Here is a 56,858-nt window from a genome sequence, read left to right on the forward strand (position 1 = left end):
CAACTTCAACCACTTGCGCTTCCGATCTCTCGTTAGCGGGAGGCGAATTCTACAGCGTTAATCGCTGCTGTCAACACCTCTTTTTCTCCGCTTTCGACCGAGAAGATCGAACCGTTAAAAGAGCCAACATCACTGCTCTTTCAACTCCTCCCAGGCTTCGATGATCTGAAGCGAGCCGCTGTCGAAAACTGCGCAACTCTTTGAATCTCAAGGAGTTTTCCGTTTCGACTGCGCCGGAAGTGGGGCGAATTATAGACCTCTGGAATTCGCCGTCAACCCCTAATTCCAACTTTATTCAGATTTCAGCGTGATACGCGCAAAAGCCTTCTTACCGGCCTGGCAAACGTGAGTCGCGCCCACTACATATATAAAGGAGCGATCAACCACCTCACCATCAACGCGCACTCCGCCAGCCGCCAACAGATCACGCGCCGCTGCCGAGTTCTTCACCAGACCTGCCTTATTAAGAACGGCAGCGATCGGCATGTCCTCAGCCGAAGCCAGTTCGATCTCAGGCAAATCGTCCGGAAGCTCGCCATCCTTCATGCGATTGCCAGCCCCACGATGAGCATTCGCTGCAGCTTCTTCACCATGGAAACGCGCAACAATCTCTTCAGCCAGCTTGATCTTGATGTCACGCGGGTTCGCACCAGCTTCAACGTCAGCCCGGAATGCATCGATCTCATCCATGGACCGGAAGCTCAGCAATTCAAAGTAACGCCACATCAGCGCATCCGGAATGGAAACCAGCTTGCTGTACATGACGCCCGGCGCTTCCTGGATACCGACGTAGTTGCCCAGCGACTTGGACATCTTCTTCACGCCATCCAGACCTTCCAGCAATGGCATGGTCAGAATGCACTGAGCCTCCTGACCATACCCACGCTGCAGTTCACGCCCCATCAGCAAATTGAATTTCTGATCGGTACCGCCCAGTTCGACATCCGCGCGCAGTGCGACCGAGTCGTAGCCCTGCACCAGCGGATAGAGGAACTCGTGAATAGCGATTGGCTGATTGGTGGTGTAGCGCTTGTCGAAGTCATCGCGCTCGAGCATGCGGGCGACAGTGTATTGCGACGTCAGGCGAATGAAATCCGCCGGCCCCATCTTGTCCATCCAGGTGGAGTTGAAGGCAACTTCGGTTTTCGCCGGATCAAGAATTTTGAAAACCTGAGTCTTGTAGGTTTCGGCATTCTCGAGAACCTGTTCGCGCGTCAGCGGAGGGCGCGTTGCGCTCTTGCCACTCGGGTCGCCGATCATCCCGGTGAAGTCACCAATAAGGAAGATCACCTGATGCCCCAGCTCCTGGAACTGACGCAGCTTATTAATAAGCACGGTATGACCCAGATGCAGATCCGGAGCGGTAGGGTCGAAACCAGCCTTGATACGCAGCGGTTGGCCGCGTTTGAGCTTCTCGACCAGCTCGGACTCGACCAACAGTTCTTCCGCACCACGTTTAATCAGCGCTAGCTGCTCTTCAACCGACTTCATAACAGACCCGCAAGGCTCAGATTCAAAGGGAACCAACCATACAAGAACGCGCACCAATTACAAGTTTTGCCCGGCGCACGGACAGCAATCCACAGGCCCGAGGTCTGTGGACTTGCTTCAGAGATGATTTGGTTATATTTTATACAGTTATTTCATCTTCATCATGTCATTCATCTTTTCCAATTCATCTATTTCAAAGTCAAAAATTACCTATGACCACAGAACCGTCTAAAGCGCCCCCGCTTTACCCGAAGACCCACCTGCTCGCCGCAAGTGGAATCGCCGCCCTTCTCAGTCTGGCGTTGCTGGTATTTCCCTCCAGCGATGTTGAAGCCAAAAAGACGACTCTGAGTCTTGAACTGGAAAGTCCTGCTGAACAACTGACACAAGATCAAGACGCTGCCGATGCAGCTCAAGCCACAAACGAACCCGCAGCTTCCCCGTTCGCACAAATCGAAAACAGCGACGAAAATGCCGCACAAACCGCTGAAACCGCGCCGGCGCCTGTTGCGGCTGCTGAGAAATCAAAAGAGCCTGGTCACCGCGAGGTCGTGGTTTCCAAAGGCGATACGCTGTCTACCCTGTTTGAAAAGGTCGGTCTGCCTGCAGCCTCTGTGCACGAAGTACTGGCAAGCGACAAGCAGGCCAAACAGTTCAGCCAGCTCAAGCGTGGTCAGAAACTCGAATTCGAACTGAGTCCGGAAGGACAGTTGACCAGCTTGCACAGCAAGGTCAGCGACGTTGAAACCATTACCCTGACCAAGAACGATAAGGGCTATTCGTTCAACCGTGTCACCGCCAAGCCAACGGTTCGCACTGCCTACGTTCATGGCGTCATCAACAGCTCGCTTTCGCAGTCCGCTGCGCGCGCCGGCCTCTCTCACAGCCTGACGATGGATATGGCCAGCGTCTTCGGCTACGACGTCGACTTTGCTCAGGACATCCGTCAGGGTGACGAATTCGATGTGATCTACGAGCAGAAAGTCATCAACGGCAAGGCAGTCGGCACCGGCCCGATCCTTTCCGCGCGCTTCACCAACCGTGGCAAGACCTACACCGCCGTTCGCTACACCAACAAACAAGGCAACAGCAGCTATTACACCGCCGATGGCAACAGCATGCGCAAGGCTTTCATCCGGACGCCGGTTGACTTCGCCCGCATCAGCTCGAAGTTCTCCATGGGCCGCAAGCACCCGATTCTCAACAAGATCCGCGCCCACAAAGGTGTTGATTACGCAGCTCCACGGGGCACGCCGATCAAGGCTGCCGGTGACGGCAAAGTATTACTGGCCGGCCGTCGTGGCGGTTACGGCAATACCGTGATCATCCAGCATGGCAACACTTACCGTACGCTCTATGGCCACATGCAGGGTTTCGCCAAAGGCGTGAAAACCGGCGGTACCGTCAAGCAGGGTCAAGTCATTGGCTACATCGGTACCACCGGCCTTTCTACTGGCCCACATTTGCATTACGAATTCCAGGTAAACGGCGTTCACGTCGATCCGCTGGGCCAGAAGCTGCCAATGGCCGATCCGATCGCCAAGTCCGAGCGCGCGCGTTTCCTGGCGCAGAGCCAGCCGCTGATGGCGCGCATGGATCAAGAGAAGGCCACCATGCTGGCTTCGAGCAAGCGCTAAGCGATGGCCCTGTATATCGGTGTGATGTCCGGAACCAGTCTCGACGGGCTGGACATCGCCCTGATCGAACAGACCTCGGCGATCAAACTGATCGACACCCACTACCTGCCAATGCCTGATTCCCTGCGCGCCGAGCTGCTTGGCTTGTGTGCCAGCGGCCCCGACGAGATCGCCCGTTCGGCGATTGCCCAGCAACACTGGGTCGAGCTTGCAGCCTCAGGTATTTATGCCCTCCTCGCTCAACAACAGCTCCAACCCGATGCCATCCGCGCTATCGGCAGCCACGGTCAGACCATTCGCCATGAACCGGCACGCGGCTTCACCGTGCAGATCGGTAACCCAGCCCTGCTGACAGAGTTGACCGGCATTACCGTCGTCAGTGATTTCCGCAGCCGCGATGTTGCGGCGGGCGGCCAGGGTGCACCTCTGGTGCCAGCGTTTCACGAAGCTTTGTTTGAAGAGCGTACCGGTAACCAGGCAGTCTTGAATGTAGGCGGATTCAGCAATCTCAGCCTGATTGAGCCAAGCAAACCTGTAGCCGGTTTCGACTGCGGCCCGGGAAATGTTCTGATGGACGCCTGGATTCACCGGCAACGCGGCGAAAACTATGACCGGGACGGGCAGTGGGCTGCGACCGGCACGGTTCAGCCAAGCCTGCTCAAAGCACTGCTCAGCGACCCGTTCTTCGTGACCAAAGGCCCGAAGAGTACCGGCCGTGAAGTGTTCAATCTGCCTTGGCTGGAACAGCATCTTTCAGGCCTGCCGAGCTTTGCGGCCGAAGACGTTCAGGCCACGCTGCTCGAACTGACGGCGCTGACCATCGTCGAGTCGCTGCAAAGTGCTCAATCGGACACGCAGGAACTGCTGGTCTGTGGCGGCGGCGCACATAACGCCACACTGATGAAACGACTGGCGGATCTACTGCCGAACACTAAGGTCGCCAGCACCGCAACTCACGGCGTCGATCCGGATTGGGTGGAAGCCATGGCCTTCGCGTGGCTCGCTCATTGCTGCCTGGAAGGGATTGCCGCCAACCGGCCAAGCGTCACCGGTGCTCGCGGTCTGCGCGTACTCGGCGCTATCTACCCGGCATAATCTCCGCACACAAAAACGCCGCAGAACCGAAAGGCTCTGCGGCGTTTTGTTGTGTGCGGTGAAGTGCGATCAGATCGAGAACGACGATCCGCAACCACATGTCGTTGTGGCATTCGGGTTCTTGATCACGAAGCGCGAACCTTCCAGACCTTCCTGATAATCCACCTCGGCACCGGCCAGGTACTGGAAGCTCATCGGATCGACCACCAGGCTCACGCCTTCGCGCTCGACGATGGTGTCGTCATCGGCCACGTCTTCATCGAAGGTGAAACCGTATTGAAACCCAGAACAACCGCCGCCCGTAACGAATACGCGCAGCTTCAAGCGATCATTCCCCTCTTCATCGACCAGGCTCTTCACCTTGTGCGCAGCACCTTGAGTGAATTGCAAAGCCGTGGGGGTGAAGGATTCGACGCTCATGCTGACTATCTCCCGGCGTTACGCCGCCATAATGCGTGATGACGCGCATTATCCGCTTGTCCTAGAAAATTGGTCAACTATTAGAGGAGCAGCGGCAAGCTTCGAGCGCTGAGCTTCAAGCTTGCCGCTGATCCTTTGTAGCTGGTGGCTTGAAGCCCGTAGCTGCTTTTAAGGAAGCATGCCAGCGTGGGACAGGCCGAAGCGCTCGTCCAGTCCGAACAGGATGTTCATGTTCTGCACCGCCTGGCCCGAGGCGCCCTTGACGAGATTGTCGATCACCGAAAGTACCACCACCAGATCGCCATCCTGCGGACGATGCACAGCAATGCGGCAGACGTTGGCGCCGCGCACGCTGCGGGTTTCCGGGTGGCTACCGGCTGGCATTACATCGACGAACGGTTCGTTGGCGTAGCGCTTTTCGAACAGCGCCTGCAGATCCACCGAGCGATCGACCACGGTCGCATAGAGCGTGGAATGAATACCGCGAATCATCGGCGTCAGGTGCGGTACGAAGGTCAGGCCGACATCCTTGCCCGCCGCGCGACGCAGACCCTGGCGAATTTCTGGCAGGTGGCGATGACCTTTTACCGCATAGGCCTTCATGCTTTCCGACGTCTCGGAGTACAAAGAACCTACAGCCGCGCCACGCCCGGCACCGCTGACGCCGGATTTGCAGTCGGCGATCAGGCGCGAAGCGTCGGCCAGCCCTGCTTCAAGCAATGGCAGGAAGCCCAGTTGCGTAGCGGTTGGGTAGCAACCCGGCACCGCGATCAGGCGCGCTTTCTTGATGTGCTCGCGATTGACTTCCGGCAAACCGTAGACAGCTTCGTCCAGCAGTTCTGGCGCGCCGTGCGGCTGGCCGTACCACTTGGCCCATTCATCAGCGTCTTGCAGACGGAAGTCGGCCGACAGATCAATGACCTTGGTGCCCGCTGCCAGCAGTTCGCCTGCCAAGGCGTGAGCCACACCGTGTGGCGTGGCGAAGAACACCACATCGCAGGCGCCGAGGGTTTTCACGTCCGGCACGCTGAACGCCAGGCCGTCGTAGTGGCCGCGCAGGTTCGGGTACATGTCAGCCACGGCCAGACCGGCCTCGGATCGGGAAGTGATGACGACCACTTCTGCCTGCGGATGCTGTGCCAACAGACGCAGCAGTTCGACACCGGTGTAACCCGTGCCGCCGACGATACCGACCTTGACCATAAACCTGCCCTCAACGAACCCACTGGAAAGCCGTCGATAATAGGGGCCGCGCGCGCCTGCGACAACCGCCAAGGTGACGCGCGGGCGCTCAAGCCTCTACTATCTGGCTACCGTGAATGAGGGAATAACCAAAAATGCTCTATCTATGGCTTAAAGCGTTTCACATCGTCAGCGTCGTCTGCTGGTTTGCCGGGCTGTTCTACTTGCCGCGCCTGTTCGTTTACCACGCACAAAGTGCAGACACGATCAGCCAGGAACGCTTCAGCGTCATGGAGCGCAAGCTGTATCGCGGCATCATGGGCCCGGCGATGATCGCCACGCTGATCTTCGGTGGCTGGCTGATCTACCTCAACCCGTCACTCTTCAGCCAGGGCGGCTGGATCCACGCCAAGCTGACCCTGGTCGTATTGCTGATCGGCTACCACCACATGTGCGGCGCGCAGGTAAAACGTTTTGCCCGTGGCGAAAACACCCGCAGCCATGTCTTTTATCGCTGGTTCAATGAAGTGCCGGTTCTGATATTGCTGGCTATCGTAATTCTGGTCGTGGTCAAGCCGTTCTAACTTCAATCAATACAGATATTCGGGGTGTTCTCAATGTCGCTGCCCGCTCTGCTCGAACAACGCCTGCGTCTGCCCGTCGTAGCGGCGCCGATGTTTCTGATTTCCAATCCGGAGCTGGTGCTCGCCTGCTGCCGCAATGGCGTGGTCGGCAGCTTTCCGGCGCTGAACCAGCGCGAGAGCAGCGGATTCAAGGCCTGGCTGGAACAGATCGAGGCGGGCCTGGCGACGCTGGATAATCCGGCCCCTTATGCCGTGAACCTGATTGTTCACCACAGTAACCCGCGCCTGCAGACGGATCTGGACATCTGCGTCGAGCACAAGGTACCGATTGTCATCACCAGCCTCGGCGCCGTGAAGGAACTGGTCGACGCGGTGCACAGCTATGGCGGTCTGGTGTTCCACGACGTGACCACCCGGCGCCATGCCGAGAAAGCCGCTGAAGCCGGGGTCGACGGACTGATTGCCGTCGCAGCCGGTGCCGGTGGGCATGCCGGCACTTGGAGTCCGTTTGCGCTGATTGCCGAAATCCGCGAGTTTTTCGACAAGACGCTGTTGCTTGCAGGATGTTTGAACCACGGCCATGAGATTCTCGCCGCGCAGCTGCTTGGCGCGGATTTGGCCTACTTCGGTACGCGATTTATCGGCACCACCGAAAGTCACGCGCCTGACGCCTACAAAGACATGCTGCTGACAGCCAAGGCTGCCGACATCATTCATACTCCAGCTGTGTCGGGAGTGCCGGCCAGCTTCATGCGCCAGAGCCTGGAAGCGGCCGGTTTCGACATGGCAACGCTACAAGGCAAGGGCGAGGTGAATTTCGGCGACAAGCTCAAGCCGCTCAATGATGAGGCCAAAGCCTGGAAGACCGTGTGGTCGGCGGGCCAGGGTGTTGGTCAGATTGACGATCTGCCAAGCGTGGACCAGTTGATTGCGCGGCTGGACGCGGAATATCGTCAAGCCCAAACGCGCGCTGCACAGCTGCCACAACGCTGGCCGCGCTGAGAGATCCCCGGCCAGTCACTATCAGGCTGGCCTCGACTTGATACCTGCAAACCCAATCGTGACAAGGATGCCTCGGCCATGAGCGAACCCCGTTACAAGATCGTCTTCGACGGCGCGCTGCAACCTGGCGTCGACCTTACCACTGCCAAACTGAATCTGGCGGATCTGTTCAAAAGCGATGTGGCCGCCATCGAGCGCCTGTTCAGTGGCCGCGCCGTCGCCCTCAAACGGGATTTATCCCACAGCGATGCCCAGACGTATCTGCAAGCGTTGAGCAAAACCGGGATCGATGCGCGGATCGAAGCGGAAACTGCCATTGAGCTGAGTCTGGCAGATGTCCACGATAACCCTGCAGCGGTGGCCGAACCGGACTCACCTTACGCCCCGCCACGCGCCAACGTCGGAGAAAGCCTGCCTGCGTTTGCCACGCTCAAGCCATTCAGTGTCGAAGGCCGGATCGGTCGCCTGCGCTTTCTGGCCTGGACCATGGTCTTGAGTCTGGTGGCCCTGCCCATCGTCGGCGTGTTCGCCTTGATCGCGTTGGGACTGGTCAGCGGCGACTCGACAACCGGCCTGATTTTCGGCGGGATACTGGCCGTCTTCCTGTTTATTGGCTTCATAATCGTCAGCATTCTGTTCAGCGTTCAGCGCCTGCACGATATCGGCTGGTCAGGCTGGCTGTGGTTGCTGAATCTGGTGCCGTTCGTGGGCAGCTTCTTCCCACTGGTGATCATGGTCGTCCCCGGCAATACCGGCGCCAACCGCTATGGCCCGCCACCACCGCCGAACAGCACGGCGGTCAAAGTGCTGTGCTCGTTGTGGATCGTGTTCTTCGCACTGATTTTTGCCGGTGGCCTGCTTGGTGGCTTCTCCGCTGTGCAGGAGGAGTACGAAAGCAATCTGGAAAGCAGTTATGACAGCGGCTCGGGGACCACCGACGAAGTTGAGGTCGTCGAACCGCCGGCGATTTCCGCCGACGAGGCAGCCGAACCGGCGCAGGCCCCTGTAGACTCTGCGCAAGAATGAACAGCGCTCCTCGCCGTGACAACCGCGTCGCCGGCGCGGAGCTGTTGCGATGGAGAACTGCATGACCCGTTACGCTCTGATCACTGGCGCCTCCAGCGGCATCGGCCTGGCCATGGCCGAAGCGCTGGCCCGGCGTGGCCGCAGCCTGATTCTGGTGGCACGACAGCGTGATCAGCTGGAAAGTATCGCCATCGAGCTGACCCAGCGCTTCGATGTCGAAGTGTTGTTTCGTGCCTGCGACCTCGGCGAACCGTTGCGCCTGTCCGGCTTTTTGCTTGAGCTTGAAGAAGGTGACCGGCAGGTCGATCTGCTGGTCAACTGCGCCGGTATCGGCACGTGCGGCCCGTTTCTCGCGCAGGACTGGATGACCGAACAGGACCTCATCGAGGTCAACATCCTGGCCCTCACCCGCCTTTGCCATGCGGTCGGCAACAGCATGGCGCTACTGGGTGGCGGGCAGATTCTGAACGTCGCCTCGGTGGCCGCTTACAGCCCCGGCCCATGGATGAGCACTTACTACGCCAGCAAAGCCTACGTGCTGCACTTTTCCGAAGCCCTGCGCGTCGAGCTCAAACAAAGCGGCGTGCAAGTCTCGGTACTGTGCCCTGGCCCGACACGTACACCGTTCTTCCGTACCGCACAAATGAGCAGCGAAAAGATCGAAAGCAGCAACTCGCTGATGAGTCCGGAAGAGGTCGCGCTGCATGCCGTGCGTGCACTGGATAAAAATCGCGCAATCATCATTCCGGGACGACGCAACCGCTGGCTGGCGTTCCTGCCGCGGCTGGGTTCGCGCTGGCTTAACCGGACGATTGTCGGCATGGTCAACAAAGCTTACTGCCCCCGCTAGGAAGACGACTTCGAAGCGGTACACTCGATTCAGCCCAACTCAACGGAGAAACAGCAGTGGATACTCTGTTCACCAAGATCATCAACCGGGAAATCCCGGCCAATATCATTTACGAGGACGACCAGGTTCTGGCCTTCCACGACATCGCCCCACAAGCTCCGGTGCACTTTCTGGTAATCCCGAAAAAACCGGTGCGCACGCTCAATGACCTGACCGAAGACGACAAGGCGCTGGCCGGGCACATCCTGTTCACTGCGCAGCGTCTGGCGCTGGAACTGGGTTGCGAAGAGGGCTTTCGCGTGGTGATGAACTGCAATGAACTTGGCGGGCAGACTGTCTATCACATTCATATGCACGTGCTGGGGCAGCGTCAGATGAACTGGCCGCCGGGCTGATTGGCGACAACCGACTGTGGGAGCGAGCCTGCTCGCGAAGGCGTCGATACATTCAACACTTCAGTATCCGATAATCCGCTTTCGCGAGCAGGCTCGCTCCCACAAAGAGCAAAATCAGCAGCCAATGACCCAGCGCAAACCCTCGCCGGCCGATTCGGTTAAACTGGCCGCCGAGATTCTTCCCGGAGGTCAGCATGACTACCCAACGTCACTACTCGCCCATAGACCGTCTTCTGCTGCAAGCCGATGCCGCGATGCGCACGCTGTTGCCCTTCAGTGGCCAGCCGTACCGTCCATCGCCAGCGATTCTGCAGCCGGACACGCAGATGAGCGACGAAGACACCCGCCACGTCGCCGGCCTGATGCGCATCAACCACACCGGTGAAGTCTGCGCCCAGGCGCTGTACCAGGGCCAAGCGCTGACCGCCAAGTTGCCGCAAGTACGCCAAGCCATGGAGCACGCGGCTGAAGAAGAGATCGATCATCTGGTCTGGTGCGAGCAGCGCATTCACCAACTGGGTAGCCACACCAGCGTGCTGAATCCACTGTTTTACGGCATGTCGTTCGGCATCGGCGCGGTCGCCGGACTGATCAGCGACAAGGTCAGTCTTGGTTTCGTCGCGGCGACCGAGCATCAGGTGTGCAAGCACCTGAATGAGCATCTGGAGCAATTGCCGGCCGAGGACGAGAAGTCCCGGGCGATTCTCGAGCAGATGCGCATCGATGAAGAACATCACGCGGAAAGTGCTCTGGATGCGGGCGGGTTTCGTTTTCCGGCGCCGGTGAAGTTCGGGATGAGTCTGTTGGCGAAAGTGATGACCAAGAGTACCTATCGGATTTGAGATCTGGGTCGATGCTGATGGCCTCATCGCGAGCAGACTCACTCCTACAGGGCTCCGTATTCCAGCAATAAAAAAGGCGACTGCCGTGAGGGAGTCGCCTTTTTTGTGTCCGGGAATCTTAGGTCGGCATGTTTCGCGCGTAGAAGATTTCCAGCATTTCGTGTTTCACACGGTCGGTCACCTGGGCACGTTGCTCGGGCGAAAGATTGCTGGTGGCGTCGCCGAAAAGGTAGTTGTCCAGTTCGAAGTTCTTCAACAGCATCTTGGTGTGGAACAGGTTTTCCTGGTACACGTTCACGTCGGTCATCTGGTACGCGTCGCGGGTGTCTTCGGAGAGGTAGTTCTGGATCGAGTTGATTTCGTGGTCGATGAAGTGCTTGTTGCCCTCAACGTCACGGGTGAAGCCGCGCACACGGTAATCCACGGTCACGATGTCCGAATCGAACTGGTGAATGAGGAAGTTGAGCGCTTTGAGCGGTGAAATGACACCACAGGTCGACACGTCGATATCCACACGGAAGGTCGCAATACCATCGTCCGGATGGATTTCCGGGTAGGTGTGTACCGTGATGTGGCTCTTGTCGAGGTGGGCCAGAATGATTTCGGGCAACGGGCCCGGCGATTCTTCGATCTGGCTGTCAGTCGGGGTTACCGGCTCTTCCGAAATCAGAATCGTGACGCTGGCGCCCTGGGGTTCATAGTCCTGACTGGCGATGTTCAGGATGTTGGCACCAATGATCTCGACAACTTCTGTGAGAATCTGCGTCAGGCGTTTCGCGTTGTACTCTTGATTGATGTACTCGACGTAAGCCTGCTGGTCTTGCGGGGTTTCCGCGTAGCAGATGTCATAGATGTTGAAGCTCAAGGTCTTTGTCAGGTTATTGAACCCGTGGAGCTTGAGTTTGCTTTTCACCGTTAAAAACTCTCTATGTATGCGGCGCGGCCGCGTGATCAAGCATGCCCGTCAAGTGCGAACAACGCACCTGCGTAGGACGGTTAACACCTCTTCGCGATGGCGATTTTGGTTATCTGTTCAGGCGGATGACCTGTCGGCTGACCGATCACTGCCCTGAAAAAAGTGGCGCATTATGCAGACGTCAGCAGGGGATCGCCAGAGTCTGCACTGCTTTTATGATAGTTGAATGTCGGTTCAACCGAGTTCAACGATTTCATAGTCGTGGGTAATCGCCACGCCAGCCGCGCCGAGCATGATCGACGCGGAGCAATACTTCTCGGCCGACAGCTCGATGGCGCGCTTGACCTGGGCTTCTTTCAGGCCCCGGCCCTTGACTACGAAGTGCATGTGGATCTTGGTAAAGACCTTGGGATCTTCAGTCGCGCGCTCGGCGTCGAGGAAGGCTTCGCAGCTTTCAACGGCCTGTCGCGACTTCTTCAGGATGCTGACCACGTCGAAGTTGCTGCACCCGCCGACACCCAGCAAGAGCATCTCCATCGGGCGAACCCCGAGGTTACGGCCACCGGCGTCCGGCGGACCGTCCATCACCACAACATGACCGCTGCCCGATTCGCCGAGGAACATGGCTTCGCCAGCCCATTGGATGCGTGCCTTCATCGCCCAGACTCCACTGTAAAAAAAGGGTCGCCAGCTTAGCACAGGGCTTTGTCCCGGCAGGAACGACGTCCTAGGACGGATGCTGTCTGGCTGTAGGTAATTTCTCGAATTTTCGACGAAGTGTCTGGTAAGCTGGCGCCAATTCGCTGGCGCCCATTCGTCAGCCCTGTAGCGACCGCCTTCAGCGCCTCATAAAAACTCAAACATCACCGTGCAGTCTTTTCGGGATACAACCATGGTTGCTATTACCCCCACACCCAAAATCAAGAACATCGACAAACTGCTGATGCACTGCCAGCGCCGTCGTCATGCGGCCAAGAGCAACATCATCTGCGCCGGCGATCGCTCGGACACGCTGTACTTCATCATCAAGGGCTCGGTCACCATCCTCATCGAAGACGACGATGGTCGCGAGATGATCATCGCCTATCTGAACGCCGGGGATTTCTTCGGCGAACTGGGCCTGTTCGAACAAGCCGGCCACGAACAGGAACGCAGCGCCTGGGTGCGGGCCAAGGTCGAATGCGAAACCGCGGAAATCAGTTACGCCAAGTTCCGCGAACTGTCGCAACAGGACCCAGACATTCTTTACGCACTCAGCGGACAAATCGCACAACGCCTGCGCAATACCACGCGCAAAGTCGGCGACCTGGCGTTTTTCGACGTCACCGGTCGAGTCGCTCGGTGCCTGCTGGAACTGTGCAAACAGCCGGACGCCATGACGCATCCGGATGGCATGCAGATCAAAGTCACCCGCCAGGAAATCGGTCGGATCGTCGGTTGTTCGCGAGAGATGGTCGGCCGCGTGCTCAAGGATCTTGAAGAACGCAACCTGGTCGACGTGAAGGGCAAGACCATGGTGGTCTTCGGGACACGCTAAGCCTGCAAATCAGGCGCTGTAGATCTGCGCCAGCATCAAACGAAACAGCTCATCGAGACGCGCCAGCGCTTGTGGCGCGTTGAATTTCTCATGCAAGGCGATGTGGCTTTGCGCCCTCACCCGTTGCTCCAGCCCGCAGGCTTCATTGAAGCGATTGACCGCGGCGACCATCGACTCGCGCTCGTCATCCATCAGCATCGCCCCGTGCACCAGACCCACCGGACGTTGTCCGCCCTGGCTCTGACGCCAGCGCTGGGCGGTGCCGACCATCTTGCGGCCGTCGAGATTGACGTTGAAGCGGCCATCGCAGAATGCACCGGCGATTTCCCCCACCGACGAGGTGCCACCCAATTCATCCAGCAACTGACAGATCGGATCGCACAGGCGGCGGTAGCCGGTTTCAATGCGGTTCAAGTCGCCCTCGCTGCGAGGCGGGGCATAGACCAGAGCAATGTTGATGGTCGCAGCAGATTGCGGCACCGGCTCGCCGCCGGTTTCTCGCAGCAGCACCGGCCAGCCGGCGGCAGCGGAGACTTCGCACGCGTGGTCGAATTGCGGGAGACGGTTGAGGCGGCGCGGCATGACCAGCGCGCGGTCGGTGGGTTGCCAGAACAGCAGACCGAATTCGGCGTCGCCGGCGCAGACCGAGGCCAACAAGTCCTGTTCGGCTTGCAGGCCGGATTCGATGGTCAGGGGGGTTGGCAGCGACATGGGGGGGCTCCGGCAGATTGAATCTCTTTAGCGGAATTCAGGGCCTCTTCGCGAGCAGGCTCGCTCCCACACCGGAATGCATTTCCCTGTGGGAGCGAGCCTGCTCGCGAATGAGGGCGACTCGGTCAGTCGAGGGTCGAACCGCTTACTACTGGACCGCCCCGCTCCGGGAAGAACAAGCGCTGCAATTCAACGCCCGGGTTTTCCGCGCGCATGAACGCTTCGCCGACCAAGAACGAATACACATCGCTGATTTCCATCAGCTCGACGTCGGCCCGATTGAGGATACCGCTCTCGGTAATCACCAGGCGATCGCGCGGGATGCGCGGCAGCAGGTCGAGAGTGGTTTCCAGACTAACGTCAAAGGTGTGCAGGTTGCGGTTGTTGACGCCAACAAGCGGCGTGTCGAGGGTCTTCAGCGCGCGTTCCAGTTCGTCACCGTCGTGCACTTCCACCAATACGTCGAGACCGACGCCCTTGGCCACGGCGGCCAGTTCGGCCATTTTCACGTCGTCGAGCGCGGAGACGATCAGGAGCACGCAATCGGCGCCAAGCGCGCGGGCTTCAACGATCTGGTACGGATCGATCATGAAGTCCTTGCGGATCACCGGCAGCTTGCACGCAGCGCGTGCCTGTTGCAGATACGCATCGGCGCCCTGGAAGTAATCGATGTCGGTCAGCACCGACAGGCAAGTCGCCCCGCCCTTTTCGTAGCTCTTGGCGATGTCGGCCGGCACGAAGTCTTCGCGGATCACGCCTTTGCTCGGCGAGGCCTTTTTGATTTCAGCAATCACTGCCGGCTGTTTCTTCTTCGCTTGCGCCAGCAATGCCTGGGCAAAACCACGGGGTGCATCGGCCGCCTTGGCCAGACCTTCCAGCTCGCTCAGGCTGACCCGAGCGCTGCGCTCGGCGACTTCCTCAACCTTGCGCGCCAGAATGTTTTCCAGAACCGTCGGTACACTCATCCTTCATTCTCCACTTTGAATACCGCGGTAAAGGCACCCAGCTCCTCGAGTTTTTCCCGAGCGAGGCCGGTGTGCAGCGCGTCGTGCGCCAGCTCCACACCTTGTTTCAGACTGCTTGCCAGGTCGGCGGCATACAACGCCGCACCGGCATTGAGCACAATCATCTCGGCCGCTTTCTGGCCGTTTTCGGTTTTGCGCTTGCCGAGGGCATCGCGGATCAGCGCCAGCGATGCTTCCGGGCCCTCGACCGAGAGGCCGTGCAGACTCTGGCTCTTCATGCCGAGGTCTTCCGGTTCGACCCAATACTCAGTGATTTCGTTGTTTTTCAGTTCGGCGACAAAGGTCGGCGCGGCGAGGCTGAATTCATCCAGACCGTCCTTCGAATGCACCACCAGCACGTGTTTGCTGCCCAGTCGCTGCAAGACTTCGGCCAATGGCCGGCACAGCGCCTGAGTAAACACGCCTACCACTTGATGTTTCACACCGGCCGGATTCGTAAGCGGGCCGAGCATGTTGAACAGCGTGCGCAGGCCGAGTTCGCGGCGCGGGCCGGCGGCGTACTTCATCGCTTTGTGGTGAGTCTGGGCAAACATGAAACCGATACCGACGTTGTCGATGCAGCGCGCGACCTGTACCGGGGTGAGGTTCAGGTAAATGCCGGCAGCCTCCAGCAGATCGGCGCTGCCGCTCTTGCCGGAGACTGCGCGGTTGCCATGCTTGGCCACGGTGCAACCGGCCGCTGCAACAACAAAGGAAGACGCGGTCGAGACGTTGAAGATGTTCGCACCGTCACCGCCGGTGCCGACCACATCGACCACGCCGTCGAGGGTTTTCAGCTCGACCTGATCGGCCAGCTCACGCATCACCGACACGGCGCCGACGATCTCGTCGATGCTCTCGCTCTTCATGCGCATGGCCATCATGAACGCGCCGATCTGCGCTTCGGTGCACTGGCCGGTCATGATTTCGCGCATCACATCGCGCATTTCATCGGTACTGAGGTCGAGGTGATCGACGATACGGCTCAGGGCTGTCTTGATATTCATGGGAAGTCCTTAGCGCGTGCCGCCGGTTTGTTTGAGGAAATTGGCAAACAGTTCATGACCCTGCTCGGTGAGGATCGACTCGGGGTGGAACTGTACGCCCTCGATGTTCAGGGTCTTGTGACGCAGGCCCATGATTTCGTCGACCGAGCCGTCGTCGTGTTGGGTCCACGCGGTCAGTTCCAGGCAATCGGGCAGGCTCTCGTGCTTGACGATCAGCGAGTGATAGCGGGTAACGGTGAGCGGATGATTGAGGCCTGCAAACACGCCCTTGTCCTCGTGGAATACCGGGCTAGTCTTACCGTGCATGACCTGGCGGGCACGCACCACATCACCGCCGAAGGCCTGGCCGATGGACTGGTGGCCGAGGCACACGCCGAGGATCGGCAGTTTGCCGGCGAAGTGCTTGATCGCGTCAATGGAAACGCCCGCCTCGGTGGGCGTGCACGGCCCGGGGGAAACCACGATGCGCTCGGGATTCAGCGCTTCGATTTCGGCGATGGTCAGTTCGTCGTTGCGCACCACTTTGACCTCGGCACCCAGCTCGCCGAGGTATTGCACAACGTTGTAGGTAAAGGAGTCGTAGTTGTCGATCATCAGCAACATGGCGTTTCGAACCTCTTGAATTCTGACTTGATGACAGCCTTCAGATGACTTGCCCGCAGGGCGCTGCGCGATGTCGGACGCGCACAGGGCGCCAGCACAGCGGCATTTCAAACAGACAAGGAAGGCAAAGCGATACAGATTCGGCGGGGCCGGCAGAGAAGATTCAGGCGCGCCAACGCCAGCGGGCGTGTGCCTTGATGACTTGATCCAGAAGTTTGCTGGTGATCAACACGGGGAAGGTCTCGTTCATACGTTCCGGCACAGTAACTTAGCTGGGCGGAGCGTGCAATATGGCGGGGCCTGCGGGTTATGAAACGGCAGAAGGATTCGCGACCGATGGCAAAACGCCGAACGTTTTTGGTACTGTCGTTTCGTTCACCTACAACAATAAATAAACGGACTTGCTCATGATCAGACAAACGTTGTTTGTACCGCTGGCCGGCTGCTTGCTCGCACTGGCCTGCGCCCAGGCCAATGCAGCACCCAACCCTTATTCAAGCTTCATCGTATTCGGCGACAGCCTCAACGACGCCGGGACCTTCGCCGACACGGGCGGCCCGGCGGGCTCCACCGAGCGCTACACCAACCGCACCGGGCCGGTATATCGGGATGGCAGCGGCGAAGTTTATTCATTGAATTCCACTCAGTTGCTTGGCGGTCGCCTGGGCTTTTCCGCCGACCAGACTGCCTCGTCCAGCTCCGCGGTGCGCGCGGCAAACGGCCAGCCCGACGGCAACAACTGGGCGGTCGGCGGCTATCGCACTGACCAGATTCTCGACTCGATCACCACCCAATCGGCCACCGGCGAACGCACCCGCGCCGGTTACCTGCCGTCGAACGGTTTTCGCGCCGACCCGAATGCGCTGTATTACATTTCCGGTGGCGGCAACGACTTCCTTCAGGGCCGCATTCTCAGCCTGCCCCAAGCCAACGCCGCTGCCGATCGGCTGGCCGACAGCGTGCAGACTCTGCAGACCGCCGGCGCCAAATACGTGATGGTCTGGCTGCTGCCCGACGTGGGCCTGACACCTGCCATCAATGGCACGCCGCTGCAAGCGTTCAGCAGCACCCTCGCCAACCAGTTCAACAGCCAGTTGGTGACGCGCCTGCAAGGCATCAACGCCGAAGTCATTCCGCTGAACATTCCGGTGCTGCTCTCGGAAGTCTTCGCCGACCCGGGGCGCTTCGGTCTGGCCACTGACCAGAACCTCACCGCGACCTGCTTCAGTGGCAGTGGCTGCCCGGAAAACGCCCGCTACGGGATCAACAGTGCTACGCCGGATCCGACCAAGCTGATCTACAACGATGGCGTGCACCCGACCGAATCCGGGCAGAAACTCATCGCCGATTACGCCTACTCTCTACTGGCAGCGCCGTGGGAACTGAGCCTGTTGCCGGAAATGGCCCACGGCACCGTGCGTGCGCATCAGGATGAATTGCGCAACCAATGGCAGGCGGATTGGGAAAACTGGCAAGCGGTCGGCCAATGGCGCGCTATCGTCTCGGCGGGCGGACAGCATCTGGATGTCGACAGCCAGAGCAGCGGCGCCAGTGCCGATGGCAGCGGTTACAACCTCAACGTCGGCGGCAGCTATCGCCTGAACGAAGCCTGGCGCGTGGGCGTGGCGGCCGGTTTGTACCGGCAGAATCTCGAGGCCGGCCACAACGACTCCGACTACAAACTCAACAGCTACATGGCCACCGCGTTCGCCCAGTTCCAGCAGAATCGCTGGTGGGCCGACGCCGCGCTGACCGGCGGCAAACTCGACTACGACAATCTCAAGCGCAAGTTCGACCTCGGCGCCAGCGAGGGTGCGGAGAAAGGCGATACCGACGGCAGCCTGTGGGCGTTCAGCACGCGCCTCGGTTATGACATTGCCCAACCCGGCAGCCAATGGCACCTGTCGCCATTTGTCAGCGCCGATTACGCCAGTGTCGATGTCGACGGTTACTCGGAAAAGAGCAATCGCGCCACGGCGTTGACCTTCGATGACCAGAGCCGCGATTCGAAACGTCTGGGCCTGGGCATTCAGGGCAAGTACAACTTCACCCCGCAAACGCAGGTGTACGGCGAATACGCGCATGAGCGTGAATACGAAGATGACGTGCAGAAGGTCAACATCGCCCTCAACACCCTGCCGGCCAATGACTTCACCCTTGAAGGCTATACACCGGCGAGCCATCTGAACCGCTTGAGTCTTGGCGTCAGTCACAAGCTGACGGCGGACCTGGCGCTGCGTGGGGGGTATACCTTCCGCAAGGATGATGACTTCAAACAGCAGGGACTGAATGTCGGGGTTGTGCTGGATTTCTGAGTGATAGATGCAAAAAAAAGCGGCGCCCTGACTGGCGCCGCTTTTTTATTGCCGTACACAGATCAGATGTAGGAGTGAGCCTGCTCGCGATAGCGAATCAACATTCAACAAATTTGCTGACTGACACACCGCTATCGCGAGCAGGCTCACTCCTACAAGGGTTTGGTGTTGGCTTAAATTCCCGGGGTCTGCTCGGCCAAAGCCACGGCGCGGAACATCGCGCGGCGTTTGTTCAGGGTTTCTTCCCACTCCAGCGCCGGCACCGAGTCGGCGACGATGCCGCCACCGGCCTGCACATGCAGCTCGCCGTTCTTGATCACAGCGGTACGAATGGCAATGGCGGTGTCCATGTTGCCGTTCCAGGCAAAGTAACCGACCGCGCCGCCATATACCCCACGCTTGACCGGCTCGAGTTCGTCGATGATTTCCATCGCGCGAATTTTCGGCGCGCCGGACAAAGTCCCCGCCGGCAGAATCGCCCGCAGTGCGTCCATGGCCGTCAGGCCCGACTTCAACTGGCCGGTGACGTTGGAGACGATGTGCATGACGTTGGAATAACGCTCGATGACCATTTTCTCGGTGAGCTTCACCGAACCGATTTCCGAGACGCGCCCGGTATCGTTGCGGCCCAGATCGATCAGCATCAAGTGCTCGGCAATCTCCTTGTCATCCGAGAGCAGATCCTGCTCCAGCGCCACATCGGCTTCTTCAGTCGCACCGCGTGGACGCGTGCCGGCAATCGGGCGCACGGTGATCAGGTTGTCTTCAACGCGCACCAGCACTTCCGGCGAACTGCCGACGACATGGAAGTCGCCGAAGTTGAAGAAGTACATGTACGGAGTCGGGTTGAAGCACCGCAGGGCGCGGTACAGATCGATCGGCGCAGCCTTGAAGTCGATCGACATACGCTGCGACGGCACGACCTGCATGCAGTCGCCGGCAAGGATGTATTCCTTGATGGTGTCGACGGCTTTTTCGTAATCGTCCTGAGTGAAGCTCGAACGGAACACCGGATCGGCCGATTGCTGTTTGCTGAAATCCAGGCCACGACGCGGGGTGATCGGCTGACGCAGTTGCTCGAGCAACTCCTGCAAACGCGCCTGGCCTTGCTCGAAGGCATCGGCCTGGGCTGGGTCGGCAAGGACAATCGCGTGCATCTTGCCGGCCAGGTTGTCGAACACCACGACCGCGTCGGACACCATCAGCAGAATGTCCGGCACGCCCAACGGATCCGGGTTCGGACACTTGCCCAGACGCTTCTCGACATAGCGCACGCAGTCGTAACCGAAGTAACCGACCAGGCCACCGTTGAAACGCGGCAGACCGGCGATGGTCGGCACGTTGTAGCGCGCCTTGAAGGCTTCGACGAAGGCCAGCGGATCTTCAACATCGTGGCTTTCAGTCTCGACGCCATCAACGGTGATGCTGATGTGATGGTCGTGCACCCGCAGCACGGTGCGGCACGGCAGACCGATGATCGAGTAACGGCCCCACTTCTCGCCGCCCTGCACCGATTCGAGCAGGTAGGAGTTGGGCTGGTCAGCCAGTTTCAGGTAGATCGACAGCGGCGTGTCGAAGTCGGCCAGGGTTTCGCAGGCCAGCGGGATGCGGTTATAGCCGTCAGTGGCCAGACGCAGGAATTCTTCGCGAATCATAAGGTGCCTCGTGGTGTGAGGTGCAATCAGTCAGTCAGGCAAACGCGCCGGCAGGGCCGGCCAGAATCAGTCAGGCGCGCCAACGCCAGCGGGCCAGGGCCTTGATGACTTTCATCCAGAGTTTGCGGGTGACCACCACGATGGCGTTTCCAGAAGGGGGTTGAACAGCGTCGGGCAACGTTATCCCACCGGCCAGATCCAGGCAACCGGGAATTAGCTTGCGCAAATCGTCGATCACCAGAGCCGGGGATTCCTCGGCAATCGGCCGGCCATGGTTGTATCCGTAGCTCAGCGCCACGCACTTGACCCCAGCCGCTTTCGCCGCCTGCACATCGCTGCGCGAGTCGCCGACGAACAACGATTGCGAGGCCGGAATGTTGGCCATTTTCATCACGAAAAACAGCGCCGCCGGGTCAGGTTTCTTCTGCGGCAGGGTATCGCCGCCGATGATCCACTTGAAGTAGCGGCCGATCTTCATCTGATCGAGCAGCGGCGCGACGAACCGCTCGGGCTTGTTGGTGATCAACGCCATGGCCACGCCTTGCTTGTGCAGCCACTTGAGCGTGTCGCGCACACCGGGATAGACCACGGTCAGCTCATGGCTGGCGCCGTACGCCTCCATGAAAATTTCCAATGCGCGCTCGGCTTCGGCGTCATCCACCGCCGAATGATCGATGCCACCCGCCAAGGCTCGACGCACCAGCACCGGCGCGCCATTGCCGACCCATTCGCGCACCGCCTCGATACCCGCCGGCGGACGACCGAGGGAGAGCAGCATGGTGTCCACCGCCGCTGCCAGGTCGGGAACCGAATCGATCAGCGTGCCATCCAGATCGAACATCACCAACCGTGGCAATTGCCCCGGGAACAGCTGCTCAAAACCGCTCATGGGCGCGCCAGTGCCAGTTCGGAACGCATCTTGTCGATGACTTCCTGATAGTTCGGCGCATTGAAAATGGCCGAGCCGGCGACAAAGGTGTCAGCGCCGGCGGCGGCGATTTCGCGGATGTTGTTGACGTTGACGCCGCCGTCGATTTCCAGACGGATATCGCGCCCCGAAGCGTCGATGATCGTCCGCGCTTCACGCAGTTTGTCGAGGGTGCCGGGAATGAACTTCTGCCCGCCGAAGCCCGGGTTGACGCTCATCAGCAGGACCATGTCGACCTTGTCGATCACGTACTTGAGCACGTCCAGCGGGGTCGCCGGGTTGAACACCAGGCCGGATTTGCAACCGCCTTCACGGATCAGTTGCAACGAGCGATCAACGTGCAGCGTGGCTTCCGGGTGGAAGGTGATGTAGGTCGCGCCGGCTTCGATGAAGTCGCCAACGATGCGGTCCACCGGGCTGACCATCAGGTGCGCGTCGATCGGCGCGGTGACGCCGTACTTGCGCAGTGCTGCGCAAACCATCGGGCCGATCGTCAGGTTCGGCACGTAGTGGTTGTCCATGACGTCGAAATGGACGAAGTCGGCGCCGGCGGCGAGAACGTTGTCCACTTCCTCGCCGAGGCGGGCGAAGTCGGCGGAGAGGATCGACGGAGCAATTACGAAGGGCTGCATGACGCACCTGTGCTGAGCTAAATCACGATGGCGCGCATTGTATACCTCAAGTTTCCACGTGCGCACCGGGACCGCGATGATTGGGTTGTGCCATGAGCCCCAAGCGACCGTAACTCAGTAGGCCGCGCGATAGATCTTCTCGATGTCGCCGGCGCTGAGTTGGCGCGGGTTGTTGCGCATCAGTCGCTCAATGCCGGCGGCCTCTACGGCCATGGCCGGGATCGCTTCTTCCGGCACGCCGAAACTGCGCAGCCCGGCAGGGATTTCCACCGCCGCGCACAAATCGCTCATGGCCTGCACGGCTTTGTCCGCTGCTTCGCTGGCACTCAGATGAGCGGTCTTCACACCCATGGCTTCGGCAATATCCTGCATGCGTTCGACACAGGCCATTTTGTTCCAGGTCATCACATAGGGCAGCAACAAGGCGTTGCTGACGCCGTGGGCAATATTGAAACGCCCGCCCAGCGGATACGCCAGCGCATGCACCGCGCCGACTCCGGCATTGCCGAACGCCATGCCGGCCATCAGGCTGGCGGTGGCCATGTCTTCGCGCGCTTGCAGGTTGGCGCCATTGGCGTAGGCCTTGGGCCAGGCGCCGGCGATCAGTTTGATCGCGCCAATGGCGAGGGGATCAGTGATCGGCGAGGCATTCACCGACAGATAGGATTCGATGGCGTGCACCAGTGCATCGACGCCGCTGGCGGCGGTGACACTGCGCGGACAGGTCAGGGTCATTTGCGGACTGACCAGCGCCACATCCGGCAACAGATAGTCGCTGACGATGCCTTTCTTCAACTGCGCGACCTTGTCGGAGAGGATCGCCACGTTGGTGACTTCGGAACCGGTGCCAGCGGTGGTCGGGATGGCGATCAGCGGCGGGCCCTTGCGCGGCACCTGATCAACGCCGAACAGGTCTTCCAGCGCGCCGTGATAACCGGCGTAGGCGGCGACGCTCTTGGCGATGTCGATGGCGCTGCCACCGCCGAGGCCGATCAACCCGTCATGCCCGCCCTCACGGTAGGCGCGCATGCAGTCTTCGACGATGGCGATTTCCGGGTCGGGCAGCACCCGGTCGAAAATCTCGTAGTCGCGCCCGCCGAGTTGTGCCAGCGCCAGCTCGACGGTGCCGGATTTGACTAGCGCCGCGTCAGTGACGATCAGTGGGTTGTCGACATCGAGGCGCGTGAGCTCCGCCGCCAGTTGCTCGATGGCTGCAGCGCCGGTGATCAGTTTGTGAGCGATTTTGAACTGGGACAGACTCATGGTGCGCAGCCTCTTATAGATGTGGGAGCTGGGCACAAGATTAGCTGGGGATTTGGGGTTGTCTGCTATTCAGGTGGTGAATGGTTGACCGGTAAAAGATCAAGAGCCCCTCACCCTAACCCTCTCCCGGAGGGAGAGGGGACTGACCGAGTTGTACTCTCCAAGTACATCGACCTGAATTACCGAGTCGAACTCCGGCCGCGAAAGCCACGAAGATCTGCTCCCTTCCCCCTCGCCCCCTTGGGGGAGAGGGCTGGGGTGAGGGGGTAAGCTTTTGATCTTGATTTTAGATCTGAGCGGTGCGCAGTTTCTCGCTACGCCCGCGCAACCATTCCAGGGTCAGCAGCAGGATGACGGAGAACGCAATCAGCAACGTCGCCGCCGCCGCAATCGTCGGGCTGAGGTTCTCGCGAATCCCGCTGAACATCTGCCGTGGCAACGTCGCCTGCTCAGGCCCTGCGAGAAACAGCGTCACCACCACCTCGTCAAACGACGTCGCAAAGGCAAACAGCGCCCCGGAAATCACCCCGGGCGCAATCAGCGGCAAGGTCACCCGGCGGAACGCGGTAAGCGGAGATGCGCCCAGACTCGCGGCAGCGCGCACCAGATTGTGATTGAAGCCCTGCAATGTCGCCGACACGGTGATGATCACAAACGGCACACCCAGCACCGCGTGCACCACGATCAGCGAAAAGAAGCTGTTGCCCAGCCCCAGCGGCGCGAAGAACAGATAGCTCGCCACACCGATGATCACCACCGGCACCACCATCGGCGAAATCACCAGCGCCATCACCAGCGATTTGCCGGGAAAGTCGCCCCGGGTCAGGCCGATCGCCGCCAGGGTGCCGAAGATCATCGCCAGCACGGTCGCGGCCGGGGCGACGATGATGCTGTTCTTCAGCGCACGCATCCATTCCGCCGAAGCAAAGAAGTCGTGGTACCACTGCAGCGAGAAGCCCTGCAGCGGATAGACCAGGAAACTTCCCGAGTTGAACGACAGCGGTACGATCACCAGCACCGGCAGGATCAGGAACAACAGGATCAGGCCGCAGAGGATCCGCAGGCTGTAGAACCACACCCGTTCGATGGGCGACATGTAAGGACTCAGCATCGCAAATTCCCCTTAGCTCAGGCGCAGGCGACTGGCGCCGACCAGCCAGCTGTAGATCAGATAAAGCACCACGGTCGCCAGCAACAGCAGACCGCCGAGCGCGGTGGCCATGCCCCAGTTGATGCTGGTGTTGGTGTAGAACGCGACGAAGTAGCTGACCATTTGGTCGTTCGGGCTGCCGAGCAGCGCCGGCGTGATGTAGTAGCCGATGGCGAGGATGAACACCAACAGGCAGCCGGCGCCGACACCGGCGTAGGTCTGCGGGAAGTACACGCGCCAGAAACTGGCGAACGGATGACAGCCGAGAGAAATCGCCGCGCGCATGTAGGTTGGCGAGATGCCCTTCATCACGCTGTAGATCGGCAGAATCATGAACGGCAGCAGGATGTGCACCATCGAGATGTACACGCCGGTGCGGTTGAACACCAGTTCCAGCGGTTTATCGATGATGCCCATGGCCAGCAGCGCGCTGTTGATCAGGCCGCCGGATTGCAGCAGCACGATCCACGCCGCGACCCGCACCAGAATCGAGGTCCAGAACGGCAGCAGCACCAGAATCATCAACAGGTTGCTCTGCCGCGAAGGCAGGTTCGCCAGCAAGTAGGCCAGTGGGTACGCGAGCAACAGGCAGATCACGGTGATGACCAGGCCCATCCAGAAGGTACGGGCGAAGATGTCGAGGTAGATCGCCTGATCCGGGGTGGCCGGGGCCAGTTCGCCGAGGTCGTCGATGCGGTGATCGACTGCCGCCAGCAGGTAATACGGAGTGATGCTACTGGTGTTGCGTTTCACCGCTTGCCAGTAAGCCGGGTCGCCCCAACGCTCGTCGAGTGCTTCCAGGGCTTCTTTATAGGAGGCCGGTTCGCTGGCGAACGGCAGCGCCCGGGCGGTTTTGGTCAGCAGGCTGCGATAGCCGGCCAACTCCATGTTCAAGCGCTTGGACAGATCACCCAGCGTCTGGTTTTTGCGTGCTTCGGCGAGGTCTTCGCTGGCCGCCTTGTACACCGGCTCGGCAGGCAGGCCGCGGCCGTCCCAACTGGCGATGGCAGTGACCGTGCGCGGCATGCCGCCAACCACTTCCGGGTTGCCGACGCTTTTATAGAGCAGCGCCACGATCGGCACCAGAAACACCAGCAGCAGGAACAGCACCAGCGGCGCAATCAGCGCCTGGGCCTTCCAGCGGTTGACCCGCTCGGCGCGCTTGAGCTTCTGCTTCAAGGTGGGGCTGGCGCCCTCGTTCAGGGGAACGGCGATGGCCATGACGTACTCCGCAAATCTTTGATCGTTACAGAGGTGGCGAACCGCCGCTGTTGTGTTGAACCACCACGCTGAGGATGGCGGCCCCTGTGGCGAGCGAGCTTGCTCGCGCTGGGCTGCGAAGCGGCCCCAAAATCGGGTTGGCACTGCCAATTTTGTGAGTGCTGGGCACTCAAGCGGGAGCAAGCTCCCTCGCCACAGGAGTTCTCATCCAGTTTTGAGCTGGGTTATTTTGCCGCCCAGGAATTGAAGCGCTGTTCCAGTTGTTCGCCGTTGTCAGCCCAGAAGCTGACGTCGATCTGCACCTGGTTGGCGATGTTTTCCGGGGTGGTCGGCATGTCTTTCAGGACATCCTTGGCCAGCAGCGGCACGGCCTGGGTGTTGGCCGGGCCGTAGGCGATGTTTTCCGAGTAGGTCTTCTGCTGCTGCGGCTGCACCGAGAAAGCGATGAATTTTTTCGCAGCTTCCGCGCGCTTGGCGTCCAGACCTTTAGGAATGGCCCACGCGTCGAAGTCGTAGATGCCGCCGTTCCATACCACTTTCAGGTTGGATTCTTTCTGCACCGCCGCGATGCGACCGTTGTAGGCCGAGCTCATCACCACGTCACCGGATGCGAGGTACTGCGGCGGCTGTGCGCCGGCCTCCCACCACTGAATGCTTGGCTTGAGCTCATCGAGTTTCTTGAAGGCACGATCCTGTCCGCCCTTGCTCGCCAGCTCTTTGTAGACGTCTTTCGGCGCCACACCATCGGCCATCAGCGCAAATTCGAGGGTGTACTTGGCGCCTTTGCGCAGGCCACGCTTGCCGGGAAATTTCTTCGTGTCCCAGAAATCCGCCCAACTGGTCGGTGCAGTTTTCAGCTTGTCAGCGTTGTAAGCCAATACGGTCGACCAAACGAAGAAGCCCACGCCGCAAGGCTGAGTCGCGCCTTTGACGTAGTCTTCGCTCTTGCCGAACAGCGCCGGGTCGAGTTGCTCGAACATGTCTTCGTCGCAACCACGGGACAGCTCTGGCGATTCAACTTCGACCAGGTCCCAGGACACGCTCTTGGTGTCAACCATGGCTTTGACCTTGGCCATTTCGCCGTTGTATTCGCCGGCAACGATCTTGCCGTTGCCCGCCGCTTCCCACGGTGCATAGAAGGCTTTGACTTGCGCCGCCTTGTTCGCCCCGCCAAACGACACCACGGTCAAGTCCGGGCCGGCAGCCATCGCGCCGGTCGCACCCATCAGGCCCAGAGTCAGGGCGGTGAACTTCAGGGATCTCAACATTTATTGTTCTCTCCACGTGCAGGGTTGGTGTTGGTATTGCCGGGGCGCTTGGTGCGCCTCTTAATGCGCTTCTGAAAGCGGATCGAGCGCGCGTACGTGCTCGACCTGCCAGCCAAGCGGTACCACGTCACCGACGCTGAGCGCAGGATCGAGCTCGGCAATCGGCTGTTTCACGAAGAAGTCGCTCTTGCCGCAGACTTCCAGGCGCACCCGAACGTGGTCGCCCAGATAGATGAATTCCGCCACCCTCCCTGAGAAGCGGTTGACACATTGATCGCTCGAACCATTGAGGCTGACGCGTTCCGGACGGATCGACAGGGTCACCGGCTCGCCGGTCTGGCCGACGTTGACTGCCAGCGCCTCGACCTTTTCGCCACGGCCCAACTCGACCACACAACGCTCGCCGCTCTGGCTGAGCAGGCGGCCGTTGAGGCGGTTGTTCTCGCCGATGAAGTTGGCGACGAAAGTGTTCTTCGGCTCTTCATACAGCGTGCGTGGCGGCGCGATCTGCTGGATCTCGCCTTGATGGAACACGGCAACGCGGTCGGACATGGTCAGCGCTTCGCCCTGATCGTGGGTCACGTAGACCACGGTCACGCCGAGGCGCTGGTGCAGGTGCTTGATCTCCATCTGCATGTGTTCACGCAATTGCTTGTCGAGGGCGCCGAGGGGTTCGTCCATCAGCACCAGTTGCGGTTCGAACACCAGCGCGCGGGCCAATGCCACGCGCTGCTGCTGACCACCAGACAACTGCGCCGGATAGCGCGAAGCGAAGGCATCGAGCTGAACCATGCTGAGGACTTTCTTCACCCGCTCGCTGACATCGCTTTTGTTCAGGCCACGCACGGTCAGCGGAAACGCAAGGTTCTCTGCGACGGTCATGTGCGGGAACAGCGCGTAGTTCTGGAACACCATGCCGATGTCACGCTTGTGCGGCGGTACGTTGTTGATCGAACGCCCGGCGAGGAGGATTTCCCCGGCGGTCGGTGTTTCGAAACCGGCGAGCATCATCAGGCTGGTGGTCTTGCCGGAACCGGACGGCCCGAGCAGGGTGAGGAATTCGCCTTTGCGAATGTCCAGGTTGAGGTCTTTGACGATCAGGTTCTCGCCGTCGTAGCTCTTCTGCACACCACGAAAGCTGACCAGCACATCACTGGTCCCTGCGCTTGTATCGACCTGGCTCATACCCACACCCTTGCTGTTGATGACTGCTTGTTCATCAAGCCTAGTGGCTGGCGCCAGCCACGCAAATCGGGGCGCAGGAGAGAATCGCTTAAGCACAATGGAAGGTTCGGGGTAGGGATTGCCCTACAAGGATGGCGCTAATGGATAAAGCAGTGGCGAGCGGTGAGCTGCAAGCCGCAAGCAAGGGCAAAAGCGGCTGTCGCTAATGGATATGCCTGCACGCAGATCCATTGTAGGAGTGAGCCTGCTCGCGATAGCGGTGCATCAGTCACTGGATTGTTTTCAGGAAGCACGCTATCGCGAGCAGGCTCACTCCTACAGTTGATAGCGGTGGGTCAGAGAAGTTTGTGCTCCATCGCATATTTCACCAGTTCAGCCAGCGAGGTGATGTTGAGTTTTTGCATCAGCCGCGCCTTGTGGGTGCTGATGGTCTTGCTGCTCAGGGCCAGTTGCTGGGCGATATCGTTGACGTTGGCGCCCTGGGCCAGGCGTTCGAACACCGAGAATTCGCGTTCGGACAGCAGCGAATGCAGCGGCCGCGTGTCGGTCAGGCCGACTTCGAAGACCATCCGGTCGGCCAGTTCCGGGTCAATGTAGCGACCACCCGCCGCGACCTTGCGGATCGCGGTAAGCAGCAGCGCCGGATCGCTGTCCTTGGTCGCATACCCGGCCGCGCCGACCTTCAATGCGCGCGCAGCCATTTGCGCTTCGTCGTGCATCGACAGCACCAGAATCGCCGGCGGGTTGTTCAGCGCACGGATGCGCGGGATCGCTTCCAGGCCATTGACGCCGGGCATGGAGATGTCCAGCAGCACCACCTCGCAAGGCACGCTGCGCAGGGTTTCCAGCAGTTGCTCGCCATTGCTCGCCTCCCCCACTACTTGCAGATCCTTGGCCAGGCCGATCAATTGCTTGATGCCTTCACGGACGATGGTGTGGTCTTCGGCTACCAGTACACGGATCACGTTCTTCTCCTCAGCCAACATATTTCGCGAGCAGGCTCGCTCCCACCCTGGAATGCATTCTCCCCGGTGGGAGCGGGCCTGCTCGCGAAGGCGTCAGCACTCACAACACAAACCTTCAGACCTCACTCACCGGCACCCACACCTTAAGACTGGTGCCCTCCCCCGGCTCGCTCTCCAGCTCCAGCCGCCCGCCCATGATCAGCACCCGCTCACGCATGCCGACCAGGCCAAACGACGTCGGCCGATCTTCAGCGGTGACAAATCCCACGCCATCATCGCTGACGGTCAGACACAATTCATCGCCCGCAAGCGCCAGCGTCAATTCCACCGTGTGCGCCTGAGCATGACGCATCACGTTGGTCAGCGCCTCCTGCAAAATCCGGAACAGCCCCACCGCCTTGGCATCGCTGAGCGCCGGCAGGTTGTCCGGCACCTGCACCAGACACGGAATCTGCGTGCGCGCCTCGAAGCGTCGCGCCTGCCACTCGATCGCCGAGGCAATCCCGGCATCGAGGATCGGCGGGCGCAACGCCGTCGCCACATCGCGCACCAGCTGAAATAGTTGTGCGATCAGGCGCTTCATGCTGTTGAGCCGTTCGTTCAGACCCGGATCGAGTTGCGAGTAGGCCAGTTCGCACATCGATGTCTCCAGTTTCAGCACGGTGAGCATCTGCCCAAGCTCATCATGAACTTCGCGGGCGATGCGCGCCTTCTCTTCTTCGCGCACGCTCTCCAGGTGCGCCGACAATTCACGCAACTGCTCGCGCGAAGCCGCCAGTTCCAGCTCGATGCGTTTGCTTTCGCTGATGTCCCAGACGATGCCGTCCCACACGTAGGCGCCGTCCTCCAGTTGCCGGGTGATCGCCTTGATCTCGGCCCAGCGCTGCTCGCCCTGACGCGTGACGATGCGGCCCTGCCACGACCAGTCGCTGTCGGTGTCCAGCGCCTGATCCTGGGTGCGGTGATAACTGGCCTTGTCGTCGGGATGCACCAGACTGCGCAGGCCCATGTCGCGATGCGCGATGGCCGCCGGCGCGTAGCCGACCAGCGTCTCGCTGCCCTCGCTGATGTAGGCAAAGTCGATCTGCCCGGTGACCGGCGCCCGCTCCAGCCGAAACACCAGGCCCGGGACGTTGGCGGCGATGCCTTGCAGGCGCGCTTCACTTTCCTGCAACGCGGCCAGTGCGCGGCGCCGATCGGTGACGTCGGTGAGGTAGACCACCAGATATTCACTGTCACGAAAGCGCAGGAAGCTCAGGGATACGTCCGCCGGCAGGACAGTGCCGTCGGCGCGCAGGCAACTGGTTTCGAAGCTCAGCGGCCCTTCTTCACTGGCCCGCGCACGCTTCCACAGATTGAGCCAGCGATCCATGTGCAGGCCGGGCTCGAAGTCGATCAGCGGCCGCTCGATCAGCCCGCCCGAGGGATAACCGAGCATGTTTTCCGCTGCGCGGTTGGCGTAGCGCACATGGCTGTCCCAATTGACCCACAGAATGCCAACGGTGCTTTGGTCGATGGAAAACTGCGTCAGCCGCAGCGCTTCTTCACTGGCTGCGCGCAACGCGATGTCCTCGCGGGCGCTGAGCAGGCGCTGTTCGAGGCTGTGCTGTTGGCGTCGCTGCCAGACCACGATCGCCACGCAACTGAACAGCATCACGGCAAACAACAGGCTGAGGTTCTGCCAGAACCCCGGCGATTCGGCCAGCCGTGGGTATTTCGGTTGCAGCCACTGATTGTGCAGTTGTTCCAGATCCTTGGCCGGAATCGCACGCAAGGCGCTCTGGACGATGCCGGCCAGTTCCGGCCAATCCCGCCGTGACGCCACACGCAGCAATTGCGGCAGGCCGATATCGCCGACCACCACCAGTTCGGCGAACTCCGGCTCCACCGACAGGCGTCCCAACTGTGCTTCATCAACCACCGCGTAGGAGGCCTGCTGACTCAACAGCAACTGCAACGCCTGACGCTCCAGCGGCACGCCTTGCAGGTTCAGGTGCGGATAGTTGCTGCGCAGATAATCGGCGGTGCTGCTCGGCATGCGCACGGCGACGCGAGTCTGGCTGTCGAGTTTTTCCAGATCGACTGCGCCGCTGCTTTTCTGGTCGCTGACCACCAGCTGCGGCACGCGCATGTACGGGTCGGAAAATTGCCAGAGGCGCAGCGCGCCCGGCGTTTGACTCAGACCTGGGGCGATATCGATCTCACCCTCGCGCAACGCGCTTTCCAACTGCCCGAGGTCCTGGAAATTGCGCCAGCTCAGTTCCACGCCCAGGGTTCTGGCGAGCAGTTTCATCAACTCGACATTGGCCCCGGACAGGCGCTGCAGGCGCCGATCATAAGTCGCGTAGGGCGCCTGCAGGACCAGGCCGACGCGCAACTCATTGTGCTGCGCCAGCCATTGCTGCTGCTCTGGCGTCAGTTGCGCGGCATGGGCCGATGGCGCAGGCGCCGCCCAGCCCATCAAGGGAAACCACAAACAGCCGATAACCCACAGGCAGCAAAATCGCTTCATTGAAGTCTCATACACTGACAAATTCTGACCAACCCATTAGGCTGCCGGGATACTTTCTGGCCTGGAATAACCGATGCCCTCTGTCTACCGCCTGGCACTGCCAGCATTGTGCCTGTCGCTGATCCTGCCCTGTGCGTTTTCCGTCGAAGCCGCCGACCCGGCGCCCCCCGCCACGGACAAGCCCGCCGAAGAAAAACCGGCCGAGCGCCAGCCACTGCTTGAGCGTAGTCAGGAAGAGGCGGCCGCACTGCAACGTAAACTGCCGGCGCAAGAGCAGCAACAGTTACAGGCTGGCAGCGAGACCTTCCTCGCCCTGTGGAAACCGGCCAACAGCGCCGAGCCCAAAGGTGCGGTGATCATCGTTCCCGGTGTTGGCGAAACCGCTGACTGGCCGCAGGCCGTCGGCCCGTTGCGGCGCAAATTGCCGGACGCCGGTTGGAGCACCCTGAGCATCACCCTGCCCGATCTGCAAGGCGACGCCATCGCCCCACGCGTGATCGAACCGGCCGCGGCGCCGAAAGCCCCGGAAACCACGAGCAAAGACGCGACCACTGCGCAACCGATCGAACAAGCCGCTGGCGGTGAAGCGGAAGTTGCTGAACAGGTCGTGGCGCAAACCAGCGAAGAACAAGCCAAGGCCGATGCCGAACGCGTCTTCGGACGGATCGACGCAGCGATCGCCTACGCCGAACAGCAGAGCGCGCGCAGCATTGTCGTGCTCGGTCACGGCACCGGTGCCTACTGGGCGGCGCGTTTTCTCAGCGAGCGACAAACGCCTCAGGTGGAAAAACTGGTCATGGTTGACGCGCAAGCACCGGCCAAAGCCCTGCCGCCACTCGCCGAACTGACGCCGACGCTGAAGCTGCCGACGGCGGATATTTTCTATATGGACAAAGCCCTCGATCGCAACGCGGCGCTGGAGCGCATGCAGGCCAGCAAGCGCCTGAAGACCTCGGCGTTCAGCCAGGTCGCGTTGAAGGTGTTGCCGGACAAAAAGGCTGAGCAGGAACAGCTGGTTCGACGGGTGCGGGGCTGGTTGAATCCACAAAATACAGACTGATAAAAGCAAAAGATCGCAGCCTTCGGCAGCGCCTACAGGAAAATGCATTCCAAGGGTAGGAGCTGCCGAAGGCTGCGATCTTCTGATCTTCAAGGGTCAGCGAAAATCCCGCCGCTCCCGAATCAACGTATAGGCATTGTGCAATTCCCGCGTCCGCTCGGTCGCCTCACGCACCTGGGCCGGCGTCGCGCCGCTGCCGGCAATCTTGTCCGGGTGATGGCGACTGAGCAATCGCCGGTAAGCGCGCTTGATCTGCGCCGGCTCGCTGCTCGCCGACACCCCAAGCAACTTCATCGCCTCCTGATAACTCACCGCCGCACTGACAATCGGCCGCTTGCCCGGCTCGTAATCGCTGGCCAGCGCTTGCACCTGCTGCGACGTCCAGCCCAGCCACCTGCCCCACTGCGCCAGCAACTCGCGTTCGCTGACACCGGCGCGACCATCAGCCCAGACCATTCGCCAACAGGCGCGCAACACACCTTCGGTCGCATGCGGTTGCGAACTCAGACGGCGCAGATAACCGCGCAGATTGTCGCTGCCGGACTTGCCACGATTGAACGCAGCAATGGCCCGCCGTGTCGCCGGCTCGCTCATCTCCAATGCGCGCATTTCATTGCGCGCCTGCTGGATATGCCCGTCCATGACGCGCCCGTCGCTCTTGGCCAGACGCCCGAGCAAGACGAACAGCAGCTCATCGTTGCGCAGCATCGGCCGACCGCCGAGCTTTTCCCGCAAGTGTCCCCAGCTCTGCAGTTGCAGGCGCCGATCCAGCGCCTGCCCCAGCAACGCTCCAAGCATGGCCCCCGGAATGCTGGCAATCGCGTACCCCACTCCGGCTCCAATCAGAGTCCCTGGCCACAACATCTCAGCGACTCGCTTCTATCAGGGCTTCGGCTTCGGCCAAGCGTTCATGGGTACCGACATCCACCCAATGGCCCTTCAGGCGCTCGCCCGTGACTTCGCCGTCGGCCATGGCTTTGCGCAACAAAGGCGCGAGTTTGAAAGCACCGTCGCTGCAACCGTCGAACAGCTGCGGATGAAGCACGGCAATACCGCTGTAAGTCAGAGTAGCTGCATCAGGCTCGCCGTCCTGCACTTTGCCGTCGATCAGGGTGAAATCGCCCTTCGGGTGATGCGCCGGATTGTCCGCCAGCACCAGATGCGCCAAACCATTGATCGGCTGGTGCAGCACGCTGAAGTCGTAATCGGTCCAGATGTCGCCGTTGACCACCAGAAACGCATCGTCACCGAGCAACGGCAGTGCACGGAAAATCCCGCCGCCGGTTTCCAGCGGCTCGCCCTCCGGCGAATACCGAATGCTCAGACCGAAATGCGAACCGTCGCCCAGATGATCTTCGATCTGCTGACCGAGCCAGGCGTGGTTGATGACGATGTCGTTGAAGCCTGCGGCCGCGAGGGCGCGCAGGTGATACTCGATCAGCGGCACACCGCCGGCACGCACCAGCGGTTTGGGCGTGGTCAGGGTCAGGGGGCGCATGCGCTCGCCTTTGCCCGCCGCCAGAATCATTGCCTTCATGCCGTCGCTCCAGCATGCAAGCTGCTGAACAGCGCTTGCAGCTCCGCCAGTTCGGGACGGCGGGCGATCACTGCTTCTATATAAGAGAAGAAGCGCGGCACGTCGGCCAGATAACGCGGCTTGCCGTCGCGATGGCAGATCCGCGCGAAGATGCCGATGACTTTCAGGTGACGCTGCACGCCCATCAGGTCGCTGGCGCGCAGGAAATCTTCGAAATCCGTCTGCACCGGAATATCCAGCGCCGAGGCCTGCTGCCAATAACTCTCCAGCCAGCCGCGTACACGTTCTTCAGGCCAGCTGAGGAACGCGTCCTTGAACAGGCAAGTAACGTCGTAAGTCACCGGGCCGTATACCGCATCCTGAAAATCCAGCACGCCGGGGTTGGGTTCGCTGAGCATCAGGTTGCGTGGCATGTAGTCGCGGTGCACCAGCACTTTCGGCTGCGCCAGCGCGCTGTCAATCAGCAGCTCGCTGATGTGCTGCCACTGTTGCTGCTGCGCCGCATCGAACTTGATGCCCAGCTCATGCTTGACGTACCACTCGGGGAACAACTCCAGTTCACGGCGCAACAGGGCGACGTCGTAACCGGGCAACGGTGCGACCATCGGCAACTGTTGAAAAGCCAACAGCGCTTGCAGGGCATCGTGGAATAACGCGTCGGCATTTTCGCCATCGATCACGTCAAGATAGGTCTTGTTGCCCAGGTCATTGAGCAAAAGAAAACCGCGCTCGAGGTCTTCGGCATAAATTTTCGGCACATTTATTCCGGATTTCGCCAGCAAAAAGGCGATATCCACGAACGGTTTGCAGTTTTCCTGCGGTGGCGGCGCGTCCATCACGACGAAGCTGCGACCGTCGCCCTCCCAACGGAAGTAACGACGGAAACTCGCGTCGCTGCTGGCCGCGGTCAACGTGGCCGGGGGCACGGTGCCCCAGCCCTGCTCGGCAAACAGCTTCGCCAACTGCTCATCGAGCCAAACTTTCAGGTGTTGCAAGCGTACATCTTGGTCAGGCATTGCAAGGGTCTCCGACGGCGCTAGCCGTCAAGCGGGTCATGCTTTATTATCCAGCATCTTTTTCAGACCATCGAGAGGCGTGCGGCCCACACCGCGGGCAGATGGCACGCAGGAAGCCCGGACTAATAAGATGGCATTGAAATCCCCCGCGTTTCGTAAAAAATTTCCGTTGTTGGTAACCGGCAGTCTGCTGGCTATGCAACCTCTGGCCAGTCAATTCGTTGTTGCCGCCGAGCAGTATGACTGCTCCGTCTCGGCTACGGGTGGCTGGGACTGTGCGCCCAAGTCGCCCGCCGCGGCATTGCCGCCGCGTCCGGTGCATGACGGCAGTGCCGTCAGCGCCGCCGGCGAGCCTGTGGCCGACAAGGGTTCCGACGCCGACACTGGCGCGAAAACCGCACTGGTCACCGAAGCCAAGGGCCGCGGCCTGAAATCCCGTAGCGAAGACTACAGTCACCTCGACTGGGTTCCGCGCGAGAAGCTCACCGCCGCCCAATTGGCCGAGACCGGTCCTTACTGCTCTGGTTCCTATATCGAACCGATTCGTCCTGGCATGAATGACAAGACGAATAAAAGTGATGCGCCGACCTTCATTGGTGCCAAAGCATCGCGTTACGAGCAGGACACCCAGGTCGCCAGCCTCGCTGGCGACGTGATCATGCGTCAGGGCAGCATGCAGGTCGAAGCCGACGAGGCCAACCTGTATCAGGCCGAGAGCCGTGGCGAACTGGCCGGCAACGTACGCATCCGCGACAACGGTGCGCTGATCGTCGGCGACCACGCCGATGTGCAGCTCGACACCGGTGAAGCCAAGGTCGACAACGCCGAGTACGTGATGCACAAATCGCGCATCCGCGGTAACGCGCTGTACGCCAAGCGTGCCGAGAACGCGATCATCCGCTTGAAGGACGGCACGTACACCACGTGCGAACCGAACAGCAACGCGTGGCAGCTCAAGGGCAACAACATCACATTGAACCCGGCCACCGGTTTCGGTACCGCGACCAACGTGACCTTGCGCGTCAAAGACATTCCGATTCTGTACACGCCGTACATCTACTTCCCGATCGATGACCGCCGCCAGTCAGGCTTCCTGCCGCCGACCATCGGTTCGGGCAGCGACACCGGCTTCATGCTGGTCACGCCTTATTACTTCAACCTGGCGCCGAACTATGACGCCACGTTGTACCCGCGCTACATGAGCAAGCGCGGCATGCTGGTGGAAGGCGAATTCCGTTACCTGACCAAGTCGAGTGAAGGTCAGTTCGGGGCCTCGTACCTGAACGACGAGAACGACGATCGCAAACGCCAGTCCGACTACAACGAGACTCGCTACATGTACAACTGGCAGCACAAGGGCGGTCTCGACTCCCGCGTGCTGACCCAGGTCGATTACACCAAGATCAGTGACCCCTACTACTTCCAGGATCTGGAAACCGACCAGATTGGCGTTAAGAGCAGTGACTTTGTGAATCAACAAGGTCTGGTTTCTTACCGTGGTGATTCCTATACCGCCACGTTGAACGCTCAGAAGTATCAGTTGGCCACCGTTTCGAACATTACGCCTTACGGACGTCTGCCGCAGATCACCTTCAATGGTCAACTGCCCTATCATCCAGAAGGCCTCGATTTCGATTATCAGACCGAGCTGGTGCGTTTCGACCGCGACCTGAGAAGCGGCACCTTTGTCCAGGAAGACGGTATTACCACCGAGCCGCGTCTGGACAACAACATCACCGGCCTGGCTCGTGCCAATGGCGATCGCTTGAATCTGAAGCCGGGCGTCAGCCTGCCGATGAGCTGGACATATGGCTTCCTGAAGCCATCGCTGAAATATCAGTACACCCAATATCAGCTTGATCTGGACAACACCGGTAAAGCGCAGATCGATGCGCTGTCGCCAGCAAACCAGAAGCTCTACGGCAAGTTCGACAGCAACCAGAATCGTGGCGTACCGATCGCCAGCATTGATAGCGGCCTCTACTTCGACCGAAATACTTCGTACTTCGGCAAGAACTATCGCCAGACTCTGGAACCACGCCTGTTCTACCTGTACGTACCTGAGGTCGATCAGGAAGATATTCCGGTGTTCGATACCAGCGAAACGACGTTCAGCTACTCCTCGCTGTTCCGTGACAACCGCTTTACCGGCGCCGACCGTGTCGGGGACGAAAACAAGCTGTCGCTGGGCGTAACCAGCCGCTGGATCGAAGACAACGGTTTCGAGCGTCAGCGCATCAGCGTAGGCCAGGCTTATTACTTCAAGAATCGCGAAGTGCAGTTGCCTGGTATCGATGCGAAAACCCGTGAAGATTCCAAATCCAGTGTCTCGCCGTACGCGCTTGAATACGAGTACCGCTGGAACCGCGACTGGCGCGCCACAGCCGACTACAACTGGGACCCGGACAGCCGCAGCCCGCGCTCCGGCAGTGCGATGTTCCACTACCAGCCAGCAGACAACCCGAACAAGGTCATCAATGCCGGCTATCGCTATCGTAATGATCAGGTTCGTTACGACCAGAACACCGGTCAGTGGTCGGTGGGCGGTGGTGACTACGGCGTTCCCGGGCAGCCTGGCTACGTGAAGGATTACTACAAGATCCAGCAGCATGACTTCTCCGTCATCTGGCCGATCGTTCCACAGTGGAACGCCATCAGCCGCTGGCAGTACGACTACAACCGCAATCGCACCCTGGAAGCCTTCGGTGGTTTCGAATACGACAACTGCTGCTGGAAACTGCGCCTGATCAATCGTTACTGGGTTTCCTATGACGAGTTCAGCCAGGAAGCTCCGCAAAACGAAAAAGGCGACCATGGCGTCTTCCTCCAAATTGTTCTGAAGGGGCTCGGCGGCCTGACTGGCGCCAAGGTAGAGAGCTTCCTCGACAAAGGCATTCAAGGTTATCGTGAACGTGAAGACCAAGCTTTCTGATTGTCTGCGCCCGCTGCTGCTGGGCGCGCTGTTCCTGGGTACGGCGGCCAACGCCGCCGTGCAGTCCATCGATAAAGTGGTAGCGATTGTCGACAACGACGTGGTCATGCAGAGCCAACTGGACCAGCGCGTTCACGAAGTTCAGCAGACCATCGCCAAGCGCGGGGGCGGCCTGCCGCCTCCGGGCGTGCTCGATCAGCAAGTGCTCGAGCGCCTGATCGTCGAAAACCTGCAATTGCAGATCGGCGAACGTTCCGGTATCCGCATCACTGACGAAGAACTCAACCAGGCCGTCGGCACCATCGCCCAGCGCAACAACATGACTGTTGATCAGTTCCGCGCTGCGCTGGCTCGTGATGGCCTGAACTATGAAGACGCCCGTGATCAGATCAAACGCGAAATGATCATCAGCCGTGTGCGTCAGCGACGCGTGGCAGAACGCATTCAGGTTTCGGAGCAGGAAGTGAAGAACTTCCTCGCCTCCGATCTCGGCAAAATGCAGCTGTCCGAAGAACTGCACCTGGCCAACATCCTGATCCCGACCCCGGAAAGCGCCAACTCTGATGCCATTCAGAGCGCTGCGCGCCAGGCGATGGAGGTTTACCAGCAGCTCAAGCAAGGCGCAGACTTCGGTCAGGTGGCCGTGGCCAAGTCCGGCAGCGACAACGCGCTGGAAGGCGGCGACATGGGCTGGCGTAAAGCCGCGCAACTGCCACCGCCGTTCGATCGTCAACTGAGCAGCATGGCCGTCGGCGACATCACCCAACCTGCACGCACCCCGGGCGGTTTCATCATTCTGAAGCTGCTGGGCAAGCGTGGCGGCGAAGCGCAGATGCGCGACGAAGTGCATGTGCGGCACATCCTGGTCAAGCCAAGCCCGATCCGCGACGAGGCCAAGACCAAGGCACTGGTGCAATCGTTGTATGACCGCATCAGCGCCGGCGAAGACTTTGCCGAGCTGGCAAAAAACTACTCGGAAGATCCGGGTTCCGCGCTCAATGGCGGCGACCTGAACTGGATCGACCCGAACGTACTCGTACCGGAATTCCGCGAAGTTATGGCCTCGACTCCACAAGGCCAGCTGTCCAAGCCATTCCAGACCCAATACGGCTGGCACGTGCTGGAAGTCCTTGGCCGTCGCGCCACCGACAGCACCGAGCAGGCCCGTGAGCAGCAAGCCATGACCGTACTGCGTAACCGCAAATACGACGAAGAGCTGCAAACCTGGCTGCGTCAGATCCGTGACGAAGCGTACGTAGAGATCAAACTCCCTGGTGCAGACCAGGCAGCGCAGTGAAACCCAAGCGTTTCGCGCTGACACCCGGCGAACCAGCCGGCATCGGTCCCGACCTGTGCCTGCTGCTCGCCTCGCAAGCCCAGCCACATCCCCTGATTGCCATCACCAGCCGCGACCTGCTCCTTGAGCGGGCCGCGCAACTGGGGCTGGTCGTCAATCTGCTGGATGTCACCCCGGATCAGTGGCCTGATGTTCCGGCTCCCGCCGCTAGCCTGTATGTCTGGGATACGCCGCTCAGCGCACCGGTAGTTGCCGGGCAACTGGACAAGGCCAACGCGGCGTTCGTCCTCGAAACCCTGACCCGCGCCGGCAACGGCTGCCTGAACGGCGACTTCGCCGGGATGATCACAGCGCCGGTGCATAAAGGCGTGATCAACGAGTCAGGCATCGCCTTCTCCGGACACACCGAGTTTCTTGCCGACCTGACGCACACCGCGCAAGTGGTAATGATGCTTGCGACGCGTGGTTTGCGCGTGGCACTGGTCACCACGCACCTGCCCCTGCGCGAGATTGCCGATGCGATCACCCCAGAGCGGCTGGAGCGCGTCACGCGAATCCTGCACGCCGATCTGCGAGACAAATTCGGCATTGCCCAGCCACGCATTCTGGTCTGCGGACTCAATCCGCACGCCGGTGAAGGCGGCCACCTGGGCCATGAAGAAATCGACATCATCGAACCGACCCTGGAGCGCCTGCGCAGCGAGGGCATGGACCTTCGTGGCCCGCTGCCTGCCGACACTCTGTTTACCCCCAAATATCTGGAGCACTGCGATGCAGTGCTGGCGATGTACCACGACCAGGGCTTGCCCGTGCTCAAGTACAAAGGCTTCGGCGCTGCCGTCAATGTGACGCTGGGCCTGCCGATCATCCGCACCTCGGTCGACCATGGCACCGCCCTGGACTTGGCCGGCAGCGGCAGGATCGACACCGGCAGCCTGCAAGTGGCCCTGGAAACCGCCTACCAGATGGCCGAGACCCGTTTATGAACGAGCAATACCAACACAAGGCGCGCAAACGCTTTGGTCAGAACTTTCTCCACGATGCTGGCGTTATCGACCGCATCCTGCGCTCGATCCATGCCAAGGCTGACGATCGCCTGCTGGAAATCGGCCCGGGCCAGGGTGCCCTGACCCAAGGGTTGCTTGGCTCCGGCGCCCAACTCGACGTGGTGGAACTGGACAAGGATCTGATCCCGATCCTTAACCAGCAGTTTGCCGGCATGAGCAATTTCAACCTGCATCAGGGCGATGCGCTGAAATTCGACTTCAATACGCTGAACGCCGCGCCGAACAGCCTGCGGGTGGTCGGCAATCTGCCGTACAACATCTCCACGCCGCTGATTTTCCACCTGCTGAACAACGCCGGCATCATCCGCGACATGCACTTCATGTTGCAGAAAGAAGTGGTCGAGCGCCTGGCCGCAGGCCCGGGTGGCGGTGACTGGGGCCGTCTGTCGATCATGGTTCAGTACCATTGCCGCGTCGAACATCTGTTCAACGTCGGCCCGGGCGCGTTCAATCCGCCGCCGAAAGTCGACTCGGCGATCGTTCGCCTGGTGCCCCACGCGGTATTGCCACACCCGGCCAAGGATCACAAGTTGCTCGAGCGCGTTGTGCGCGAAGCGTTCAATCAGCGCCGCAAAACCCTGCGCAATACCCTCAAACAATTGCTCAGCAACGCCGAAATCGAAGCCGCCGGCGTCGATGGCAGCCTGCGTCCCGAGCAACTTGATCTGGCCGCATTCGTGCGCCTGGCCGACCAGCTCGCGATACAGGTACCGGCAGCTCCCGCCGCCGACTGACCCGCGATGAACGCTATCGGGCAGCACTCCACTCTGGTTTACTGCCCGATACTTGCCTAGACTGATTCCCCATCAGCTACGCCCCGCGTTCCGCTTCGTTAAGGCCTTCTTGCATGTCCGATTCCCGTTATCAGGTCGATGTCAGCGTCGTCACCCACTATCTGGCAGACCAATCGCAACCCGAACACGACCGTTTCGCCTTCGCCTACACCATTACCGTGCAGAACAACGGTGAGATTGCGGCCAAACTTCTCTCCCGGCATTGGGTGATTACCGATGGCAATGGCCATGTCGAAGAAGTGCGCGGTGAAGGGGTCGTCGGCCAGAAGCCGCTGATCGCCGCGGGCGAAAGCCACACGTATACCAGCGGCACGGTAATGATCACCAAGGTCGGCACCATGCAGGGCACCTATCAAATGCTCGCCGATGACGGCAAGCATTTCGATGCAGTCATCAAACCGTTTCGCCTCGCTGTACCCGGAGCCCTGCACTGATGACGACTTACGCCGTCGGTGATCTGCAGGGCTGCCTCGAACCGCTCAAGTGTCTGCTCAAGCAAGTTGCCTTTGACCCGGCGCTGGATCGGCTGTGGCTCGTGGGCGACCTGGTCAATCGTGGCCCGCAGTCGCTGGAAACCCTGCGCTTTCTCTACCAGATGCGTGAGTCACTGGTGTGCGTGCTCGGTAATCACGACCTGCACCTGCTGGCCGCTGCGAAGAAAATCGAGCGTTTGAAGAAAAGCGACACGTTGCGCGAAATCATCGAGGCGCCGGATGGCCCGCAACTGATGGAATGGCTGCGCCAGCAGAAGCTGATGCATTACGACGAAATCCGTGATGTCGCCATGGTTCACGCTGGCATCCCGCCACAATGGTCGCTGCGCCGCGCCTTGAAGTGCGCCGCCGAAGTCGAGACCGCGCTGCGCGACGACAACGTGTTCCCCGCCTACCTCGACGGCATGTACGGCAACGAGCCGGCAAAGTGGGATAACGACCTCAAAGGCATCGATCGCCTGCGGGTGATCACCAATTACTTCACGCGCATGCGCTTTTGCACCGCCGAGGGCAAGCTTGACCTCAAGAGCAAGGAAGGCCTCGACAGCGCCCCGCCCGGCTACAAGCCGTGGTTTCAGCACAAGGAGCGCAAGACCAAGGGCCTGCGCATCATTTTTGGTCACTGGGCAGCGCTTGAAGGCAATATCCACGAGCCGGGCATTTCAGCGCTGGACACCGGATGCGTATGGGGCGGCAGCCTGACGCTGATGAACGTCGACAGCGGCGAACGCCTGTCATGCAAATGCGATGAACACGGCGGGCTTGCGCACACGGTCGCGCCACTTATCTCCGAATCTTCGCCAGTCGGCGCACCGCGCTAGACTGCGCCTTCAGTTGAGCAACAGGAACTTTGTCATGAGCGAATTCAAACGAATCCCCCCGGAACAGGCCCAGGCCCTGCGTGAACAAGGCGCCGTCGTAGTCGACGTGCGCGACCCGGCTACCTTTGCCTCACTGCATATCAGCGGCTCGAAGCATCTCGACAACCATTCGCTGCACGCTTTCATTCAAGGCGCCGACCTGGATGCACCGACCGTCGTGGTCTGCTACCACGGCAATTCCAGTCAGGGCGCAGCTGCCTATCTGGTCGGCCAAGGTTTCTCCGACGTCTACAGCATGGATGGCGGTTTTGAGCTGTGGCGTACGACCTATCCTTCGGAAACTGCACAAGGCAGCGAAGAATAATTTTTTTGCGCGGCGCAGGCCCCGGCTTCCGTGGGCCTGCGCGCGGCAGACAAACGGTCTGCCACAACTAATTACGTATCTCGCCTTTACCTCTCGAATTCCCAACTATCCTTAAGCGCAGGCCATCCAAAACAGGGGAGAGCCGGTACACCGGCGCGCGGGTCATCGGGAGTAGCTTTCGCGGTTTGTCGACCGTGGAAGAATTCTGGGGGGTAAACAGCAGCTGCCATAGCGACTGCTGCCAGCATCGACTGAGTGATCCGGCGTCGGCTCCACGTATCGAGCGAGGTGACGTCATGAGTATCTTTAGCCACTTCCAACAACGCTTCGAATCCACACGCCAGGAAGAACTTTCTCTGCAGGAGTACCTGGAGCTGTGCAAACAGGATCGCAGCGCCTACGTTTCCGCCGCCGAGCGTCTGTTGATGGCGATCGGCGAACCGGAACTGCTCGACACTTCGACCAATTCGAGGCTGTCGCGCATCTTCTCCAACAAGGTGATCCGTCGCTATCCGGCCTTTGAAGACTTCCATGGGATGGAAGAATGCATCGACCAGATCGTCTCGTATTTCCGCCACGCCGCCCAAGGCCTGGAAGAGAAGAAACAGATCCTCTATCTGCTCGGCCCCGTGGGTGGCGGTAAATCGTCCCTGGCCGAGAAGCTGAAGCAGCTGATGGAAAAAGTGCCCTTCTACGCCATCAAGGGCTCGCCGGTCTTCGAATCGCCTCTGGGTCTGTTCAACGCCACCGAAGATGGCGCGATCCTTGAGGAAGACTTCGGTATCCCACGGCGCTACCTGAACACCATCATGTCGCCCTGGGCGACCAAGCGCCTGGCTGAATTCGGCGGCGACATCAGCCAGTTCCGCGTGGTCAAACTGTACCCGTCGATCCTCAATCAGATTGCCGTCGCCAAGACCGAACCCGGTGACGAGAACAACCAGGATATCTCGGCGCTGGTCGGCAAGGTCGATATCCGCAAGCTCGAAGAATTCCCGCAGAACGACGCCGATGCCTACAGCTACTCCGGTGCGCTGTGCCGGGCCAACCAGGGCCTGATGGAATTCGTCGAAATGTTCAAGGCGCCGATCAAGGTGCTGCACCCACTGCTGACCGCCACGCAGGAGGGTAACTACAACAGTACCGAAGGCCTCGGCGCGATTCCGTTCACCGGCATCCTGCTGGCTCACTCCAACGAATCGGAGTGGCACACCTTCCGCAACAACAAGAACAACGAGGCGTTCATCGACCGGATCTACATCGTCAAAGTGCCGTACTGCCTGCGCGTCAGCGATGAAGTGAAGATCTACGACAAATTGCTGTTCAACAGCTCCCTGTCCAAGGCGCATTGCGCACCGGACACCTTGAAGATGCTCGCGCAGTTCACCGTGCTGTCGCGCCTCAAGGAACCGGAAAACTCCAACATCTATTCGAAGATGCGCGTCTACGACGGTGAAAACCTCAAGGACACCGATCCGAAGGCCAAGTCGATTCAGGAGTACCGCGACTCGGCCGGTGTCGATGAAGGCATGAACGGTCTGTCGACCCGCTTCGCCTTCAAGATCCTGTCCAAGGTGTTCAACTTCGACCCGCATGAAATCGCCGCCAACCCGGTGCACCTTCTCTATGTGCTGGAGCAGCAGATCGAACAGGAGCAGTTCCAGGCTGAAACCCGCGAACGCTATCTGCGTTATCTGAAGGAATACCTCGCCCCGCGCTACATCGAGTTTATCGGCAAGGAAATCCAGACTGCTTATCTCGAGTCCTACAGCGAGTACGGTCAGAACATCTTCGATCGCTATGTGCTGTACGCGGACTTCTGGATTCAGGATCAGGAGTATCGCGATCCGGAAACCGGCGAGATCCTCAACCGCGTGGCCCTGAACGAAGAACTGGAAAAAATCGAAAAACCGGCCGGCATCAGCAATCCGAAGGATTTCCGCAACGAAATCGTCAACTTCGTCCTGCGCGCCCGGGCCAACAACAACGGCAAGAATCCGACCTGGCTCAGCTACGAAAAACTGCGGGTGGTCATCGAGAAGAAAATGTTCTCCAACACCGAGGACCTGCTGCCCGTCATCAGCTTCAACGCCAAGGCCAGCAAAGAGGATCAGCAGAAACACAACGACTTCGTTACACGAATGGTTGAACGTGGCTACACCGATAAACAGGTACGGCTTCTGTCCGAATGGTACCTGCGGGTCCGCAAGTCGCAGTGAGGCAGCTGCAAGCGTCCAGCTACGAGCTGCAAGAGAAAAGCGTGTAAACCGGAGTTTTTCGGGATCGGCTTCTACTTGCAGCTTACAGCTCAAAACTTGAAGCTCCCCGGAGGGGCCTTATGAGCTATGTGATCGACCGACGCCTCAATGGCAAGAACAAGAGCACGGTGAACCGTCAGCGTTTTCTGCGGCGTTATCGTGACCACATCAAAAAGGCTGTCGAAGAGGCAGTCAGCCGGCGCTCCATTACCGATATGGAGCACGGGGAACAGATCAGTATTCCTGGCCGCGATATCGACGAGCCGGTACTTCATCATGGACGCGGCGGCAAACAGACCGTGGTGCATCCCGGCAACAAGGAATTCACGGCCGGTGAACACATTGCGCGCCCACCCGGAGGCGGAGGTGGCCGCGGTCCGGGCAAGGCCGGCAATTCCGGCGAAGGCATGGACGAGTTCGTCTTCCAGATCACCCAGGAAGAATTTCTCGAATTCATGTTCGAAGACCTCGAACTGCCGAACCTGGTCAAACGCAACCTGACCGGCACCGACACGTTCAAAACCGTACGCGCCGGGATCAGCAACGAGGGTAATCCGTCACGGATCAACATCATCCGCACCCTGCGCTCAGCTCACGCGCGTCGTATTGCCCTGTCCGGCAGCAGCCGCGCGAAACTGCGCGAAGCCAAGGAAGAGCTGGCGCGGCTCAAGCGCGAAGAGCCGGACAATTTCGGTGATATCCAGGAACTCGAGGCCGAAATCGAGAAACTCAGTGCACGTATCCACCGTGTGCCGTTCCTCGATACCTTCGACTTGAAATACAACCTGCTGGTCAAGCAACCGAACCCCAGCTCGAAAGCGGTGATGTTCTGCCTGATGGACGTTTCCGGCTCGATGACGCAAGCGACCAAGGATATCGCCAAGCGCTTTTTCATCCTGCTATATCTGTTCCTCAAGCGTAACTACGACAAGATCGACGTGGTGTTCATCCGCCACCACACCAGTGCCCGGGAAGTGGACGAAGAGGAGTTTTTCTACTCACGGGAAACCGGCGGCACCATCGTTTCCAGCGCCTTGAAGCTGATGCAGGAAATCATGGCCGAGCGCTATCCAAGCAACGAGTGGAACATCTATGCCGCTCAAGCCTCCGACGGCGATAACTGGAACGACGACTCGCCGATCTGCCGTGACATTCTGATCAATCAGATCATGCCGTTTGTGCAGTACTACACTTATGTGGAGATTACCCCACGCGAACATCAGGCCCTGTGGTACGAGTACGAACGCATCGCCGAAGCCTTCTCTGACACTTTTGCCCAGCAGCAACTGGTCTCGGCCGGAGATATCTATCCGGTCTTCCGTGAACTCTTCCAGCGCAGGTTAGTGACATGACCGCCAAAGAGCAGAAGCGCCAACCGATTTCCACCGGCTCCGAATGGACATTCGAGCTGATCCAGACCTACGACCGCGAAATCGCTCGGATCGCGGCCCGCTACGCACTGGATACCTACCCCAACCAGATCGAAGTGATCACCGCCGAGCAGATGATGGATGCCTATGCGTCAGTGGGCATGCCGCTGGGCTATCACCACTGGTCCTATGGCAAACACTTCCTCAGCACCGAGAAATCCTACAGTCGCGGGCAGATGGGCCTGGCTTACGAGATCGTAATCAACTCCGATCCGTGCATCGCCTACCTGATGGAAGAGAACACCATTTGCATGCAGGCGCTGGTGGTGGCTCATGCCTGCTACGGCCACAACAGTTTCTTCAAGGGCAACTACCTGTTCCGCACCTGGACCGACGCCAGTTCGATCATCGATTACCTGGTTTTCGCCAAGCAGTACATCATGCAGTGCGAAGAGCGCCATGGCATCGATGCGGTGGAAGATCTGCTCGACTCCTGTCACGCGCTGATGAACTACGGTGTCGACCGCTACAAGCGTCCGTATCCGATTTCCGCCGAGGAAGAGCGCCGGCGCCAAAAGGATCGCGAAGAGCACATGCAGAAGCAGATCAATGATCTGTGGCGCACCATCCCCAAGGGTGCGGACAAATACAGCGACAAGGACAACGCCCGCTTTCCGGCCGAGCCGCAGGAAAACATCCTCTATTTCATCGAGAAGCATGCACCTCTGCTGGAGCCGTGGCAGCGTGAGATCGTGCGAATCGTGCGCAAGATCGCCCAGTATTTCTATCCGCAGCGCCAGACCCAGGTGATGAACGAAGGCTGGGCAACGTTCTGGCATTACACGCTGATGAATGACCTGTATGACGAAGGCCTGGTCACTGATGGCTTCATGATGGAGTTCCTCACTTCGCATACCAGCGTGGTGTTCCAGCCGGGTTTCGACAGCCCGTACTACAGCGGTATCAACCCGTATGCGCTGGGCTTCGCCATGTACCGCGACATTCGGCGCATGTGCGAAGAGCCAACCGAGGAAGACCGTCGCTGGTTTCCGGATATCGCCGGCTCCGACTGGCTGTCGACCATCAAGTTCGCCATGAGCAGTTTCAAGGACGAGAGTTTTATCCTGCAGTACCTGTCGCCCAAGGTGATCCGCGATCTGAAGCTCTTCAGCATCCTCGATGACGATCAGAAGGATGACCTGCTGGTGCCGGCCATTCATGACGAGGGTGGCTACCGCATCATCCGCGAAACCCTGGCTGCGCAGTACAACCTCGGCAATCGTGAACCCAACGTGCAGATCTACAGCATCGACCGGCGCGGCGATCGCTCCCTGACCCTGCGCCACCAGCAACATGACCGCAAACCGCTGGGTGACTCCACCGATGAAGTGCTCAAGCACTTGCACCGGCTATGGGGGTTCGACATTCATCTGGAAACCCTGCAGGGTGACCAGATCATGAAAACCCATCACGTGCCGCCACGCAGTGAGCACAGCGAAGGCGATTATGGCCGGCTCGATCTGGCCGTGATTCATCTTTGATCCGGTTCTGGCCTCCGAACGTCTGACGCAAGGGTTATCCTGTCGGACTGACGGAGGTTTTTTTATGCAGGTTTACAAGGTTGGCGGCGCGGTACGTGATCGCCTGTTGGGATTGCCGGTCACTGATGTCGACCGGGTCGTGGTCGGCGCGACCACTGAAGAAATGCTCGCCAAGGGATTCCGCCCGGTTGGCGCAGATTTTCCGGTGTTTCTGCACCCGAAGACCGGCGAGGAATACGCCCTCGCCCGCACGGAACGCAAGAGTGGCCGCGGCTACGGCGGCTTCACTTTCCATGCAAGTCCCGAAGTCACGCTGGAAGAAGACCTGATTCGCCGCGACCTGACGATCAATGCCATGGCCGAAGACGATCAGCTCAACCTGACCGACCCCTATGATGGCCAGCGCGATCTTGAAGCGCGAATTCTGCGTCACGTTTCCCCGGCGTTCGCCGAAGATCCGCTGCGTGTGCTGCGCGTTGCCCGTTTCGCCGCGCGCTATGCCGAACTGGGCTTCACGGTCGCAGACGAGACAATGGAGCTGATGCGTCAGCTCAGCGAGTCCGGGGAACTGCAGGCACTGACGGCCGAACGCAGCTGGAAGGAAATTTCCCGGGCGCTGATGGAAAACCACCCGCAGGTATTCGTCCAGGTGTTGCGCAACTGCGGCGCCCTCAAAGTGCTGATGCCGGAGGTTGACGCCTTGTTCGGCGTACCGCAGCCGCAGGCCCATCACCCGGAAATCGACACAGGCCTGCACACCCTGAGCGTGCTGGAACAATCAGCCCTGCACAGGCAACCGCTGACGGTGCGCTGGGCCTGCCTGCTGCATGACTTGGGCAAAGGCCTGACGCCAGAAGAGGAATGGCCTCGGCATATCGCTCATGAGCACACCGGGCTGAAGCTGATCAAAGCGGTCAACCAGCGCTTCAAGGCACCCAAGGATTGTCAGGAACTGGCTCTGCTGGTCGGCCAGTATCACACCCATGGGCACCGGGCTCTGGAGTTGAAGGCCTCCACATTGCTGGAGTTGCTGCAGAGCTTCGATGTCTATCGGCGGCCGCAGCGCTTCGAGGAGTTCATCGCTGCGTGCGAGATGGATGCTCGTGGTCGCAAAGGCCTGGAGCAGCGCAGTTATCCACAGGCGGAATATCTGCGCGGTGCGGCGAAGGCTGCGCGAGAAGTGGCGGTGCAGCCACTGCTGGAAATGGGCTTCAAGGGCCCTCAGTTGGGCGAAGCGCTGAAGCGTGAGCGGCTCAAAGCGTTGAAAGCCTACAAAGAGGCGGCGACAGCCTAAAAAGCTTCGCGAGCAGGCTCACTCCTACAGGGGAATGCGTTCCAAAATGTAGGAGTGAGCCTGCTCGCGATGGCGCCCGTTGGATCAGCGCAAATCCGAAGGCGTGAGCTGCTCCCCCCGCCATTCGAACGCAACCGGCGCCAACACCTGATCAATCTGCGCCTCAGCCCACAACGTCGCAAAGCTCTTGCCCACACCCGGATGCACCCGCTGCGGCGCGATCAATGACAGCGGCCACAGCACGAAAGCGTTTTTCAGGATTTCCGCCCGCGGCAGAGTCAATCCGTCGAAATTACCCACCAGATCGCCATACAGCAGCACGTCGATATCCAGCGGCAACCCCTTGCGATCCGGTGCATAACGACCGTTATCCGCCTCGATGAATTTCAAGCGCCGATCCAGCTCCATCAATGGCAGATCGGTGTACGCCGAAACCACGAAATTGAAGAACGGCCCGCTCTTGATGCCCACCGGCTGGCTCTCGAACACCGCCGAACAACGGATATCCACCAGAAATTTCGCCAGCGCATCGAGACCGGCACGCAAATGGGTTTCCCGCTCGATATTGCTACCGAGCCCGAGGTAGACCTGAGTCAGCGACATCCGCGCTCGATCTCCACACCCACACCGCCCTTGGCTGCCGGCACGGCGCCCGGCTTGGTCAGCTTCAGTCGTACCCAGGTGATGTTGAATTCGGCCATGAGCACTTCAACCAGACGCTCGGCAAAGGTCTCGACCAGTTGGAACTGCGCCTGCTCGGCAAAAGCCTGGATGCGCGTGGAAACGCTGGCGTAATCGAGCGCCAGGGTCAGGTCGTCACCAGCGGCGGCCGGGCGATTGTCCCAGGCGAAGCTCAGATCAAGACGCAGGCACTGACGGATGCCGCGCTCCCAGTCGTAGGCACCGATCACGGTGTCGACTTCCAGGCCCTCGATAAACACTCTGTCCAAGCACTTCTCTCCGCTGCACGACAAGGGCGCGATGCGCCGTTAGAATCAGGGCGTCCTCGCCCGGAATAGTTAGCATGTTTTGGTTACTGGCGATTCTCGCCTACCTGCTCGGCTCGCTGTCCTTCGCCATTTTGCTCAGCCGCCTGACCGGAAACCCGGATCCGCGAATGAGTGGCTCGGGTAATGCCGGCGCCACCAACATGCTGCGCCTGGCCGGTCGCAAACTGGCGATCCTGACCCTGCTCGGTGATCTGTGCAAAGGCCTGCTGCCGGTGCTGATCGCATCGAGCGCGGGCCTTTCGCTGCAGGATCAGGCGTGGATTGGCGTGTGCGCCGTGATCGGTCACCTGTTCCCGCTGTACTTCCGCTTTCGTGGCGGCAAAGGCGTCGCCACTGCCGCCGGCATGTTGCTCGGCCTGTATCCACCTGCTGCGCTGCTGGCGGTGTGCGCCTGGCTGCTGACGATCTACCTGACTCGCACCAGTTCGCTGGCAGCGCTGATTGCCACGCCGTTGACCCTGCCGCTGCTGGCCTGGCAGGAACCGGAGGCCTTGTTGCCAATGAGCGCGCTGACCTTGCTGATTGTCTGGCGTCATCGCGGCAATCTACGCGACCTGTTTGCCGGGCGCGAACGGCATTTTTGAATGACGTCCGCGAGCATCGCTGATCACAATGCCGACAACTGCTCCATCGGCCAGCGCGCCTGCACGGTGATGGCCAGACTTTCCTGCTGACCGGCCTTGAGCCGCTGGCATCCGGCAAACGCAATCATCGCGCCATTGTCGGTGCAGAACTCGGGACGCGCGTAGAACACATCGCCCTTCATATCGCCGAGCATCTTTTCCAGGGAAATCCGCAACGCCTTGTTGGCGCTGACGCCGCCGGCAATCCCCAGCCGCTTCATGCCCGCCTGTTTCAGGGCGCGCTTGCACTTGATGGTCAAAGTCTCCACTACGGCCTGCTGGAACGCCAGCGCGATGTCGCAACGGGCTTGTTCGCCGTCGTCCCCGGCGCTGACGCATTGCTGCCAGGTGTTGAGGGCGAAGGTTTTCAGGCCGCTGAAGCTGAAATCCAGCCCCGGACGATCACACATCGGACGCGGGAAGGTAAAACGTCCTGCGACGCCCTTCTCGGCCAGCTTGGCGATTTCCGGCCCGCCGGGATAATTGAGGCCCATCATCTTCGCGGTCTTGTCGAACGCTTCGCCGGCCGCATCGTCGAGTGTCTCGCCAAGCAGGCTGTATTGGCCGATGCCGTCGACCTGGACCAGCTGCGTATGACCACCGGAAACCAACAAAGCGACGAACGGGAATTCCGGCGGTTTCGGCTCCAGCATCGGTGCCAGCAGGTGGCCTTCCATGTGGTGCACGCCAAGCGCCGGAATGCCCCAGGCAAACGCCAGCGCCTGCGCGCAGGATGCACCGACCAGCAGCGCGCCGACCAGGCCAGGACCCGCGGTATAGGCGATTGCGTCGATCTCGGTCGGCACGCAGTCGGCTTCGGCCAACACCTGACGGATCAAGGGCAGCATGCGTTTGACGTGGTCACGCGAAGCCAGCTCCGGCACCACACCGCCATAGACGCGGTGCAGGTCGATCTGACTGAACAGCGCATCGGCCAGCAGGCCGCGCTCGCTGTCATACAATGCGACGCCGGTTTCGTCGCAGGAGGTTTCTAATCCCAGTACTAGCATGGGTTTGCGCCTTGTTTAGGCTGAATTCGAAGGCGCGCATAATAGTCGCCACGTGATGCCCCGACCAGCGGTTTTCGATCAGAGGCTTTGCATTCCGAGCGATGAGGGGTTAACATCCGCAACCCTTAAAAACCGACGTCTTCAAGTGCTCTTTTGCCGCGAGGATGTTGACCCCGGTAATGAATGAAGGTAGCTCTGGATGCCAGCCGTCAAAGTAAAAGAGAACGAACCCTTCGACGTAGCTCTGCGTCGTTTCAAGCGCTCCTGCGAAAAAGCCGGTGTACTGGCTGAAGTTCGTAGCCGCGAATTTTACGAGAAGCCAACTTCTGAGCGTAAGCGCAAGGCAGCAGCCGCTGTTAAGCGTCACGCCAAGAAAGTTCAGCGCGAACAGCGCCGCGCCGTTCGTCTGTACTAATACACAGACGTTCGTAGCAAGCTTCTTGCCTAAGCCCGGCCCTCAGCCGGGCTAATGGCATTTGCGTAAAACGCTTGATGCTTCACCGTCGACGCCGCCGATGCGACCGAGACAAATCTGCTTCACCGCGTCAGGCCTGGCTCTTTTGCCAGCGGTGCACGTCTTTTCTGACGAGCCTTTCAAGGCTACTGACGAGCACACCCACTGATTCCTCTTACGACGATCAGCCCAAGGCACCTGCATGCGTGCCCGCTTTATTGAGCTATCCGAGGCCGACAACCGGCCGTCAGCGGATTCAGCGCAACACTTTCAAATAGTCGAAGACTGATAGGTACTAACGTCAGTGGATTTTCGGCAGATACACTTCCCGACAGCGATCACGCAGACGACACCGGTCGAGCCGCACTTTTTGTGCGTTTCCAACAATGGCCCGCGTCCGACAGCCTGGCGCAACGGATTTATTGCAGCGCAGACGACGAGAATGCCATGGCCGGGCTGATTCCCCAGAGCTTCATTGACGACCTGCTGAACCGCACCGACATCGTCGACGTGGTCAGCTCGCGCGTGCAATTGAAGAAGGCCGGCAAGAACTACACCGCCTGCTGCCCGTTCCATAAAGAGAAAACCCCGTCATTCAGCGTCAGCCCCGACAAGCAGTTCTATTACTGCTTCGGCTGCGGCGCTGGCGGCAACGCCCTCGGCTTTCTCATGGATCACGACAACCTGGATTTCCCCCAGGCCGTCGAAGATCTGGCCAAAGCCGCCGGCATGGAAATCCCCCGCGAAGAAAGCGGCCGCGAGCGCAAGCCGCGCCAGCCGACCGATTCGCCGCTGTACCCGCTGCTCACCGCCGCCGCTGACTTCTATCGGCAAGCGCTCAAGAGTCATCCATCGCGCAAGGCTGCAGTGGATTACCTAAAGGGTCGCGGCCTGACCGGCGAGATCGCCCGGGATTTCGGCCTCGGTTTTGCGCCTCCGGGCTGGGACAATCTGCTCAAGCATCTGAGCAGCGACACCCTGCAACAGAAGGCCATGATCGAAGCCGGCCTGCTGATCGAGAACGCCGAAACCGGCAAACGCTATGATCGCTTCCGCGATCGCGTGATGTTCCCGATCCGCGACACCCGGGGACGGATCATTGCCTTCGGCGGTCGCGTACTGGGCGACGACAAGCCCAAGTACCTGAACTCACCGGAAACCCCGGTATTCCATAAAGGCCAGGAACTCTACGGCCTCTATGAAGCGCGCAAGAACAATCGCAACCTCGATGAAATCATCGTCGTCGAAGGCTATATGGACGTCATCGCCCTCGCCCAGCAAGGCTTGCGCAATGCCGTCGCCACGCTGGGTACCGCGACCAGTGAAGAACATTTGAAGCGCCTGTTCCGCGTCGTTCCGAACGTATTGTTCTGCTTCGACGGCGACCAGGCCGGGCGCAACGCCGCGTGGCGCGCACTGGAGGCGACCCTGCCGTGCCTGCAGGACGGTCGCCGCGCACGATTCCTGTTTCTGCCCGAAGGCGAAGACCCGGATACCCTGGTGCGCGCCGAAGGCACCGACGCTTTCAAGGCGCGCATCAATCAGCACGCGCAGCCGCTGGCCGATTATTTTTTCCAGCAACTGACCGAAGAAGCCGATCCGCGCTCCCTCGAGGGCAAGGCGCACATGGCCACCCTCGCTGCGCCGCTGATCGACAAGGTGCCGGGCGCAAACCTGCGCATTCTCATGCGTCAGCGCCTGACCGAGATCACCGGCCTGAGCAGCGAGACCGTCAGCCAATTGGTCCAGAGTGCACCGCAGGAAGCACCGCCCGCCTATGATCCGGGCATCGATTACGACGCCATGCCGGATTACAGCGACTACCATCAGCCGCAGGCACAAGACATGTATGTGCCGCAGCAGGAATGGACGCCGAAGAAACCCGGCGCCGGCGGCAAGAAGTGGGACAAGAAACCGTGGGACAAGAATGGCAAGCGTGGCGGCGACCGTGAACCGCAGCGCCCGCGCACGCCGATTGGCGTTGAATCGCCAACCCTGACGGCCCTTAGAACATTGCTCCATCATCCGCAACTGGCCAAGCGCGTGGAAGACGCCGGGCACATTGCCGATGAAAATCAGACCAACGCCCAGCTGCTTGTGGCGCTGCTCGAAGCCGTACAGAAGAATCCCAAGCTAAACTCATTTCAGTTGATCGCGCGATGGCACGGCACTGAACAGGGTCGCTTGCTCAAGGCACTGGCAGAAAAGGAATGGCTGATTGACGGAGATAACCTTGAACAACAGTTTTTCGACACCATTACTAGCTTGTCAGCCCGCCAACGCGAGCGAAATCTCGAACAGTTACTCAGGAAAGCGCGGCAAAGCGAACTGAGCGTCGAAGAGAAAAATCAACTGCGCGACCTTTTAAGTCGCAATGTTTCCGCATCAAACCCGACCTCAACTGGCGCGTGAGGTCATAGCTCAGGTATAATCCTCGGCTTGTTTTTTGCCCGCCAAGACCTTCAGTGGATAGGGTGTTATGTCCGGAAAAGCGCAACAGCAGTCTCGTATTATTGAGTTGATCAAACTGGGTCGTGAGCAGAAGTATCTGACTTACGCCGAGGTCAACGACCACCTGCCCGAGGATATTTCAGATCCGGAGCAGGTGGAAGACATCATCCGCATGATTAACGACATGGGGATCCCCGTACACGAGAGTGCTCCGGATGCGGACGCCCTTATGTTGGCCGACGCCGATACCGACGAGGCCGCTGCGGAAGAAGCAGCCGCTGCGTTGGCGGCGGTGGAGACCGATATTGGTCGCACCACTGACCCGGTGCGCATGTACATGCGTGAAATGGGTACGGTCGAGCTTCTGACCCGTGAAGGCGAAATCGAAATCGCCAAGCGGATCGAAGAAGGCATTCGTGAAGTGATGAGCGCAATCGCGCATTTCCCTGGCACGGTTGACCACATTCTCTCCGAGTACACCCGCGTCACCACCGAAGGTGGTCGCCTGTCCGACGTCCTGAGCGGTTATATCGACCCGGACGATGGCATCGCGCCGCCTGCGGCAGAAGTGCCGCCGCCGGTCGATCCGAAAGCCGTCAAGGCCGACGACGACACCGACGACGATGAAGCCGACTCTTCCGATGACGAAGAAGAAGCCGAAAGCGGTCCGGATCCGGTCATTGCTGCGCAGCGCTTCGGCGCCGTGGCCGACCAGATGGAAATCACCCGCAAGGCCCTGAAAAAGCACGGTCGTCACAACAAGGCAGCGGTTGCCGAGTTGCTGGCCCTGGCCGAGCTGTTCATGCCGATCAAACTGGTGCCGAAGCAATTCGAAGCCCTGGTCGAGCGTGTACGCAGTGCCCTGGATCGTCTGCGTCAGCAAGAGCGCGCGATCATGCAGCTGTGCGTACGTGATGCACGTATGCCGCGCGCCGATTTCCTGCGTCAGTTCCCGGGCAACGAAGTCGACGAAAGCTGGTCCGACGCCCTGGCCAAAGGCAAGAGCAAGTACGCCGAAGCCATCGGTCGCGTGCAGCCGGACATCATCCGTTGCCAGCAGAAACTGATCGCGCTGGAAACCGAGACCGGTCTGACCATCGCCGAAATCAAGGACATCAACCGTCGCATGTCGATCGGTGAGGCCAAGGCCCGCCGCGCGAAGAAAGAGATGGTTGAAGCCAACCTCCGTCTGGTGATCTCGATCGCCAAGAAGTACACCAACCGCGGTCTGCAATTCCTCGATCTGATCCAGGAAGGCAACATCGGTCTGATGAAAGCGGTGGACAAGTTCGAATACCGTCGCGGTTACAAGTTCTCGACTTATGCCACCTGGTGGATCCGTCAGGCGATCACTCGCTCGATCGCCGACCAGGCCCGCACCATTCGTATCCCGGTGCACATGATCGAGACGATCAACAAGCTCAACCGTATTTCCCGGCAGATGCTGCAGGAAATGGGTCGCGAACCGACCCCGGAAGAGCTGGGCGAACGCATGGAAATGCCTGAGGACAAGATCCGCAAGGTACTGAAGATCGCCAAAGAGCCGATCTCCATGGAAACCCCGATCGGTGATGACGAAGACTCCCATCTGGGCGACTTCATCGAAGACTCGACCATGCAGTCGCCAATCGATGTCGCCACGGTGGAAAGTCTGAAGGAAGCGACTCGCGAAGTACTGTCCGGCCTCACTGCCCGTGAAGCCAAGGTATTGCGCATGCGCTTCGGTATCGACATGAACACCGACCATACGCTCGAAGAAGTGGGCAAACAGTTTGACGTAACGCGTGAGCGGATCCGTCAGATCGAAGCCAAGGCGCTGCGCAAGCTGCGCCACCCGACGCGAAGCGAGCATCTGCGCTCCTTCCTCGACGAGTGATACCAGAACCCCCGGCCCAGGCCGGGGGTTTTGTTTCATGGCAGATTAAATTCCCCGCTCCACCCTCCCTAAGCCCCTGAGCCCCCGCGAACAAGGGCAAAAAGGGCAAAGTTTTGAAGGAAACCGGCCCGAGCCACCCCTCCAAGGGGGTGGCCACCGCCTCGACAGCAACAGGCATGTGGGAGTTGCCTAT

Annotated in this window: 51 protein-coding genes; 26 read left to right on the forward strand and 25 right to left on the reverse strand. The window is 60.0% G+C overall.

Features of this window, described 5'->3' with window-relative positions; all coding sequences use genetic code 11:
- Positions 1-291: 291 nt before the first annotated feature.
- Positions 292-1,491, reverse strand: coding sequence for a tyrosine--tRNA ligase (gene tyrS / locus AEQ63_RS26115; RefSeq protein WP_042610446.1), 1,200 nt, complete (start codon positions 1,489-1,491; stop codon positions 292-294).
- A 212-nt stretch (positions 1,492-1,703) separates the two neighbouring features.
- Here tyrS and AEQ63_RS26120 point away from each other — a divergent pair, with 212 nt between their 5' ends.
- Together AEQ63_RS26120 and AEQ63_RS26125 are read left to right on the forward strand one after the other, a co-directional pair.
- Positions 1,704-3,128, forward strand: a complete 1,425-nt coding sequence (locus tag AEQ63_RS26120) for a peptidoglycan DD-metalloendopeptidase family protein (protein WP_064365379.1) — start codon at positions 1,704-1,706, stop codon at positions 3,126-3,128.
- Between the two features lie 3 nt (positions 3,129-3,131).
- Positions 3,132-4,223, forward strand: a complete 1,092-nt coding sequence (locus AEQ63_RS26125; RefSeq protein ID WP_064365380.1) for an anhydro-N-acetylmuramic acid kinase — start codon at positions 3,132-3,134, stop codon at positions 4,221-4,223.
- 69 nt (positions 4,224-4,292) lie between these two features.
- On the opposite strand, the gene erpA is transcribed toward AEQ63_RS26125, so the two are convergent.
- Both erpA and argC read right to left on the reverse strand, forming a co-directional pair.
- Positions 4,293-4,643 carry an iron-sulfur cluster insertion protein ErpA gene (gene erpA / locus AEQ63_RS26130; RefSeq protein ID WP_007918905.1) on the reverse strand — a complete coding sequence of 117 codons (351 nt, stop codon included), beginning with the start codon at positions 4,641-4,643 and terminating at the stop codon, positions 4,293-4,295.
- A gap of 168 nt (positions 4,644-4,811) precedes the next feature.
- The gene (gene argC / locus AEQ63_RS26135; protein WP_064365381.1) at positions 4,812-5,846 is read right to left on the reverse strand and encodes an N-acetyl-gamma-glutamyl-phosphate reductase; all 1,035 of its coding nucleotides are present in this window, start codon (positions 5,844-5,846) and stop codon (positions 4,812-4,814) included.
- Positions 5,847-5,980: 134 nt separating this feature from the next.
- On the opposite strand from argC, the gene hemJ reads away from it, so the two are divergent.
- From hemJ to coq7, 6 genes are all read left to right on the forward strand, one after another.
- Positions 5,981-6,409 (forward strand): protoporphyrinogen oxidase HemJ, encoded by a 429-nt coding sequence (gene hemJ, locus AEQ63_RS26140; protein WP_039757756.1) that lies wholly within the window; start codon positions 5,981-5,983, stop codon positions 6,407-6,409.
- A 33-nt stretch (positions 6,410-6,442) separates the two neighbouring features.
- Entirely contained in the window at positions 6,443-7,411 is a 969-nt protein-coding gene (locus AEQ63_RS26145) for an NAD(P)H-dependent flavin oxidoreductase (RefSeq protein WP_064365382.1), read from the forward strand.
- A gap of 78 nt (positions 7,412-7,489) precedes the next feature.
- Entirely contained in the window at positions 7,490-8,437 is a 948-nt protein-coding gene (locus AEQ63_RS26150; protein WP_064365383.1) for a DUF805 domain-containing protein, read from the forward strand.
- Between the two features lie 61 nt (positions 8,438-8,498).
- Positions 8,499-9,287, forward strand: a complete 789-nt coding sequence (locus AEQ63_RS26155) for an SDR family NAD(P)-dependent oxidoreductase (protein WP_064365384.1) — start codon at positions 8,499-8,501, stop codon at positions 9,285-9,287.
- Between the two features lie 56 nt (positions 9,288-9,343).
- Positions 9,344-9,682, forward strand: coding sequence for a histidine triad nucleotide-binding protein (locus AEQ63_RS26160; RefSeq protein ID WP_016772924.1), 339 nt, complete (start codon positions 9,344-9,346; stop codon positions 9,680-9,682).
- Between the two features lie 194 nt (positions 9,683-9,876).
- Positions 9,877-10,524 (forward strand): 2-polyprenyl-3-methyl-6-methoxy-1,4-benzoquinone monooxygenase, encoded by a 648-nt coding sequence (gene coq7 / locus AEQ63_RS26165; RefSeq protein ID WP_064365385.1) that lies wholly within the window; start codon positions 9,877-9,879, stop codon positions 10,522-10,524.
- 118 nt (positions 10,525-10,642) lie between these two features.
- On the opposite strand, the gene speD is transcribed toward coq7, so the two are convergent.
- Both speD and AEQ63_RS26175 read right to left on the reverse strand, forming a co-directional pair.
- Complete coding sequence (speD, locus tag AEQ63_RS26170) at positions 10,643-11,437, reverse strand: adenosylmethionine decarboxylase (protein WP_024014530.1); 795 nt, start codon at positions 11,435-11,437, stop codon at positions 10,643-10,645.
- Positions 11,438-11,674: 237 nt separating this feature from the next.
- Positions 11,675-12,097 carry an OsmC family protein gene (locus AEQ63_RS26175; protein WP_016772921.1) on the reverse strand — a complete coding sequence of 141 codons (423 nt, stop codon included), beginning with the start codon at positions 12,095-12,097 and terminating at the stop codon, positions 11,675-11,677.
- Between the two features lie 235 nt (positions 12,098-12,332).
- Here AEQ63_RS26175 and crp point away from each other — a divergent pair, with 235 nt between their 5' ends.
- The gene (gene crp / locus AEQ63_RS26180) at positions 12,333-12,977 is read left to right on the forward strand and encodes a cAMP-activated global transcriptional regulator CRP (protein WP_042610435.1); all 645 of its coding nucleotides are present in this window, start codon (positions 12,333-12,335) and stop codon (positions 12,975-12,977) included.
- Positions 12,978-12,986: 9 nt separating this feature from the next.
- Here the strand turns inward: crp and AEQ63_RS26185 are convergent, their stop codons facing one another.
- The 4 genes from AEQ63_RS26185 to AEQ63_RS26200 form a co-directional block, all read right to left on the reverse strand.
- Positions 12,987-13,688 (reverse strand): lipoate--protein ligase family protein, encoded by a 702-nt coding sequence (locus AEQ63_RS26185; RefSeq protein WP_064365386.1) that lies wholly within the window; start codon positions 13,686-13,688, stop codon positions 12,987-12,989.
- Between the two features lie 125 nt (positions 13,689-13,813).
- Positions 13,814-14,653 (reverse strand): indole-3-glycerol phosphate synthase TrpC, encoded by an 840-nt coding sequence (gene trpC, locus AEQ63_RS26190; RefSeq protein ID WP_064365387.1) that lies wholly within the window; start codon positions 14,651-14,653, stop codon positions 13,814-13,816.
- Entirely contained in the window at positions 14,650-15,699 is a 1,050-nt protein-coding gene (trpD, locus tag AEQ63_RS26195; RefSeq protein WP_064365388.1) for an anthranilate phosphoribosyltransferase, read from the reverse strand. The genes trpC and trpD overlap by 4 nt, the downstream gene beginning before the upstream one ends.
- 9 nt (positions 15,700-15,708) lie before the next feature.
- The gene (locus tag AEQ63_RS26200; RefSeq protein ID WP_042610431.1) at positions 15,709-16,302 is read right to left on the reverse strand and encodes an aminodeoxychorismate/anthranilate synthase component II; all 594 of its coding nucleotides are present in this window, start codon (positions 16,300-16,302) and stop codon (positions 15,709-15,711) included.
- A gap of 407 nt (positions 16,303-16,709) precedes the next feature.
- Between AEQ63_RS26200 and estP the strand changes: the two genes are divergently transcribed.
- Positions 16,710-18,617, forward strand: a complete 1,908-nt coding sequence (gene estP / locus AEQ63_RS26205) for an esterase EstP (protein ID WP_064365389.1) — start codon at positions 16,710-16,712, stop codon at positions 18,615-18,617.
- Between the two features lie 173 nt (positions 18,618-18,790).
- Here the strand turns inward: estP and trpE are convergent, their stop codons facing one another.
- The 10 genes from trpE to AEQ63_RS26255 form a co-directional block, all read right to left on the reverse strand.
- A complete protein-coding gene (trpE, locus tag AEQ63_RS26210; RefSeq protein ID WP_064365390.1) occupies positions 18,791-20,272 on the reverse strand; it encodes an anthranilate synthase component I in 1,482 nt (493 codons plus the stop codon).
- Between the two features lie 70 nt (positions 20,273-20,342).
- Positions 20,343-21,161: a phosphoglycolate phosphatase gene (locus AEQ63_RS26215; protein ID WP_041476686.1), complete on the reverse strand. Its 819-nt coding sequence runs from the start codon at positions 21,159-21,161 to the stop codon at positions 20,343-20,345.
- Entirely contained in the window at positions 21,158-21,832 is a 675-nt protein-coding gene (rpe, locus tag AEQ63_RS26220; RefSeq protein WP_064365391.1) for a ribulose-phosphate 3-epimerase, read from the reverse strand. Before rpe ends, AEQ63_RS26215 begins: the two co-directional genes overlap by 4 nt.
- Positions 21,833-21,946: 114 nt before the next feature.
- A complete protein-coding gene (locus tag AEQ63_RS26225; RefSeq protein ID WP_064365392.1) occupies positions 21,947-23,095 on the reverse strand; it encodes an iron-containing alcohol dehydrogenase in 1,149 nt (382 codons plus the stop codon).
- Positions 23,096-23,381: 286 nt separating this feature from the next.
- Complete coding sequence (locus tag AEQ63_RS26230) at positions 23,382-24,206, reverse strand: ABC transporter permease (protein WP_042610426.1); 825 nt, start codon at positions 24,204-24,206, stop codon at positions 23,382-23,384.
- A gap of 12 nt (positions 24,207-24,218) precedes the next feature.
- A complete protein-coding gene (locus AEQ63_RS26235; RefSeq protein ID WP_039757732.1) occupies positions 24,219-25,466 on the reverse strand; it encodes an ABC transporter permease in 1,248 nt (415 codons plus the stop codon).
- Between the two features lie 224 nt (positions 25,467-25,690).
- Entirely contained in the window at positions 25,691-26,734 is a 1,044-nt protein-coding gene (locus AEQ63_RS26240) for an ABC transporter substrate-binding protein (RefSeq protein WP_064365393.1), read from the reverse strand.
- 60 nt (positions 26,735-26,794) lie between these two features.
- Complete coding sequence (locus tag AEQ63_RS26245; protein WP_042610424.1) at positions 26,795-27,919, reverse strand: ABC transporter ATP-binding protein; 1,125 nt, start codon at positions 27,917-27,919, stop codon at positions 26,795-26,797.
- 335 nt (positions 27,920-28,254) lie between these two features.
- Positions 28,255-28,884: a response regulator gene (locus tag AEQ63_RS26250; RefSeq protein WP_003228820.1), complete on the reverse strand. Its 630-nt coding sequence runs from the start codon at positions 28,882-28,884 to the stop codon at positions 28,255-28,257.
- 115 nt (positions 28,885-28,999) lie between these two features.
- On the reverse strand, positions 29,000-31,396 hold the full coding sequence (locus AEQ63_RS26255) for a PAS domain-containing sensor histidine kinase (protein WP_064365394.1): 2,397 nt from the start codon (positions 31,394-31,396) through the stop codon (positions 29,000-29,002).
- 73 nt (positions 31,397-31,469) lie between these two features.
- On the opposite strand from AEQ63_RS26255, the gene AEQ63_RS26260 reads away from it, so the two are divergent.
- The gene (locus AEQ63_RS26260; RefSeq protein WP_064365395.1) at positions 31,470-32,456 is read left to right on the forward strand and encodes an alpha/beta hydrolase family protein; all 987 of its coding nucleotides are present in this window, start codon (positions 31,470-31,472) and stop codon (positions 32,454-32,456) included.
- Positions 32,457-32,552: 96 nt separating this feature from the next.
- Here AEQ63_RS26260 and AEQ63_RS26265 read toward each other — a convergent pair whose 3' ends face one another.
- Genes AEQ63_RS26265 through AEQ63_RS26275 form a run of 3 tightly spaced genes read right to left on the reverse strand, consistent with a single transcriptional unit; the run spans position 32,553 to position 35,009 of the window.
- Entirely contained in the window at positions 32,553-33,320 is a 768-nt protein-coding gene (locus tag AEQ63_RS26265) for a DnaJ domain-containing protein (RefSeq protein WP_064365396.1), read from the reverse strand.
- A gap of 1 nt (position 33,321) precedes the next feature.
- Positions 33,322-33,993 carry an N-acetylmuramate alpha-1-phosphate uridylyltransferase MurU gene (gene murU, locus AEQ63_RS26270; protein WP_064365397.1) on the reverse strand — a complete coding sequence of 224 codons (672 nt, stop codon included), beginning with the start codon at positions 33,991-33,993 and terminating at the stop codon, positions 33,322-33,324.
- Complete coding sequence (locus AEQ63_RS26275) at positions 33,990-35,009, reverse strand: aminoglycoside phosphotransferase family protein (RefSeq protein ID WP_064365398.1); 1,020 nt, start codon at positions 35,007-35,009, stop codon at positions 33,990-33,992. The genes murU and AEQ63_RS26275 overlap by 4 nt, the downstream gene beginning before the upstream one ends.
- A 130-nt stretch (positions 35,010-35,139) precedes the next feature.
- Between AEQ63_RS26275 and AEQ63_RS26280 the strand changes: the two genes are divergently transcribed.
- From AEQ63_RS26280 to AEQ63_RS26330, 11 genes are all read left to right on the forward strand, one after another.
- Complete coding sequence (locus AEQ63_RS26280; RefSeq protein WP_042610121.1) at positions 35,140-37,941, forward strand: LPS-assembly protein LptD; 2,802 nt, start codon at positions 35,140-35,142, stop codon at positions 37,939-37,941.
- A complete protein-coding gene (gene surA / locus AEQ63_RS26285) occupies positions 37,916-39,238 on the forward strand; it encodes a peptidylprolyl isomerase SurA (RefSeq protein ID WP_177330623.1) in 1,323 nt (440 codons plus the stop codon). The genes AEQ63_RS26280 and surA overlap by 26 nt, the downstream gene beginning before the upstream one ends.
- Positions 39,235-40,224, forward strand: a complete 990-nt coding sequence (pdxA, locus tag AEQ63_RS26290; RefSeq protein ID WP_064365400.1) for a 4-hydroxythreonine-4-phosphate dehydrogenase PdxA — start codon at positions 39,235-39,237, stop codon at positions 40,222-40,224. The genes surA and pdxA overlap by 4 nt, the downstream gene beginning before the upstream one ends.
- Positions 40,221-41,039, forward strand: a complete 819-nt coding sequence (rsmA, locus tag AEQ63_RS26295) for a 16S rRNA (adenine(1518)-N(6)/adenine(1519)-N(6))-dimethyltransferase RsmA (protein WP_039757718.1) — start codon at positions 40,221-40,223, stop codon at positions 41,037-41,039. The genes pdxA and rsmA overlap by 4 nt, the downstream gene beginning before the upstream one ends.
- A 113-nt stretch (positions 41,040-41,152) precedes the next feature.
- A complete protein-coding gene (apaG, locus tag AEQ63_RS26300) occupies positions 41,153-41,533 on the forward strand; it encodes a Co2+/Mg2+ efflux protein ApaG (protein WP_042610118.1) in 381 nt (126 codons plus the stop codon).
- Entirely contained in the window at positions 41,533-42,414 is an 882-nt protein-coding gene (locus tag AEQ63_RS26305; RefSeq protein WP_064365401.1) for a symmetrical bis(5'-nucleosyl)-tetraphosphatase, read from the forward strand. Before apaG ends, AEQ63_RS26305 begins: the two co-directional genes overlap by 1 nt.
- A 34-nt stretch (positions 42,415-42,448) precedes the next feature.
- Complete coding sequence (glpE, locus tag AEQ63_RS26310; RefSeq protein ID WP_042610116.1) at positions 42,449-42,778, forward strand: thiosulfate sulfurtransferase GlpE; 330 nt, start codon at positions 42,449-42,451, stop codon at positions 42,776-42,778.
- A 296-nt stretch (positions 42,779-43,074) separates the two neighbouring features.
- The gene (locus AEQ63_RS26315; RefSeq protein ID WP_042610115.1) at positions 43,075-44,997 is read left to right on the forward strand and encodes a PrkA family serine protein kinase; all 1,923 of its coding nucleotides are present in this window, start codon (positions 43,075-43,077) and stop codon (positions 44,995-44,997) included.
- Between the two features lie 119 nt (positions 44,998-45,116).
- Positions 45,117-46,388, forward strand: a complete 1,272-nt coding sequence (locus tag AEQ63_RS26320) for a YeaH/YhbH family protein (RefSeq protein WP_039757709.1) — start codon at positions 45,117-45,119, stop codon at positions 46,386-46,388.
- Complete coding sequence (locus tag AEQ63_RS26325) at positions 46,385-47,947, forward strand: SpoVR family protein (RefSeq protein WP_064365402.1); 1,563 nt, start codon at positions 46,385-46,387, stop codon at positions 47,945-47,947. The genes AEQ63_RS26320 and AEQ63_RS26325 overlap by 4 nt, the downstream gene beginning before the upstream one ends.
- Before the next feature lie 64 nt (positions 47,948-48,011).
- Positions 48,012-49,241, forward strand: coding sequence for a multifunctional CCA addition/repair protein (locus AEQ63_RS26330; protein WP_064365403.1), 1,230 nt, complete (start codon positions 48,012-48,014; stop codon positions 49,239-49,241).
- Positions 49,242-49,325: 84 nt separating this feature from the next.
- On the opposite strand, the gene folK is transcribed toward AEQ63_RS26330, so the two are convergent.
- Positions 49,326-49,844 (reverse strand): 2-amino-4-hydroxy-6-hydroxymethyldihydropteridine diphosphokinase, encoded by a 519-nt coding sequence (gene folK, locus AEQ63_RS26335; protein WP_042610112.1) that lies wholly within the window; start codon positions 49,842-49,844, stop codon positions 49,326-49,328.
- Entirely contained in the window at positions 49,835-50,191 is a 357-nt protein-coding gene (gene folB / locus AEQ63_RS26340; RefSeq protein ID WP_064365404.1) for a dihydroneopterin aldolase, read from the reverse strand. The genes folK and folB overlap by 10 nt, the downstream gene beginning before the upstream one ends.
- A 74-nt stretch (positions 50,192-50,265) precedes the next feature.
- Between folB and plsY the strand changes: the two genes are divergently transcribed.
- Entirely contained in the window at positions 50,266-50,835 is a 570-nt protein-coding gene (gene plsY / locus AEQ63_RS26345; RefSeq protein WP_064365405.1) for a glycerol-3-phosphate 1-O-acyltransferase PlsY, read from the forward strand.
- A 23-nt stretch (positions 50,836-50,858) separates the two neighbouring features.
- On the opposite strand, the gene tsaD is transcribed toward plsY, so the two are convergent.
- A complete protein-coding gene (tsaD, locus tag AEQ63_RS26350) occupies positions 50,859-51,884 on the reverse strand; it encodes a tRNA (adenosine(37)-N6)-threonylcarbamoyltransferase complex transferase subunit TsaD (RefSeq protein ID WP_064365406.1) in 1,026 nt (341 codons plus the stop codon).
- A 199-nt stretch (positions 51,885-52,083) separates the two neighbouring features.
- Between tsaD and rpsU the strand changes: the two genes are divergently transcribed.
- From rpsU to rpoD, 3 genes are all read left to right on the forward strand, one after another.
- On the forward strand, positions 52,084-52,299 hold the full coding sequence (gene rpsU / locus AEQ63_RS26355) for a 30S ribosomal protein S21 (RefSeq protein ID WP_002551877.1): 216 nt from the start codon (positions 52,084-52,086) through the stop codon (positions 52,297-52,299).
- A 486-nt stretch (positions 52,300-52,785) separates the two neighbouring features.
- Positions 52,786-54,750 carry a DNA primase gene (gene dnaG / locus AEQ63_RS26360; protein WP_042610109.1) on the forward strand — a complete coding sequence of 655 codons (1,965 nt, stop codon included), beginning with the start codon at positions 52,786-52,788 and terminating at the stop codon, positions 54,748-54,750.
- A gap of 67 nt (positions 54,751-54,817) precedes the next feature.
- Complete coding sequence (gene rpoD, locus AEQ63_RS26365; protein WP_042610108.1) at positions 54,818-56,665, forward strand: RNA polymerase sigma factor RpoD; 1,848 nt, start codon at positions 54,818-54,820, stop codon at positions 56,663-56,665.
- The last annotated feature ends 193 nt before the right edge of the window (positions 56,666-56,858 follow it).

Source organism: Pseudomonas sp. RIT-PI-o (assembly GCF_001297215.1).
GTDB classification, from domain to species: domain Bacteria; phylum Pseudomonadota; class Gammaproteobacteria; order Pseudomonadales; family Pseudomonadaceae; genus Aquipseudomonas; species Aquipseudomonas moraviensis_A.

Excerpts from the sequence above, each read along its gene's own strand:
- tyrS (WP_042610446.1), bottom strand. The coding sequence starts at position 1,491 with ATGAAGTCGGTTGAAGAGCAGCTAGCGCTGATTAAACGTGGTGCGGAA.
- AEQ63_RS26120 (WP_064365379.1), top strand. The coding sequence starts at position 1,704 with ATGACCACAGAACCGTCTAAAGCGCCCCCGCTTTACCCGAAGACCCAC.
- AEQ63_RS26125 (WP_064365380.1), top strand. The coding sequence starts at position 3,132 with ATGGCCCTGTATATCGGTGTGATGTCCGGAACCAGTCTCGACGGGCTG.
- erpA (WP_007918905.1), bottom strand. The coding sequence starts at position 4,643 with ATGAGCGTCGAATCCTTCACCCCCACGGCTTTGCAATTCACTCAAGGT.
- argC (WP_064365381.1), bottom strand. The coding sequence starts at position 5,846 with ATGGTCAAGGTCGGTATCGTCGGCGGCACGGGTTACACCGGTGTCGAA.
- hemJ (WP_039757756.1), top strand. The coding sequence starts at position 5,981 with ATGCTCTATCTATGGCTTAAAGCGTTTCACATCGTCAGCGTCGTCTGC.
- AEQ63_RS26145 (WP_064365382.1), top strand. The coding sequence starts at position 6,443 with ATGTCGCTGCCCGCTCTGCTCGAACAACGCCTGCGTCTGCCCGTCGTA.
- AEQ63_RS26150 (WP_064365383.1), top strand. The coding sequence starts at position 7,490 with ATGAGCGAACCCCGTTACAAGATCGTCTTCGACGGCGCGCTGCAACCT.
- AEQ63_RS26155 (WP_064365384.1), top strand. The coding sequence starts at position 8,499 with ATGACCCGTTACGCTCTGATCACTGGCGCCTCCAGCGGCATCGGCCTG.
- coq7 (WP_064365385.1), top strand. The coding sequence starts at position 9,877 with ATGACTACCCAACGTCACTACTCGCCCATAGACCGTCTTCTGCTGCAA.
- AEQ63_RS26175 (WP_016772921.1), bottom strand. The coding sequence starts at position 12,097 with ATGAAGGCACGCATCCAATGGGCTGGCGAAGCCATGTTCCTCGGCGAA.
- crp (WP_042610435.1), top strand. The coding sequence starts at position 12,333 with ATGGTTGCTATTACCCCCACACCCAAAATCAAGAACATCGACAAACTG.
- AEQ63_RS26185 (WP_064365386.1), bottom strand. The coding sequence starts at position 13,688 with ATGTCGCTGCCAACCCCCCTGACCATCGAATCCGGCCTGCAAGCCGAA.
- trpC (WP_064365387.1), bottom strand. The coding sequence starts at position 14,653 with ATGAGTGTACCGACGGTTCTGGAAAACATTCTGGCGCGCAAGGTTGAG.
- trpD (WP_064365388.1), bottom strand. The coding sequence starts at position 15,699 with ATGAATATCAAGACAGCCCTGAGCCGTATCGTCGATCACCTCGACCTC.
- AEQ63_RS26200 (WP_042610431.1), bottom strand. The coding sequence starts at position 16,302 with ATGTTGCTGATGATCGACAACTACGACTCCTTTACCTACAACGTTGTG.
- estP (WP_064365389.1), top strand. The coding sequence starts at position 16,710 with ATGATCAGACAAACGTTGTTTGTACCGCTGGCCGGCTGCTTGCTCGCA.
- trpE (WP_064365390.1), bottom strand. The coding sequence starts at position 20,272 with ATGATTCGCGAAGAATTCCTGCGTCTGGCCACTGACGGCTATAACCGC.
- AEQ63_RS26215 (WP_041476686.1), bottom strand. The coding sequence starts at position 21,161 with ATGAGCGGTTTTGAGCAGCTGTTCCCGGGGCAATTGCCACGGTTGGTG.
- rpe (WP_064365391.1), bottom strand. The coding sequence starts at position 21,832 with ATGCAGCCCTTCGTAATTGCTCCGTCGATCCTCTCCGCCGACTTCGCC.
- AEQ63_RS26225 (WP_064365392.1), bottom strand. The coding sequence starts at position 23,095 with ATGAGTCTGTCCCAGTTCAAAATCGCTCACAAACTGATCACCGGCGCT.
- AEQ63_RS26230 (WP_042610426.1), bottom strand. The coding sequence starts at position 24,206 with ATGCTGAGTCCTTACATGTCGCCCATCGAACGGGTGTGGTTCTACAGC.
- AEQ63_RS26235 (WP_039757732.1), bottom strand. The coding sequence starts at position 25,466 with ATGGCCATCGCCGTTCCCCTGAACGAGGGCGCCAGCCCCACCTTGAAG.
- AEQ63_RS26240 (WP_064365393.1), bottom strand. The coding sequence starts at position 26,734 with ATGTTGAGATCCCTGAAGTTCACCGCCCTGACTCTGGGCCTGATGGGT.
- AEQ63_RS26245 (WP_042610424.1), bottom strand. The coding sequence starts at position 27,919 with ATGAGCCAGGTCGATACAAGCGCAGGGACCAGTGATGTGCTGGTCAGC.
- AEQ63_RS26255 (WP_064365394.1), bottom strand. The coding sequence starts at position 31,396 with ATGAAGCGATTTTGCTGCCTGTGGGTTATCGGCTGTTTGTGGTTTCCC.
- AEQ63_RS26260 (WP_064365395.1), top strand. The coding sequence starts at position 31,470 with ATGCCCTCTGTCTACCGCCTGGCACTGCCAGCATTGTGCCTGTCGCTG.
- AEQ63_RS26265 (WP_064365396.1), bottom strand. The coding sequence starts at position 33,320 with ATGTTGTGGCCAGGGACTCTGATTGGAGCCGGAGTGGGGTACGCGATT.
- murU (WP_064365397.1), bottom strand. The coding sequence starts at position 33,993 with ATGAAGGCAATGATTCTGGCGGCGGGCAAAGGCGAGCGCATGCGCCCC.
- AEQ63_RS26275 (WP_064365398.1), bottom strand. The coding sequence starts at position 35,009 with ATGCCTGACCAAGATGTACGCTTGCAACACCTGAAAGTTTGGCTCGAT.
- AEQ63_RS26280 (WP_042610121.1), top strand. The coding sequence starts at position 35,140 with ATGGCATTGAAATCCCCCGCGTTTCGTAAAAAATTTCCGTTGTTGGTA.
- rsmA (WP_039757718.1), top strand. The coding sequence starts at position 40,221 with ATGAACGAGCAATACCAACACAAGGCGCGCAAACGCTTTGGTCAGAAC.
- apaG (WP_042610118.1), top strand. The coding sequence starts at position 41,153 with ATGTCCGATTCCCGTTATCAGGTCGATGTCAGCGTCGTCACCCACTAT.
- AEQ63_RS26305 (WP_064365401.1), top strand. The coding sequence starts at position 41,533 with ATGACGACTTACGCCGTCGGTGATCTGCAGGGCTGCCTCGAACCGCTC.
- glpE (WP_042610116.1), top strand. The coding sequence starts at position 42,449 with ATGAGCGAATTCAAACGAATCCCCCCGGAACAGGCCCAGGCCCTGCGT.
- AEQ63_RS26315 (WP_042610115.1), top strand. The coding sequence starts at position 43,075 with ATGAGTATCTTTAGCCACTTCCAACAACGCTTCGAATCCACACGCCAG.
- AEQ63_RS26320 (WP_039757709.1), top strand. The coding sequence starts at position 45,117 with ATGAGCTATGTGATCGACCGACGCCTCAATGGCAAGAACAAGAGCACG.
- AEQ63_RS26325 (WP_064365402.1), top strand. The coding sequence starts at position 46,385 with ATGACCGCCAAAGAGCAGAAGCGCCAACCGATTTCCACCGGCTCCGAA.
- AEQ63_RS26330 (WP_064365403.1), top strand. The coding sequence starts at position 48,012 with ATGCAGGTTTACAAGGTTGGCGGCGCGGTACGTGATCGCCTGTTGGGA.
- folK (WP_042610112.1), bottom strand. The coding sequence starts at position 49,844 with ATGTCGCTGACTCAGGTCTACCTCGGGCTCGGTAGCAATATCGAGCGG.
- plsY (WP_064365405.1), top strand. The coding sequence starts at position 50,266 with ATGTTTTGGTTACTGGCGATTCTCGCCTACCTGCTCGGCTCGCTGTCC.
- tsaD (WP_064365406.1), bottom strand. The coding sequence starts at position 51,884 with ATGCTAGTACTGGGATTAGAAACCTCCTGCGACGAAACCGGCGTCGCA.
- rpsU (WP_002551877.1), top strand. The coding sequence starts at position 52,084 with ATGCCAGCCGTCAAAGTAAAAGAGAACGAACCCTTCGACGTAGCTCTG.
- dnaG (WP_042610109.1), top strand. The coding sequence starts at position 52,786 with ATGGCCGGGCTGATTCCCCAGAGCTTCATTGACGACCTGCTGAACCGC.
- rpoD (WP_042610108.1), top strand. The coding sequence starts at position 54,818 with ATGTCCGGAAAAGCGCAACAGCAGTCTCGTATTATTGAGTTGATCAAA.